This window comes from Amycolatopsis stemonae (assembly GCF_054781455.1).
The window spans coordinates 1,110,619-1,163,729 of record NZ_BAAGUJ010000002.1; the positions used below are offsets into that span (position 1 = coordinate 1,110,619).

The 53,111-nt window shown below is 71.8% G+C and carries 52 protein-coding genes, 2 tRNA genes and 1 other RNA gene; 34 read left to right on the forward strand and 21 right to left on the reverse strand.

The window, feature by feature from the left end; genetic code table 11:
• Window positions 1-2: 2 nt before the first annotated feature.
• Window positions 3-380: a VOC family protein gene (locus ACYVLJ_RS11610; RefSeq protein ID WP_451969546.1), complete on the reverse strand. Its 378-nt coding sequence runs from the start codon at window positions 378-380 to the stop codon at window positions 3-5.
• A gap of 78 nt (window positions 381-458) precedes the next feature.
• Here ACYVLJ_RS11610 and ACYVLJ_RS11615 point away from each other — a divergent pair, with 78 nt between their 5' ends.
• Window positions 459-2,408, forward strand: a complete 1,950-nt coding sequence (locus ACYVLJ_RS11615; protein WP_460438583.1) for a phosphocholine-specific phospholipase C — start codon at window positions 459-461, stop codon at window positions 2,406-2,408.
• Here the strand turns inward: ACYVLJ_RS11615 and ACYVLJ_RS11620 are convergent.
• Complete coding sequence (locus ACYVLJ_RS11620) at window positions 2,405-3,634, reverse strand: M20 metallopeptidase family protein (protein WP_460438584.1); 1,230 nt, start codon at window positions 3,632-3,634, stop codon at window positions 2,405-2,407. The two genes, ACYVLJ_RS11615 and ACYVLJ_RS11620, sit on opposite strands and share 4 nt — an antisense overlap.
• Window positions 3,635-3,711: 77 nt before the next feature.
• On the opposite strand from ACYVLJ_RS11620, the gene ACYVLJ_RS11625 reads away from it, so the two are divergent.
• The 4 genes from ACYVLJ_RS11625 to ACYVLJ_RS11640 all read left to right on the forward strand — a co-directional run bounded on the left by ACYVLJ_RS11625 (window position 3,712) and on the right by ACYVLJ_RS11640 (window position 5,818).
• Window positions 3,712-4,194, forward strand: a complete 483-nt coding sequence (locus tag ACYVLJ_RS11625) for a tRNA adenosine deaminase-associated protein (RefSeq protein WP_451969540.1) — start codon at window positions 3,712-3,714, stop codon at window positions 4,192-4,194.
• A 23-nt stretch (window positions 4,195-4,217) separates the two neighbouring features.
• Window positions 4,218-4,646, forward strand: coding sequence for a nucleoside deaminase (locus tag ACYVLJ_RS11630; RefSeq protein WP_451969538.1), 429 nt, complete (start codon window positions 4,218-4,220; stop codon window positions 4,644-4,646).
• Between the two features lie 175 nt (window positions 4,647-4,821).
• A tRNA-Ser gene (locus tag ACYVLJ_RS11635) sits at window positions 4,822-4,909 on the forward strand.
• Window positions 4,910-5,047: 138 nt separating this feature from the next.
• Entirely contained in the window at window positions 5,048-5,818 is a 771-nt protein-coding gene (locus ACYVLJ_RS11640; protein ID WP_460438585.1) for an SDR family oxidoreductase, read from the forward strand.
• Here the strand turns inward: ACYVLJ_RS11640 and ACYVLJ_RS11645 are convergent.
• Entirely contained in the window at window positions 5,811-6,383 is a 573-nt protein-coding gene (locus tag ACYVLJ_RS11645; RefSeq protein WP_460438586.1) for a hypothetical protein, read from the reverse strand. The genes ACYVLJ_RS11640 and ACYVLJ_RS11645 overlap by 8 nt on opposite strands.
• Window positions 6,380-6,727, reverse strand: coding sequence for a hypothetical protein (locus ACYVLJ_RS11650; RefSeq protein ID WP_460438587.1), 348 nt, complete (start codon window positions 6,725-6,727; stop codon window positions 6,380-6,382). Before ACYVLJ_RS11650 ends, ACYVLJ_RS11645 begins: the two co-directional genes overlap by 4 nt.
• Before the next feature lie 323 nt (window positions 6,728-7,050).
• Here ACYVLJ_RS11650 and ACYVLJ_RS11655 point away from each other — a divergent pair, with 323 nt between their 5' ends.
• Window positions 7,051-7,968 (forward strand): TauD/TfdA dioxygenase family protein, encoded by a 918-nt coding sequence (locus ACYVLJ_RS11655; RefSeq protein ID WP_460438588.1) that lies wholly within the window; start codon window positions 7,051-7,053, stop codon window positions 7,966-7,968.
• 17 nt (window positions 7,969-7,985) lie between these two features.
• Window positions 7,986-8,432, forward strand: a complete 447-nt coding sequence (locus tag ACYVLJ_RS11660) for a limonene-1,2-epoxide hydrolase family protein (RefSeq protein WP_460438589.1) — start codon at window positions 7,986-7,988, stop codon at window positions 8,430-8,432.
• 291 nt (window positions 8,433-8,723) lie between these two features.
• Here ACYVLJ_RS11660 and ACYVLJ_RS11665 read toward each other — a convergent pair whose 3' ends face one another.
• Window positions 8,724-9,662 carry a CapA family protein gene (locus ACYVLJ_RS11665; protein WP_460438590.1) on the reverse strand — a complete coding sequence of 313 codons (939 nt, stop codon included), beginning with the start codon at window positions 9,660-9,662 and terminating at the stop codon, window positions 8,724-8,726.
• Window positions 9,663-9,788: 126 nt separating this feature from the next.
• Here ACYVLJ_RS11665 and ACYVLJ_RS11670 point away from each other — a divergent pair, with 126 nt between their 5' ends.
• The 6 genes from ACYVLJ_RS11670 (at window position 9,789) to ACYVLJ_RS11695 (ending at window position 15,285) form a co-directional block, all read left to right on the forward strand.
• Window positions 9,789-12,266, forward strand: coding sequence for an endonuclease/exonuclease/phosphatase family protein (locus tag ACYVLJ_RS11670; protein ID WP_460438591.1), 2,478 nt, complete (start codon window positions 9,789-9,791; stop codon window positions 12,264-12,266).
• 134 nt (window positions 12,267-12,400) lie between these two features.
• Complete coding sequence (locus ACYVLJ_RS11675) at window positions 12,401-12,793, forward strand: hypothetical protein (RefSeq protein ID WP_451969526.1); 393 nt, start codon at window positions 12,401-12,403, stop codon at window positions 12,791-12,793.
• Window positions 12,790-14,004: a FliH/SctL family protein gene (locus ACYVLJ_RS11680; protein WP_460438592.1), complete on the forward strand. Its 1,215-nt coding sequence runs from the start codon at window positions 12,790-12,792 to the stop codon at window positions 14,002-14,004. The genes ACYVLJ_RS11675 and ACYVLJ_RS11680 overlap by 4 nt, the downstream gene beginning before the upstream one ends.
• Window positions 14,004-14,582: a hypothetical protein gene (locus ACYVLJ_RS11685; RefSeq protein ID WP_460438593.1), complete on the forward strand. Its 579-nt coding sequence runs from the start codon at window positions 14,004-14,006 to the stop codon at window positions 14,580-14,582. The genes ACYVLJ_RS11680 and ACYVLJ_RS11685 overlap by 1 nt, the downstream gene beginning before the upstream one ends.
• Entirely contained in the window at window positions 14,549-14,914 is a 366-nt protein-coding gene (locus ACYVLJ_RS11690; protein ID WP_460438594.1) for a hypothetical protein, read from the forward strand. Before ACYVLJ_RS11685 ends, ACYVLJ_RS11690 begins: the two co-directional genes overlap by 34 nt.
• Window positions 14,911-15,285 (forward strand): YbaB/EbfC family DNA-binding protein, encoded by a 375-nt coding sequence (locus ACYVLJ_RS11695; protein ID WP_460438595.1) that lies wholly within the window; start codon window positions 14,911-14,913, stop codon window positions 15,283-15,285. Before ACYVLJ_RS11690 ends, ACYVLJ_RS11695 begins: the two co-directional genes overlap by 4 nt.
• Here ACYVLJ_RS11695 and ACYVLJ_RS11700 read toward each other — a convergent pair.
• From ACYVLJ_RS11700 to ACYVLJ_RS11725, 6 genes are all read right to left on the reverse strand, one after another.
• Window positions 15,282-15,686, reverse strand: a complete 405-nt coding sequence (locus ACYVLJ_RS11700) for a hypothetical protein (RefSeq protein WP_451969516.1) — start codon at window positions 15,684-15,686, stop codon at window positions 15,282-15,284. The two genes, ACYVLJ_RS11695 and ACYVLJ_RS11700, sit on opposite strands and share 4 nt — an antisense overlap.
• Window positions 15,683-18,412, reverse strand: a complete 2,730-nt coding sequence (locus ACYVLJ_RS11705; protein ID WP_460438596.1) for an FtsK/SpoIIIE domain-containing protein — start codon at window positions 18,410-18,412, stop codon at window positions 15,683-15,685. The genes ACYVLJ_RS11700 and ACYVLJ_RS11705 overlap by 4 nt, the downstream gene beginning before the upstream one ends.
• 32 nt (window positions 18,413-18,444) lie before the next feature.
• The gene (locus ACYVLJ_RS11710) at window positions 18,445-18,690 is read right to left on the reverse strand and encodes a hypothetical protein (RefSeq protein ID WP_451969514.1); all 246 of its coding nucleotides are present in this window, start codon (window positions 18,688-18,690) and stop codon (window positions 18,445-18,447) included.
• 4 nt (window positions 18,691-18,694) lie between these two features.
• On the reverse strand, window positions 18,695-18,955 hold the full coding sequence (locus ACYVLJ_RS11715) for a hypothetical protein (protein WP_086677306.1): 261 nt from the start codon (window positions 18,953-18,955) through the stop codon (window positions 18,695-18,697).
• A gap of 569 nt (window positions 18,956-19,524) precedes the next feature.
• A tRNA-Ser gene (locus ACYVLJ_RS11720) sits at window positions 19,525-19,609 on the reverse strand.
• Window positions 19,610-19,655: 46 nt separating this feature from the next.
• A complete protein-coding gene (locus tag ACYVLJ_RS11725) occupies window positions 19,656-20,453 on the reverse strand; it encodes a PP2C family protein-serine/threonine phosphatase (RefSeq protein ID WP_460438597.1) in 798 nt (265 codons plus the stop codon).
• Window positions 20,454-20,529: 76 nt separating this feature from the next.
• On the opposite strand from ACYVLJ_RS11725, the gene ACYVLJ_RS11730 reads away from it, so the two are divergent.
• Window positions 20,530-22,221 carry an HsdM family class I SAM-dependent methyltransferase gene (locus ACYVLJ_RS11730; RefSeq protein WP_460438598.1) on the forward strand — a complete coding sequence of 564 codons (1,692 nt, stop codon included), beginning with the start codon at window positions 20,530-20,532 and terminating at the stop codon, window positions 22,219-22,221.
• Window positions 22,222-22,229: 8 nt separating this feature from the next.
• A complete protein-coding gene (locus tag ACYVLJ_RS11735) occupies window positions 22,230-23,120 on the forward strand; it encodes a serine/threonine-protein kinase (protein ID WP_451969509.1) in 891 nt (296 codons plus the stop codon).
• Here ACYVLJ_RS11735 and ACYVLJ_RS11740 read toward each other — a convergent pair.
• The gene (locus tag ACYVLJ_RS11740) at window positions 23,110-23,619 is read right to left on the reverse strand and encodes a hypothetical protein (RefSeq protein WP_451969507.1); all 510 of its coding nucleotides are present in this window, start codon (window positions 23,617-23,619) and stop codon (window positions 23,110-23,112) included. The two genes, ACYVLJ_RS11735 and ACYVLJ_RS11740, sit on opposite strands and share 11 nt — an antisense overlap.
• 210 nt (window positions 23,620-23,829) lie before the next feature.
• Between ACYVLJ_RS11740 and ACYVLJ_RS11745 the strand changes: the two genes are divergently transcribed.
• From ACYVLJ_RS11745 to ACYVLJ_RS11755, 3 genes are all read left to right on the forward strand, one after another.
• Entirely contained in the window at window positions 23,830-24,471 is a 642-nt protein-coding gene (locus ACYVLJ_RS11745) for a L,D-transpeptidase (RefSeq protein WP_460438599.1), read from the forward strand.
• A 111-nt stretch (window positions 24,472-24,582) separates the two neighbouring features.
• Window positions 24,583-27,756 carry a PQQ-dependent sugar dehydrogenase gene (locus ACYVLJ_RS11750; protein WP_460438600.1) on the forward strand — a complete coding sequence of 1,058 codons (3,174 nt, stop codon included), beginning with the start codon at window positions 24,583-24,585 and terminating at the stop codon, window positions 27,754-27,756.
• A 133-nt stretch (window positions 27,757-27,889) separates the two neighbouring features.
• Entirely contained in the window at window positions 27,890-28,414 is a 525-nt protein-coding gene (locus ACYVLJ_RS11755; protein ID WP_460438601.1) for a L,D-transpeptidase family protein, read from the forward strand.
• Here the strand turns inward: ACYVLJ_RS11755 and ACYVLJ_RS11760 are convergent.
• Window positions 28,404-29,930, reverse strand: a complete 1,527-nt coding sequence (locus ACYVLJ_RS11760) for a 3-hydroxyacyl-CoA dehydrogenase (RefSeq protein WP_460438602.1) — start codon at window positions 29,928-29,930, stop codon at window positions 28,404-28,406. The two genes, ACYVLJ_RS11755 and ACYVLJ_RS11760, sit on opposite strands and share 11 nt — an antisense overlap.
• 49 nt (window positions 29,931-29,979) lie before the next feature.
• A complete protein-coding gene (locus ACYVLJ_RS11765) occupies window positions 29,980-30,651 on the reverse strand; it encodes a TetR/AcrR family transcriptional regulator (RefSeq protein WP_451969499.1) in 672 nt (223 codons plus the stop codon).
• Between the two features lie 127 nt (window positions 30,652-30,778).
• Between ACYVLJ_RS11765 and ACYVLJ_RS11770 the strand changes: the two genes are divergently transcribed.
• Window positions 30,779-31,225, forward strand: coding sequence for a nitroreductase family deazaflavin-dependent oxidoreductase (locus ACYVLJ_RS11770; protein WP_451969497.1), 447 nt, complete (start codon window positions 30,779-30,781; stop codon window positions 31,223-31,225).
• Between the two features lie 12 nt (window positions 31,226-31,237).
• On the opposite strand, the gene ACYVLJ_RS11775 is transcribed toward ACYVLJ_RS11770, so the two are convergent.
• From ACYVLJ_RS11775 to ACYVLJ_RS11790, 4 genes are all read right to left on the reverse strand, one after another.
• Window positions 31,238-31,435 carry a hypothetical protein gene (locus tag ACYVLJ_RS11775; protein WP_451969495.1) on the reverse strand — a complete coding sequence of 66 codons (198 nt, stop codon included), beginning with the start codon at window positions 31,433-31,435 and terminating at the stop codon, window positions 31,238-31,240.
• Window positions 31,436-31,444: 9 nt separating this feature from the next.
• Window positions 31,445-32,110 (reverse strand): response regulator, encoded by a 666-nt coding sequence (locus tag ACYVLJ_RS11780; RefSeq protein ID WP_451969493.1) that lies wholly within the window; start codon window positions 32,108-32,110, stop codon window positions 31,445-31,447.
• Entirely contained in the window at window positions 32,107-33,258 is a 1,152-nt protein-coding gene (locus ACYVLJ_RS11785; RefSeq protein ID WP_451969491.1) for a sensor histidine kinase, read from the reverse strand. The genes ACYVLJ_RS11780 and ACYVLJ_RS11785 overlap by 4 nt, the downstream gene beginning before the upstream one ends.
• A 138-nt stretch (window positions 33,259-33,396) precedes the next feature.
• Window positions 33,397-34,062, reverse strand: coding sequence for a hypothetical protein (locus tag ACYVLJ_RS11790; RefSeq protein ID WP_451969489.1), 666 nt, complete (start codon window positions 34,060-34,062; stop codon window positions 33,397-33,399).
• Between the two features lie 167 nt (window positions 34,063-34,229).
• Between ACYVLJ_RS11790 and ACYVLJ_RS11795 the strand changes: the two genes are divergently transcribed.
• The 11 genes from ACYVLJ_RS11795 to ffs all read left to right on the forward strand — a co-directional run bounded on the left by ACYVLJ_RS11795 (window position 34,230) and on the right by ffs (window position 45,973).
• The gene (locus ACYVLJ_RS11795; protein WP_451969487.1) at window positions 34,230-34,979 is read left to right on the forward strand and encodes a response regulator transcription factor; all 750 of its coding nucleotides are present in this window, start codon (window positions 34,230-34,232) and stop codon (window positions 34,977-34,979) included.
• Window positions 34,957-36,465, forward strand: coding sequence for a sensor histidine kinase (locus tag ACYVLJ_RS11800; protein ID WP_451969485.1), 1,509 nt, complete (start codon window positions 34,957-34,959; stop codon window positions 36,463-36,465). Before ACYVLJ_RS11795 ends, ACYVLJ_RS11800 begins: the two co-directional genes overlap by 23 nt.
• A gap of 81 nt (window positions 36,466-36,546) precedes the next feature.
• Window positions 36,547-38,415 carry a glycosyltransferase family 39 protein gene (locus tag ACYVLJ_RS11805; protein ID WP_460438603.1) on the forward strand — a complete coding sequence of 623 codons (1,869 nt, stop codon included), beginning with the start codon at window positions 36,547-36,549 and terminating at the stop codon, window positions 38,413-38,415.
• 624 nt (window positions 38,416-39,039) lie between these two features.
• Window positions 39,040-40,053, forward strand: coding sequence for an ABC transporter substrate-binding protein (locus ACYVLJ_RS11810; protein ID WP_460438604.1), 1,014 nt, complete (start codon window positions 39,040-39,042; stop codon window positions 40,051-40,053).
• Entirely contained in the window at window positions 40,050-40,991 is a 942-nt protein-coding gene (locus ACYVLJ_RS11815) for an ABC transporter permease (RefSeq protein ID WP_460438605.1), read from the forward strand. Before ACYVLJ_RS11810 ends, ACYVLJ_RS11815 begins: the two co-directional genes overlap by 4 nt.
• On the forward strand, window positions 40,988-41,776 hold the full coding sequence (locus tag ACYVLJ_RS11820; protein WP_451969477.1) for an ABC transporter ATP-binding protein: 789 nt from the start codon (window positions 40,988-40,990) through the stop codon (window positions 41,774-41,776). The genes ACYVLJ_RS11815 and ACYVLJ_RS11820 overlap by 4 nt, the downstream gene beginning before the upstream one ends.
• 25 nt (window positions 41,777-41,801) lie before the next feature.
• Window positions 41,802-44,474 carry a sensor histidine kinase gene (locus tag ACYVLJ_RS11825; RefSeq protein WP_460438606.1) on the forward strand — a complete coding sequence of 891 codons (2,673 nt, stop codon included), beginning with the start codon at window positions 41,802-41,804 and terminating at the stop codon, window positions 44,472-44,474.
• Window positions 44,471-44,905 (forward strand): roadblock/LC7 domain-containing protein, encoded by a 435-nt coding sequence (locus ACYVLJ_RS11830; RefSeq protein WP_364378792.1) that lies wholly within the window; start codon window positions 44,471-44,473, stop codon window positions 44,903-44,905. Before ACYVLJ_RS11825 ends, ACYVLJ_RS11830 begins: the two co-directional genes overlap by 4 nt.
• On the forward strand, window positions 44,905-45,258 hold the full coding sequence (locus tag ACYVLJ_RS11835) for a DUF742 domain-containing protein (protein WP_451969894.1): 354 nt from the start codon (window positions 44,905-44,907) through the stop codon (window positions 45,256-45,258). Before ACYVLJ_RS11830 ends, ACYVLJ_RS11835 begins: the two co-directional genes overlap by 1 nt.
• Window positions 45,236-45,835, forward strand: coding sequence for a GTP-binding protein (locus tag ACYVLJ_RS11840; RefSeq protein ID WP_451969473.1), 600 nt, complete (start codon window positions 45,236-45,238; stop codon window positions 45,833-45,835). The genes ACYVLJ_RS11835 and ACYVLJ_RS11840 overlap by 23 nt, the downstream gene beginning before the upstream one ends.
• A gap of 43 nt (window positions 45,836-45,878) precedes the next feature.
• An RNA gene (ffs, locus tag ACYVLJ_RS11845) (signal recognition particle sRNA small type) lies at window positions 45,879-45,973 on the forward strand.
• Window positions 45,974-46,124: 151 nt separating this feature from the next.
• Here the strand turns inward: ffs and ACYVLJ_RS11850 are convergent.
• Window positions 46,125-46,988 carry a spermidine synthase gene (locus tag ACYVLJ_RS11850; protein WP_460438607.1) on the reverse strand — a complete coding sequence of 288 codons (864 nt, stop codon included), beginning with the start codon at window positions 46,986-46,988 and terminating at the stop codon, window positions 46,125-46,127.
• A 54-nt stretch (window positions 46,989-47,042) separates the two neighbouring features.
• Here ACYVLJ_RS11850 and ACYVLJ_RS11855 point away from each other — a divergent pair, with 54 nt between their 5' ends.
• Both ACYVLJ_RS11855 and ACYVLJ_RS11860 read left to right on the forward strand, forming a co-directional pair.
• The gene (locus ACYVLJ_RS11855) at window positions 47,043-48,593 is read left to right on the forward strand and encodes an ALF repeat-containing protein (protein WP_460438608.1); all 1,551 of its coding nucleotides are present in this window, start codon (window positions 47,043-47,045) and stop codon (window positions 48,591-48,593) included.
• A gap of 43 nt (window positions 48,594-48,636) precedes the next feature.
• Window positions 48,637-50,961, forward strand: coding sequence for a DNA polymerase III subunit gamma and tau (locus tag ACYVLJ_RS11860; protein WP_460438609.1), 2,325 nt, complete (start codon window positions 48,637-48,639; stop codon window positions 50,959-50,961).
• A gap of 55 nt (window positions 50,962-51,016) precedes the next feature.
• Here the strand turns inward: ACYVLJ_RS11860 and ACYVLJ_RS11865 are convergent, their stop codons facing one another.
• Entirely contained in the window at window positions 51,017-51,859 is an 843-nt protein-coding gene (locus tag ACYVLJ_RS11865; RefSeq protein WP_451969465.1) for an N-acetylmuramoyl-L-alanine amidase, read from the reverse strand.
• Between the two features lie 79 nt (window positions 51,860-51,938).
• Between ACYVLJ_RS11865 and ACYVLJ_RS11870 the strand changes: the two genes are divergently transcribed.
• The gene (locus tag ACYVLJ_RS11870; RefSeq protein WP_451969463.1) at window positions 51,939-52,298 is read left to right on the forward strand and encodes a YbaB/EbfC family nucleoid-associated protein; all 360 of its coding nucleotides are present in this window, start codon (window positions 51,939-51,941) and stop codon (window positions 52,296-52,298) included.
• A gap of 5 nt (window positions 52,299-52,303) precedes the next feature.
• A complete protein-coding gene (gene recR, locus ACYVLJ_RS11875; RefSeq protein WP_451969461.1) occupies window positions 52,304-52,900 on the forward strand; it encodes a recombination mediator RecR in 597 nt (198 codons plus the stop codon).
• Here the strand turns inward: recR and ACYVLJ_RS11880 are convergent.
• Window positions 52,897-53,111 (reverse strand): integrase core domain-containing protein (locus ACYVLJ_RS11880; RefSeq protein ID WP_460438610.1); only part of this gene is annotated, 215 nt, incomplete at its 5' end. The two genes, recR and ACYVLJ_RS11880, sit on opposite strands and share 4 nt — an antisense overlap.

Consider the following 53,111-nt stretch of genomic DNA (forward strand, 5'->3'; position numbering starts at 1 on the left):
GTTTAATTGCCAGTGAACTCGGTCAGGGACAGCACGTTGCCGTCCGGATCGGCGAACCACGCGATCCGGCCACCGGGCGTGGTCCAGATTTTGTCGGTGTCCTGTGGCAGCGTGTCGAAGGTGAGGAACTCCACGCCACGGCCACGCAGTTCGGCCACCGCTGCCCGGATGTCGGCGACCGCCCAGCCGAGGACCGTGAACGGCTGCGGCGTGAACTCGGCGACGGCGGTGACGCGGAGCATGGTCGCGCCACTGCGGAACACACACGCGAAGGGGGACTGCTCGATGAACTCGAGCCCGGCGACATCCGTGTAGAAGGCACGTGAGCGCTCCAGGTCGGCCGAGGGTGCGAAGGCGACCAATTCCGCTGAGCCGAGCATGGGAACTCCTCTCTCGGCGGCGAACGTACTCCTTGTCCGGCCCGCGGACGTGGGGAAAGCTCACCCGAGGAGGTGGGCATGGGCCGGGTCCGGCGGCGCACGGTGCTCGGCGGCGCGGCCGCGGCCACCGTCGCCGGCTCGCTGCCGGCCGCGTGCGCGGCTCCCGCCCCGCGAGCGGGCACGATCGACGACGTCCGGCACGTCGTGGTGCTGATGCAGGAGAACCGGTCGTTCGACCACTACTACGGCACCATGGCGGGCGTCCGCGGTTTCGGCGACCCCGCTGCGCTGCGGGACGTCTTCGGCCAGCGCGGCAAGGGCGCGCCGGTGCTGCCGTTCCGCATCGACACGTCCGTTGTGGACGGCCAGGACCTCACGGAGCTGCCGCACGACTGGAACACGACGCACCGCGCGTGGAACGGCGGCGCGTACGACGGCTGGGTCACCGCGAAGGGCCCCATGACCATGGGGTACTTCACGGACGACGACATCCCGTTCCAGCGCGCGCTCGCGAAGGCGTTCACGCTGTGCGACAGCTACTTCTGCTCGATGCAGGGCCCGACACAGCCGAACCGGCTGTTCCACTGGACCGGCACCGTCGACCCGGACGGCGTCGCCGGCGGTCCCGTCACGCACAACTTCCCGGACTACGAGCCGTCGTTCCGCTGGACGACGTACCCGGAACGGCTCGAGGCCGCGGGGATCACGTGGCGGATCTACGCGAACGACGAGGAGCGCGGCGTCCCCGAGCACTTCGCCGGCGACTACGGCGACAACCCGCTGTGGCTGTTCCGGAACTTCCACGACGCGCTGTACTCGATGGACCCGGTGCAGCACCGGCTGGCCGAGCGTGGAAACCTGCGCAAGAAGCTCCTGCCCGACTCCGGCAAGGGCGAGGACCTCGACCACGCCCTGGCCGACTTCATCGCCGACTGCGCGGCCGGGACGCTGCCGGCGGTGTCGTGGGTCGTGGCGCCGTACGGCTACTGCGAGCACCCGGCCGCGCGGCCGGTCGACGGCGCCGCCTACGTCCAGCGGATGCTGAAAGCGTTGTGGGACAACCCGGAGCTGTGGGAATCGACCGTCGTCTTCATCAACTACGACGAAAACGACGGGTTCTTCGACCACGTCGTTCCGCCGACGCCGCCGCCGGGGACGCCGGGCGAGTACCTGCCGGGGAACCGGCCGGAGCGGGGCGAGGCGTCCGGTGCGGGGGCGCCGATCGGGCTGGGTCCGCGCGTGCCGATGACCGTCGTTTCGCCGTGGAGCCGCGGCGGCTGGGTGAACTCGCAGGTCTTCGACCACACGTCCGTGCTGCGTTTCCTCGAGACGTGGACCGGCGTGCGCGAGCCGAACATCTCGGCGTGGCGACGCCTGATCTGCGGCGACCTGACCAGCTGCTTCGACTTCCGCACGCACGACCCGTCGATCCCGTCGCTGCCGGACGCGAACGCCTTGCGCGCCGAAGCCGCCCGGACGCAGCCGCGGCTGCCGAAGCCCGGGCTGGGGCCCGGTGCCCTGGTGCAGGACCCCGGCACGGCCAAGGCGCGCCCGCTGCCGTACCAGCCGGTCGCCTGGGTGACGGCCGGGCCGGGCGCGCTGCGGCTGCACCTGGCCAACCACGGGACGGAGGCGCTGCAGCTGGCCGCGTACGCCCACCACGCGGGCGGCGCGTCACAACGCTTCGACGTCGGCCCGCGCGGTGCGATGACGGGCGAAATCGCGTACGGCGAGTCGTACGACATCGCGATCCACGGCCCGAACGGCTTCGTCGTGGAGGCCTCGGGCGGCGCCGGGCTCGACGCGGCCGTCGCCTACACGGACGCGCCCGCGCTGCGGATCACGGTGACCAACAGCGGGCCGGAGCCGGTCGCGCTGAACGGCGTCACCCTCGCGCCGGGCGGCACGCGCGACTTCCCGGTGCCGGCGAAGAACGGCTGGTACGACGTCACGCTGAACGCGCCGGGGTGGCGCCGTCGCTTCGCCGGCCACCTCGAAGACGGCCGTCCGTCGCGGACCGGGCCCTAGCGGAGGGCGTCCAGCGCGAAGGCGGCGAGCATCGCGACCCCGCTCGGCATGGCGTCCTCGTCGAAGACCACCCGGTTCGAGTGGTTCGCCGCCGCCTCGACGGGGTCGACGCCGGGCGGGCACGCGCCCAGGAACGCGTACGCGCCCTGAACGCGTTGCAGGACGTAGGAAAAGTCTTCGGCGCCCATCAGCGGGTCGGCCATCAGTTCGACGTTCTCCCGGCCGAGCACGGCTTCCCCGAGCGCCAGGACTTCGGCGGCGACGCGCTCGTCGTTGACCGTCACCGGGTAGCCCGGCTCGACGTCGGCGACGACGCGGCAGCCGTACGCCGCGCCGACCTGTTCGCACACCCTCGGCAGCTCGGTGCGGACAAGCGAGCGCGTCTGCTCGGACAGCGTGCGGATCGTGCCCTCCAGCTCGGCGGTCTCCGGGATGATGTTCGTCGTCGTGCCGGCCTGGATCCGCGTCACCGACAGCACCGCGGGGTCGAACACGCTGACCCGGCGCGTGATCATCGTGTGCAGCGCGCCGACCATCGCCGCGGCCGCCGGCACCGGGTCGATGGTGTGCTGCGGTGCGGAGCCGTGGCCGCCCTTGCCGGTCACGAGCACCGAGAACGAGTCCGCGGACGCCATCTGCGGGCCCGGCCGGACCTGCAGGAGCCCGCTGCGGAGGTTGGCGAGGATGTGCACGCCGAACGCGCGCTCGACCCGCGTCCCGGCCGCGTCGAGCACGCCCTCGTGGATCATGAACCGGGCCCCGTGGTGGCCCTCCTCGCCCGGCTGGAACATGAACACGACCGACCCGGCCAGCTGGTCCTTGCGCCCCGCGAGCAGCCGCGCCGCCGAAGCCAGCATCGCGACGTGCGTGTCGTGCCCGCACGCGTGCATCGACTCCGCGTCCTCGGACGCGAAGTCCAGCCCGGTCTCCTCGGTCAGCGGCAACGCGTCCATGTCGCCGCGCAGCAGCACGGCCGGTCCCGGGCGCGCGCCGCGCAGGACGGCCGTCAGCGACGTCGTGGCCTTGCCTTCGGTGATCTCCAGCGGCAGGTCGACGAGGGCTTCGCGGATCGCCGCCTGGGTGATCGGGAGGTGGAGGCCCTGCTCCGGGCGGCGGTGCACGGCTCGCCGCAGCGCGACCGTGCGGTCTTGCAACGCCCGCGCGTCGCCGAGGAGGCCGGCGAACGGCGTGCCGGGCAGCGTGGGCAGATCAGTGGGGCCGGTCATGGTCCCGATAGTGCCCCATGCGGCGCTTCGGGCGCACCGTGCGTGCGTTCCGTCCGGGGGCGGAATACGGTGTGCGCATGGCGGTGGATGAGCCGGTCACGGGCTTCGCGGCAGCCGTGGTCCGGGAAGACGGTCGGTGGCGGTGCAGTGCGCTCGACCCGGGGGCGTTGACCGAGCTCGACGCGGCGATCACTGAACTGGGCAAACTACGTTCCACCGGCGCGAGCTTCGGGCTGCTGGCGGTCGACGACGAGTTCTTCGTCATCGTCCGGCCGAGCCCACGGGGGCCGTCGCTGCTGCTCTCGGACGCGGCGGCGGCGCTGGACTACGACATCGCGGCGGACGTCCTCGACGTCCTGCGCGTCGACCCGCCCGACGAGGAGGATGACTCCGTCTGGCCCGAGGGCGATCTGGAGATCCTCGCCGATCTCGGGCTGCCCGGGCCGGAGCTGCAGGTCATCGTCGCCGAGGTCGACCTCTACCCGGACGAGCAGCTGCAGATGGTCGCGCAGCGCTGCGGGTTCGGCAGCGAGTTCGTCAAGTTCCTGGACGAGCTCTGAGACGCCCGTCCGACACCGAGGCCGTGGAGGCCGCGCTGGAAGCCGCGCGGGCTCCCGGCGCGGACGTGCCGATCGGGGCGGTCGTGTTCGGCCCCGACGGCGCACCCCTGGCGGCGGCGCGCAACGCCCGCGTCGAGCTGGGCGACCCGACGGCGCACGCGGAGATCCTCGCGCTGCGCGCGGCGGCCCGGGTGGTGGACGACGGCTGGCGGCTGGAGGGCTGCACGCTGGCGGTGACGCTGGAGCCGTGCACGATGTGCGCGGGCGCGCTCGTCCTGGCCAGGGTCGCCCGGCTCGTCTTCGGCGCGTGGGAGCCCAAGACGGGGGCCGTGGGGTCGCTGTGGGACGTCGTGCGTGACCGCCGTCTCAACCACCGCCCCGAAGTGCACGGCGGCGTGCTCGAGCGGCAATGCGCCTCGGTCTTGGAGACGTACTTCGCGACGCTTCGCTGACCGGGAACCGCCGTCCGGAGTCGGCGGGCCGCGGCGGGCCCGGGTCCGCGCGGTGGCCCGCGACGTCCGCGCGAAGGCGACGAGCGCCGTGCGGGAAGCCCAGGTCAAGTGGCGCAACGGCCGGGCCGCCGACCCCTCGTGAGACCCGTGACGACCCTCCGGTATTGTTCTCGGCGGTGGCGTGTCCGAGCGGCCGAAGGAGCACGACTCGAAATCGTGTGACGGCTAATCCCCGTCCGTGGGTTCAAATCCCACCGCCACCGCTCTCACCCGGACCCCCGGTCAGCCCAGCTGGCCGGGGGTTCCGGCGTTTCGGGAACTCCCCGCGGAACGCGGCTTGACTTGAAGGGCCCTCGAAGTGTGAGCGTGGTCGGCACCACCTGACCACGAAGGAGCACGCCATGAAGGTCCTCGTCACCGGCGCCACCGGGACCACCGGGCGCCACGTCGTCGCGGGGTTGCTGGACGCGGGCATCGAAACCAGGGTGCTCGTCCGTGACCGCGCCAGGGCTCCCGAAGGCGCCGACGTCGTCCAAGGCGACATCACCGATCCCGCCGAAGCCGCGCGGGACGTGGACGCCGTCTACTTCCTCTGGCCCTTCTTCACCGCGGACGGAATCGACAAAGCCGTAAAACCCTTCAGGGACAAGAAGATCGTCTACCTCTCCGCCGCCGCGGCGGAGGACGGTGGTTTCTGGGGTGAAGTGGAAGAAGCGATCACGAAGGTCACCGGCGACTGGACCTTCCTCCGCGTCACCGGCCTCGCCGCCAACACGCTCGGCTGGGTGCCGCAGGCGAAAACCGGCAAAGTCCGGGCGCCCTACGGCCGGGCCAGGCGCTCCCTCGTGCACGAACGGGACGTCGCCGACATGGCCGTCAAAGCCTTCACCGAAGACCACGCCCGACGGATCTACCTCGTCACCGGGCCCGAAGCGCTCACCCAGGCCGACCAGGTCAGGATCATCGGCGACGTGCTCGGAACACCCGCGGAATGGGAAGAACAACCCCTGGACGAAGCGACCCGGCACTTGGGCAGGGAATTCGCGGAAAGCGCCCTGCCTTACTGGGCTTCACTGGTCGACGACCCGGAACCCGTCTCGCTCGACGTCGCCAGGGTCACCGGGCACCCCGCCCGGTCGTTCGACGCCTGGGCGCGCGAACGGCTCAGCTGAGCTCGACGACCGGCGCGGTCAGCGGCTCCAGCTCCGCGACCAACGACGACAGCGACGCGATCTTCGTGGACACCGTCCGGACCACCGCCGCGCACGTCGTGCTGACCGTGCTCACCACCTCGGCCGAACGGTCGCCCGTCAGCACCGCCGACACCGCCGTCGAGGCGGCGGACGCCAGTTCGCGGACCTCCGTCGACGCCGACACCGCCAGGTCGTCCAGGCGCGTGGCGATTTCGGCGCCCAGCGCGGCCGTCTCCGCGGCGGCGCGAGCCGCCGCCGCGTACTGATCGTCCACTGTGTCCGCCCACGTGCCGAACGTTTCCGCGCTGCCGCCGGTTTCCGCGGCTTCGACGCCCGCGCGGAACTCCGCCTGGGCCGACGTCACCACCAGCGCGCCGGCGTCGACCGTCGACGCGGACCGGCGGATCGCGGCCGGCGAGCAGTCCAGGTGGCGCAGGGCCGTCACCGGGTCCGGGGCGCCGACGCGGCCCGCCGCCGCGCGCAGCGGTGCCAACTCGGCGGCCGCCACGGTCAGGGCCGGGTGCTCGAACAGCGGAGCGGTCACGGCGCCACCGCGATCCGCCCCCGGAAGCCGGTGCTCCGGCGGCTTTCGGCCGCCATGCGCAGCCGGCCCGCCAGGTCGGACGTCGCGTCGCCGAGGACGCGCGCGTCGGCTTCGCACGCCGCCAAGGCCGACGACCAGCGCGCCGCGAGCTCGCGAGCCTGACCCGAGATGCCGAACGGCGTCGAGTCGACGCGGGCTTCGGCGAACCGCCCCGCTGCCTTGTCGTCGGCGGCCGCGGCCTGGTCGAGCAGGTCGGCGGCGGCGCGCAGCCGGTCCGGCCGCTTCGGGAGGTTCCGAAGCACCGGGATGTCACCGTCGATCCGCGAGCCTCTGCCGTCCGGCATGGGGACCTCCGTCGTCCATGGGCGCTCACCCGATCGTGGAAGATCTTGCCAAATGCTCCCCGGCCGCCCGCATCGCGGTGACCTGCGGCGTTGACGCGTTCCACCAAGTGGACGTCTTGACCGCAACTCGGGAAGAAAGCCACCATGAACGCATGCCCGCCACCTCGGAAAGCACGCCTGTCCGGTGGCTCGGCCGCGCTTCCGAGCGGTCGGTCGGAGAAGGCACCGTGGAGCTCCTGCTGCGCCGCGGCCGCCTGGGCTCGCCCCCTGCCTGACGCGAGTCCCGGCGTCCGAATCCTTCCGAAAACCCTTGGAGCACAGCCATGTCCGTAGACCTCCCTGCCCGGATTCAGCTGCGCGAAGCCGTCACGCCCGCCGATGGCATCGTCGAAGGTCCGCGAATCCTGCGGGAACCGCAGGAAAAGTACGAGCTGTTCACCCTCCGCCCGCTGGGCCGGGTGATCGGCGCCGAGATCGACGGCGTCGACCTCGGCCGGCCGCTCACGCCCGAACTGCGCGAAGAGCTCAACCGCGCGCTGCTCGCGTGGAAGGTGCTTTTCTTCCGCGACCAGGACATCACGTCGGCGCAGCAGCGTGCGTTCGCCGCGAACTGGGGCGAGCTGGAGACCAACCCGTTCATCCCGAAGGGCGACGACGAGGCCGTCACGCGCTTCGAGCGCACCGCCGCCATGCCGGGCTACGAGAACATCTGGCACGTCGACGTCACCTGGCGGCCGAAGCCGGCGCTCGGCTCGGTGCTGCGGCTGATCGAGGTGCCGCCGGTCGGCGGCGACACGCTGTGGGCCGACATGGCCGCCGCGTACGACAACCTGCCCGAAGACGTCCGCGCCCGCATCGACGGGCTCACCGCCGTGCACGACTACCTCCCCGGGTTCGACCGGTTCTCCGATCCCGCGCTCCTAGCGCAGTGGCAAGAGCAGTTCCCGCCCGTCGAGCACCCGGTGGTCCGGACGCACCCGGAGACCGGGCGGCGCACCCTGTTCGTCAACCAGGCGTTCACGACGCACATCGTCGGCCTGGACCGCGCCGAGAGCGACCGGCTGCTGCGGTACCTGTTCCTGCAGGCCCACACGCCGGAGTTCCAGGTCCGGTTCAGCTGGCGGCCGAATTCGGTGGCGTTCTGGGACAACCGCGCGACGCAGCACTACGCGGTCAACGACTACCACCCGCACGTCCGGATCGCGGAGCGCGTCGCCATCGCGGGCGACCGGCCGTACTGAGCCCTAGCCTGGGGGCCATGACCGAACAACCCCAGGCAGTGGTGACCGGTTTCCTGAAGGCCCTCGAGGACCTCGACATCGACCGCGCGCTGACGTTCGCGGCGACCGACATCGTGTACCAGAACGTGCCGTTGCCGCCCGCCCGCGGCGTCGCGGCGGTCGAGAAGCAACTGCGTCTGATGGCCCGGTTCGGGTCCGGGTTCGAGGCGCGCACGCACCACATAGCCGCGGACGGCAACGTCGTGCTCACCGAACGCACCGACGTGCTGCGCCGCGGCGCGTGGGAGGCGGAGTTCTGGGTGTGCGGCACGTTCGAGGTCGAAGGCGGCCGGATCGTGCTGTGGCGCGACTACTTCGACTGGACGACGGTCCTGGCCGCGAGCGCGAAGGGCGCCGGGCGCGTCGCGCTCGCCGGCGCGAGGACGCTTTTCGGCCGCTACAAAGCGAAGCAGGCCGTGCGCTAGACGTGGTGCTCGCCGCGGTCGTGGTCCTTGAGGTCCACGACCGCGGCTATCCCCAGCACCAGCACGAACACGCAGCTGAGAACAACCAGCCCCCACATGACCGTTCTCCCTCCCCCCGCGTCGTGCCGATCGAGAGCTGTCGAGGAGTGGTCTGTGCCACTTTTCCGGCGGCTCTCGCAGACCGTACCGCCGCTTCACGCGGCTTGTTCCGGTCCTTAGGGAGCATTTAAGGCAGATGCGCCGGATGGGTGACAGGCGCGCCAGATCCTGTCACCGCCCGCGCGCGTTCGGTTACGCGCCAACGGCTACGGACGCGATTCCGTCCCTGATGGAGACGTTCGTCGAGCGCCGAGCCGAAAGATCCGCGACGTACTGCAGCACCGTGCCCGCTTCGTCCCCGGCGAGCGGTTCGCACTCGTTGCCGGTGGTGCGGCGCACCGGGATCAGCTCGAGCCGCGGCTCGTCGCCGAACATGCAGCCCGCCAGCAGCCCGTCGACGTGCCGGCCGCGCATCGCCGGCCAGTCGAAGACGAGGTTGCCGAGGCTGTAGAGGATCGGCCGGCCGCGGTACACCTCGACGGCCTGGACGGTGTGCGGCCCGTGCCCGGCGACCAGGTCGGCGCCGGCGTCGATCGCGGCGCGGCCGTAGGTGACCTGGTATTCCGCGAGTTCGGGCCCCGGCAGGCCCCAGTGCATCGAGACGACGACGTGGTCGTTGTCCTGCTTCGCGCGCCTGACGTCGGCGACGAGCCGGTCGAGGTGCTCGGGCACGGGTGCCGTGCGGACCAGTGGCGGCCGCCCCGGGATCTCCGCGACGCGCGGATCGGGCTGGTAAGCCGTGGTCGCAAACGCTTGCGCGACACCCGGGAAGTCGAGCGGCGCGCCATGAGGGCGAAGTGAGGTGTAGGCGAGGAACGCGACCTTCTCGCCGGAGCGCTCGAGCACGGCGGGTGCGTGCGCGGCATCGAGGTTCGGGCCGGCGCCGCAGTGCGCGACCCCCGCGGCGTCGAGCACGGCGAGGCTCGGCGGGTGGGTGAGGTCGTTGGCGCACGACACGACGTCGATGCGGGGCGACGTCAGCGCTTCGGCCATCGCCGCGTCGAGCGGGCCTTCGAGGTTCACGAACCGGACGTCGGCCCCCTTGAGCAGCGGATCCAGTCCCGCGAAGGCGGTCGACGGCTTCGCGCGGCCCTGAATGTTGACGTCTCCGCCGAGTACGAGCGTGATCACGAAACCTGCTCTGCCGAACGAGTGACGACGAAAGTAGTTGTTACGAATCGTTGCACCTTTGTCTTCCTCCTCCTCACTTGTTCGGGGGACTATGCCACGACTGTTCAAGCACAAAGGGGACTCAGGGTGACCAAGACCCACAGAGGCAAGGCCGCGTTCACCGCGGCCGTCACGTCGGGCCTCGTGCTCGGCGGCGTGGCCGCACCGGCGGCGCTGGCGGCACCGAGCGCCGACGCGGTCATCGCCGAGGTCTACGGCGGTGGCGGCAACTCCGGCGCCACGTTGACCAACGACTTCGTCGAGCTCGCCAACCACGGTACTGCCGCCACGAGCGTCGACGGCTTCAGCGTCCAGTACCTGCCCGGTTCGCCGAGCGCGTCCAGCACCTGGCAGGTGACGCAGCTGGCCGGCAGCGTCGCGCCGGGCGGGCGCTACCTCGTGGCCGAGGGCAAGGGCAGCGGCGGCACGGTCGCACTGCCGACGCCGGACGCGACCGGCGCGATCGCGATGTCGGCGACCGCGGGCACGGTCGCCCTCGTCTCCGGCACGACCGCCCTGACCTGCAAGACCGCCGCGGACTGCGCTGCCGACACGCGCGTCAAGGACCTCGTCGGGTTCGGCGCGGCCACCGTGCGCGAGGGCAATCCGACCGCCGCGCCGTCCAACACGACGTCCGTCGCGCGCGCCGCGTCGCTGGCCGACACCGACGACAACGCCGCCGACTTCGCGGTCGGCGACCCGACCCCGACCAACACCAAGGGCGAGACGACCGGCGGCGGCACCCCCGGCGACCCCGGGACCCCGGCGAAGATCCACGACATCCAGGGCACCACGCGCATTTCGCCGTTCAAGGACAAGAAGGTCAGCGACGTCACCGGCGTCGTCACCGCGACCAGGACGTTCGGCTCGTCGCGCGGTTTCTGGCTCACCGACCCGAACCCGGACAACGACCCGCGTACCAGCGAGGGCCTGTTCGTGTTCACCGGCTCGACCAGCCCGGCGGTGGCCGTCGGCGACGCGGTGACCGCGACCGGCACCGTCCGCGAGTTCTACCCGGACGCGCCCGCGACGTCGAACTACCAGTCGCTCACCGAGCTGATCAGTGCACAGTGGACGGTCGGGTCGCACGGGAACGCCCTGCCCGCCCCGACCGTGCTCAACCCCGACACCGTGCCGACGACGTACGCGCCGTCGCCCGGCGGCAACATCGAGCCGCTCCCGCTGGAGCCCACGAAGTACGCGCTGGACTTCTGGGAGTCGCACGAGAGCGAGATCGTTTCGGTCAGCGACGCGCGGGTCGTCGGCCCGTCGAACTCGTTCAACGAGCTGTACGTGACGTCCAAGCCGGACCAGCACGAGTCCGTGCGCGGCGGCAGCGTCTACCTCGGCTACGACCAGCTGAACTCCGGCGTCATGAAGGTTTCGTCGCTGATCCCGTTCGACCAGCGGCCGTTCCCGAAGCTCAACGTCGGTGACGTGCTGACGGGCACCACGTCGGGCCCGGTCGAGTACAGCAACTTCGGCGGCTACACGCTGTTCGCCAGCGTGCTCGGCACCGAAAAGGACAACGGGCTGCAGGCCGAGACCACGCGCAAGCAGCGGTCGGGCGAGCTGGCCGTCGCGACGTACAACGTCGAGAACCTGGCGCCGAGCGACCCGCAGGCGAAGTACGACCGCCTCGGCGAGGCGATCGTGACGCACCTGGCGACGCCGGACATCGTGAACCTGGAAGAGATCCAGGACAACACGGGGGCGACCGACGACGGCACGGTGGCTGCGGACCAGACGCTGCAGAAGTTCACCGACGCGATCGTCGCCAAGGGCGGGCCGCGCTACCAGTGGCGTTCGATCGACCCGGTCAACGACCAGGACGGCGGCCAGCCCGGCGGCAACATCCGCGTGGCGTTCCTGTTCAACCCGGCGCGTGTGTCCTTTGTGGACCGTCCGGGCGGGACGTCGACGACCGCGGTGGGTGTCACGAAGGACCACGGCAAGACGCACCTGACCGCGTCGCCGGGCCGCGTCGACCCGACGAACGACGCCTGGACGGCGAGCCGCAAGCCGCTGGCCGGCGAGTTCGTCTTCAAGGGCCGCACGGTGTTCGTCATCGCCAACCACTTCAACTCGAAGGGCGGCGACCAGCCGACGCACGGGCGGTTCCAGCCGCCGGTGCGCAGTTCCGAGGTGCAGCGGCAGAAGCAGGCGACGGTGCTGCGCGGGTTCGTCGATTCGCTGCTGGCGTCGGACAAGAACGCGAACGTCGTGGTGGCGGGTGACCTGAACGACTACCCGTTCTCGCCCGCGGTCCAGACGCTCACCGCCGGTGGCGCGCTGAAGGACCTGATCGCGTCGGTGCCCGAGGCCGAGCGGTACAGCTACGTGTTCGAGGGCCAGTCGCAGGTGCTGGACCACATCCTGGCGTCGACGGCGCCGCGCGGGGTGGACTACGACGTCGTCCACATCAACGCGGAGTTCGCCGACCAGGCGAGCGACCACGACCCGCAGGTGGTCCGGTTCCGGCCGAGTGCGGGCAACGCGATCCAGGACGGGATCAACGACCTGCTCGACTACCTGGAGCAGTTGCTCGGCAAGTACTTCCCGTAAACGCGGGCGTCGAAAGGCCACCATCGGGTTGCCCCGATGGTGGCCTTTCTCGTACTCGCCCCTTCGGGTGACGATGAAACCCCGGAGAGTTGACGGTCGTCCTAGTGTTGACCGGACCCACAGGGGAGGGTGGCGTGGACGGATACGCGGTGAAGGTCGACGAGCTGGGCAAGCTCATCGACGACCTCGACACGGCGGCGGGCCGGATGGCCGACGCCAACAAGAAGCTCGGCGGCGGCGGGGCGTTCGGCTCGCTGGGCAACGCCGACCTGGGCAAGGCGGGCGTCGAGTTCGAAGAGGCCTGGGGCTACGGAATCGGCCGGCTCGGCGAGGCGGCGTCGGACATCACCGAGCGGCTGAAGCAGGCTAAGCAGAAGTACGAGCGGATCGAGGCCCAGTTCGGCGGCGACCTGGCGAAGTTCGGCTCGGCGGTGCTGGGCGACGGCGGCGCGGCGCCGGGCGGTGGCATGGTCGGCGGCGGCGCGACGGGCGGCATCACGGACATCCTGAACGGCACCGGCCGGTGAGCGCCCGCGACTTCCCGGCCCTGGGCTTCGACCCGGCGCCGGGCGAACTGGACGGCATCACCGACCTGGCGGGCAAGTACCGCGCGGTGAGCAAGGACCTGACGGAGGCCGACGACTCGCTGCGGCAGATCGTCCGCAAGCAGGGCATCTGGCAGGGCGAGGCGAGCGAGTCGTTCGCCCGCCGCATCGGCCCGCTCCCGCAGTACCTCGAGGGCGCGGCGCGGTCGATGGGCGAGGCGGCGGACGCCCTGGAGGGCTGGTCCCGGGACCTGGGCGACCTGCAGAAACGCGCGGCCGACCTGGAGGCCCGCGCGCAAGCGGCGGCGAAGGCGGCCGAGCAGGCCCGCGCGAACCCGGACTTCGCCCTGGCGAACCGCACGTTCCCGGACCAGCAGTCCCTCCAGATCGCCCAGCGCCTCCTGGACAACGCGGGCCGGCAACTCCAAACGGCGATCGACGGCTGCCAGAACATCCAGGACGCGGCCAGGCAGCTCCAGCAGGAGCACAGCGAGGCGGCGGCCAGGGTCGCGGAGGCCCTGCGGAAGGCGAAGGAGCTGGCCCCGGACGAGCCGGACGTCCTCGACAAGCTGGCGGACGCCGTCGGCGGGGCGATGGGCGATCTGGCGAACACGCTGGCGGACAGCGCTGCCCAGGCGTGGGACTTCGTCCAGGACCACGCGGAGGTGATCGCGAAGCTCTCGGACGTAGCGGGCGACGTCGGCAATGTCCTCGGCCTCGTCGGTGAGTTCCTGCCGCCGCCGGTCAACCTGGCGGTGGGAGCCGTCGCGACGGGTCTCGGGGTCACGGCACTGGAGGGGCATGCCGTGGCCAAGATGGCCGGTGCCGATGTCGCTCCGGAAACCCTGATCTTCGACGGCATCGGCACGGGAACTTCCTTGATCGGCAGTTTCCTTCCACCGGGTGGTGAAATCGCGATGAAAGCCATCGGCCTGGGAGCGGTGGGGGCCCAGTTCCAGACCGATGCCGCGACCGAGGTGGCGGGGATGGACTTCGAAGGTCCCATCGACGATTTCAAGAACTACTGGCTGCCCAAAGACGCCGGCCAATGGGCGGCAGCGGCTTCGTCTGTCGTCGCCGGGCCTGCGCCGTGGGTGGCCGTCGCCGTCGGCAACGCGACCCAGGCCGGAGTTCAGGCCGACAACACCCCCGAACGACGTCGTGAGCGCGCTGAAGACGAGGTGTGGAACTGATGCCTCTGCAGATCGACCTGCCGCCCGGGTTCGCGGGCATGCCGGTGGGCACCGACGACAAGATGAACCGCGGCCACGCCTGGACCATCGCCGAAAACGTCGCGGCGGGCGCCGGGAAGTCCGTCGAGGAGTTCGGCAGCTACCTGATGGCCCTGGTCCCGACCATGCAGGCCAACGGCATCCGGGTGTTCGGCAAGTTCGCGGTCGGCCGTCGGAAGGGCGACGTCGCGACCCTGACGCTGGGCGTGGCGCAGTGGCCGGAGACGGCGCCCGGCAGCCGGGACGCCGTCGTGACGGCGATGGCCGAGCAGTACCGGAGCCGGCACACGCGGGCGGTGGTGCAGCCGGTCCGGCTCCCGATCGGCCCGGCGATCGTCGCGATCAGTGGCGGTGAGTTCCACCCTCCCGGCCGGGACGTGTGCACTCAGATCAAGGCGGAATACCAGATCCCGCTGCCGGACGGCCGGTCTGTGGTGATCCTGTCCGTGGTCGCGGAGTCGGAGGACGCCTGGCCGGCGGTCGCCGAGGCGACGGCGAAGGTGGCGTGGAGCCTCCGCAGCGGCGAGGCGGCTCGGTAATGGTGTCGGCCGCCCACTCGACCAGCGCGGGGTCGCTGCTGCTCCTGCTGCTCTTGACCGTCGTGCTCGGCGGTCTCTTGGCTGCCAGTCTGATAGTGACGATCATCCGGATCAACCGGGGGTCCCAGCCGCGTGAACAGCAGATGGCCCGCCTGGCCTCACGGCTCGACGGCCGGAACAAGGTCACCATCCGCATGGCCGAGTTCGGCATCAGCAGGGCCGATCTCCACTGGGTCGCGCAGAGCCGGGGCTACGCCTTGGTCGAGCACCAATTCGGGAAGTACTACGAGTTCCTCTACGCACCGCACCAGGCGGGGAGAACGGGGCCATGAGCAACGAGCAGCTGATCGAGGAAATGCGCTGGCAGCTCAAGCAGATCGAAGACCGCAAGGCGGACAACCAGCGCATCCTCGCCGGCATCGCGGGCGCCAACCACACGACCGTGACCTCGCCCGATCGGTCGGTCACCGTGCTCGCCGGGCCGGGCGGGGTCGTCTCCGAGGTCCGGCTCGCGCCCGAGGCCATGCGGTTCGACGCCGGCACGCTCGGCCGGACCATCACCGCCGTCATCCGGGAAGCCGTTGCCGCCGGGGGAACGCTGGCCGAGGCGCCGCAGAGTCTGCCGCACCGTGCGCCCGCGGCTCGGCCGGTCAGGCCCGCTCCGGCCGACGACGAGCCCTACGACACCGTCTTCGACGTCTAAACAGCCGGTGGTTCGCCTCGCTTGGACGCCGCTCGCTTGGCGCGCCAGCCCAAGGCCAGTACCGCCTGTACCAGTTCCTGGTAGCTGGGCTTGACTTCCTCGAGGTAACGCTCCAAATAGGCCGCACGCGCCGTCGTGACCGGGCGGGGGTCGTCGCCCGGGGGGAGCCACATCAGGCCCTGGATGTTGTGCAGGGCCATCTTCCACCAGCGCGTTGCCCGCTCGGCCGCCCTGGCTTCGCGTTCCGCGGCCGCCTCGATCGCGTTCTGGGCTTCCTCGATCTCCGCGTCCAGTTCCTCGGCGCGGGCCAGTTCCCACGCCCGCAGGTTCTCCGCCGAGCCTCGCGAGAGCGCGATGATTTCCTTGTACCGCATGGCCGCGGTGGCACCGTCGTCCGTCATTGGGCGTTCTCCGGGCGCTGGAACGGGATGATCACTTCGGGGGCTCCGTGCGTCGTGCGGTCGAAGAACAACGCGCGGCCCGGGCGTGGCGACCAGTGCACCACCTGGCCGGCCGCGAACGGCGCCAGCTCGTTGCCCTGGACGTCGAGGGCCGCCCACGTGCCGATGTCGTCCGTGCCCGCGAAGCCCAGGGTGTCCTTCAACCGCGCGATGCTGCGCCACCAGCCGATCGTGTGGATGCCGTGGCCCGGACCTTGCTTCAGCACCGTGCGCAGGTGGTCGAGCCCGCTCTTCAGCTGGCCGACCGCCTTGACCTCCAACGCCGGCAGAGCCGCGTCGACCCCGTACAGCAGCAGGATCTTCGCGCCGCCGGACAGCGCGCCGGTCATCGACTCCAGTGTCGCCGTCAGGTCGTCCACCAGCGTGGCGTGGTGGCCATCGGCGCGTAGCCGCTCCGCCAGTTCCAGCACCGCCGGGGCGCACGCCTCGATCGTGCAGCCGAGGACGAACTCGACCTCGCCCGGCTCGTACTGCCGCGCCAGCGACCGCGCCGAGGAGTCCATGATGGACAGTGCTTCGGCCGTCGCCGATCCGAGCACCGCGATGTTGCGGCCCGGCGCCCAGGCGAGGTCCACGCCGCACGCCGCCTCGGTGACGTCGATGGACTGGCCCAGCAGCGCCCGCGGCCGCGAGCTCGGCTTGAGGTCCACGTACGCCGGGAACTGTTCCAGGACCGGCGAATGCGCGCCGTCGAACAGGCGCGGGCGCGGGAAGCGGCCCGCGTACTCTTCCCACAACCGGTGCTGCAGCCGGACGAAGACGTCCTTGCTGCTCGCGTCCGGGATGTGGGCCAGCTGGTTGCCGTGCGCGACACCGGAGTCGTGGTTGATCACGGAGTGCCACTTCGGCGCCGACACCGCCGCGTTGTTCGTCTCGGCCAGCACGCGCCGGGCCTTCGGCATCGCGATCCGCAGCGTGCACTGCTCGAACACCGCCGGCTTTCCCCAGAAGGCTTCGATGCCCGCGACGTCCTGGCTGGCCAGCACCAGGTGGATGCCCTGCGAACGGCCTCGCCGCGCGATGTCCTCGAGCAGCTGCGTCGCGGTGGCCGTCACCTGGTCGCGGCCCGCGAACAGGTACTGGAACTCGTCGATCACCGCGACGATCCGCGGCCAGTGCCCGCCGGGGTCGGCTTCGCGCAGGTCGGCGAGGTTCGTGACTTCGTGCTCCTTCGCCGCCGCGGATCTCCGGCGCAGTTCGTCGGCCAGGAACCGCAGCAGTGCCAAGCCGAACTCGCGGTCGGTGTTGACGTTCACGCCGACCAGCCGCGCGTGCGGCAGCCAGCTCGCGTCCTTCCGGCCCGGCGCCAGCCCGGCGAACGAGACGCCTTCCTTGAAGTCCAGCAGGTACAGCGCCAGCTCCTCCGGGCTGTACCGCGCCGCGAGGCTGCCGAGCAGCGCGTACAGGAAGTTCGTCTTGCCCGAACCGGACGGTCCGCCGATCAGCGCGTGCGGGCTCGCGTCCCCGATGACGACCTCGACCGGCTCGCCTTCGAAAAACCCGACCGGCGCGCGCAGCTCCCGCGCCGAACTTTCGTGCCCCAGCTCGGCCGGCAGCAGGTCGTCGAACGCCCGCGGCCCGCCCTGCTTGGCGATCAGCGCCGCCGCGATCCGGTCGGCGGCCCGGATGACCTGCCCGGACGGCATCGGCGGGTCGAGCGTCACGGCCAGGTCGGTGCCGGTCATGCTGCTGATCGCCTGCCGGTCGTCGATCAGGCTCAGCGTCTCGACCGACGCGCTCACGGCGGTCGGCACGTCGATCATGATGAGGCAGATCCCCGCGGCCAGCGCACCGCTCGCGACGCGCTTGAGGTCACGGGCGCGTTCCGGTTCGAGGGTTTCGCCGTTGCCGTACAGCACCGCGATGCGGAACGGCTCGATCCGCTCCCCCCGGGCGACGCGCAGTTCCCGCAGCGAAGTGTGGCCCGCCTGCATGCCGGTCGCGTGGATGCGGCGGATGTGACCGGCCAGCTCGTCGAGGAGGTCCTCGAGCCGGCCCGGGTCGTACAGCGAAAGCGCGCTCGTGCGGCTCAGCGGGTAGAGGTCGGGCAGGATCGCGGTGAGCTGCCCGATGTCCCACAGGTGCACGCGCACCGCGCCGGGTTCGAACGTCGAGAGCACGCGGATCAGCAGGTTCTGGACGATGCCGTCGATGACGGGCCGCGTCTTCGGCGCCGACGTGATCGCGAGGTGCGATTCGTCGAGCAGCGGGACCGCGACGTCGAACGTCCGCGTCGCGTCACCGCCCGCGGCGGTCGCGGAACCGACCCGCCACAGACCCGGTGACGTGATCCCGGGGTTGTGCCCGACGCGGCCGAGCCAGTCACCCGGCGGCAGCCCGGCCGGGCCGGGCGCGTTCTGCGCGACGAGCTCGCGCAGTGTCGCCGGCCCTTGGCTCCAGTCGGTGTAGTAAGCGCTTCGCACGCTGCCGAGCGCGCTGAAGACCTCGTGCGCGGCGGGGTGCCGGGCCCACTCGTTCTGCTGCTCGGTGCCGGCGTGGTTCATGCCGACGCGGACGATGTCCCGCTCCAGCTCGAGTTTGGCGAGGTCGGCCTCCGCGGCTTGGCGCGCACCGGCCGCCGCGCCCAGGACCAGCCCGATCTGGTGCCGGACCCGGTCGAGGGCGGTTTCGACCCGGTTGCGTTGCTCGGCTGACTTGTTGGCCATCGGCGTCCCCAAAAAAGGTGTCCCTGAAAGGATTACAGGCGTGACCGGTATCCGCTCACCAAGTCTTCGGCAGAAGCCAGGCGGACGAGGAGCTGGTCCAGCCCCTCGCCGGCCTGCGCGTACTGCGAAGGGAGCCAGGGATCGGCCTTGGCCTGGGCGTCCACGAGCGCCTGCCGGGCTTCCCCGAGCAGGCTTGTGGCCCGCTCGGAGTGGGCGCGCGCGTCGGCGAGCCCGGACACGGCAGCGGTGAGCAGCTGGTGGAGTTCGGCGAGCGACATCCCGCTAGAGACGCGCCGAGTAGGAGTCGGCGGAGGAAATGCTCGCTTGGACCGTGCTCTGCAGGCCGTTGATGCCCTGCAGGGCCTCCGCCAGGAGTCCGTGCGCCTGGCTGACTTCGTGCTGGCTGCTCCCCTGCGTCGCCTGCGAAAGCGACTGCTGGGCTTCTTCGAGAGACTGCGCTGCCTGCTGCAGGGCGGCGATGCTCGCGGACGCCTTTTCATTGGCGAGTGCGATGCCAGCGCGGATCTCTTCGACTCCGGCCATCGGGCCTCTACTCCTCGAAATCTGGGTGGTCGTACGGTGCGGATTCCATTGAAACAGATCCAGCGACTCAGCGTGATCATCTGACTGTGCCGAGTGATCACGGGTCCGGAATCAGCAAGGCCCCGGACGTGGGAACGTCCGGGGCCGGGCCGATCACGGTGCGTGCAGGGGGTGTCCCTGCGCGAAGTCCGCACACTGAAGTCGCTGGCCAGCGCTACCCCAGGTCACAGCGGTTTTCGTGCCACTGCTGGCCTTTCTGGAAGGGTCGGGCTCGGGTTGAGGGTGAGACTAGCGCGACCGGAGCAACCGGCTTCGCGCAGCCCTGCTCGTAACTCACCGTAGACGCGCGCAAGAAAGCAACGAGGAAGCCATTTCACATTCCAGGCTGTCGCAGGTGCCCCACGAGCATCGCCGGGCCGGATCCATCGGTGGCAGACGGGGGTCCTTCGCCGTCGCCGAGGTGGCGGCCCGCGCGGCGAGAAGGCGCCGGATTCGGGACAGGCCACCGGTTTCCGGCCGGAACGACGAAACGCCGGGCGCGAGGCCCGGCGTTTCGCCTGATCAAACGGCGGAGGATACAGGATTCGAACCTGCGAGGGCGTGAACCCAACACGCTTTCCAAGCGTGCGCCTTAGGCCGCTCGGCCAATCCTCCGCAGGAGACGATACCGGATGGTCGTTCGTCGTCGTGAAGGTGGGTCTCAGCCGGTGGGGGTCCGGGTGGCGGAGCCCCCGGCTCGGGGCGAAGCCCCGGATGGCGCTGCGACGTCGGCCACCACGCAGGTGATGTTGTCCGGTCCGCCGCCTTCGTTGGCCAGGCGGATCAGCTCCGGGATCGCGTCGGCCGGGGCCGGGATCGCTGCCAGGACGTCGCGGAGGGTGGGCTCGCTGACCGGGCCGCTCAGGCCGTCCGAGCAGAGCAGGTAGCGGTCGCCCGGGCGGGCGGTGAACGTCCAGATGTCGGGGTCGGCGGAGCCGGTTGTCTGCAACGCCTTCATCAGCAGCGAACGCCGTGGGTGGGACTCCGCGTCTTCGGCCGCAACGCGGCCGTCTTCGACCAGGGCCTGGACGAGCGTGTGGTCGCGGGTCAGCTTGCGGAGGTCGCCGTCGCGCAGGAGGTAGCCGCGGGAGTCGCCGATGTGGGCCGCGCCGAACTCGACGCCGTCGAAGAGGAGCGCCGTCAGCGTGGTGCCCATGCCTTCGGTCGTCGGCTCGTTCGAGGCGACCTCGGCCAGTCTTTCGTCGATGGTCTTGACCACGCCGGACAGCGTCGCCGCCAGGTCCACGCCCGTCAGGTCGATCCGCCGGAGGTCGACGTCGAGCTCGCGCAGCACGTCGACCGCCGTCGCGCTGGCGACTTCGCCGTGCGGCTGGCCCCCGATGCCGTCGGCGACGGCGAGCAGGCGGGAACTCGCGTAGACCGAGTCCTCGTTGACCTGGCGTCGCTTGCCGACGTCCGACCCCGCGGCGTACCGGAGGACGTACCGATCGTGTGTCATGATCCCATGAAAGCATTGGTTGACTGAGTTCACAAGCAACTCGGCTGAATGGAGCACTGTCCGATAGAGTTCCGGCATGGACGACGACGCGACGGTCAGCGCGGCCGACATCGCGCGGCTCGCCGGGGTCGGCCGGGCCGCGGTGAGCAACTGGCGGCGTCGCTACCCGGACTTCCCGCCGCCGGTCGGCGGCACGGCGTCGAGCCCGTTGTTCGGCCTGTCCGCCGTCGCCGGCTGGTTCCGCACGCGGGGCAAGAAGTTCGAACTGTCCGCCGGTGAACGCGCGTGGCAGCGCCTTCGTGCCCTGGGCGACGACCTCGGCCTGGCCGAGCGCGTGAGCCGCGCGGGCGTCTTCTTCGCTTTCCAGGCCGGGATCTTCGACACCTTCGACAGCAGGCTGGACGACCCCGAGCTCATCACCCTGCTCAGCGAGATGACGCACCGGGACGGCCCGGTCGAATCGTTCGAACTGTTGTGCCGCCGCTACTTCGAAGCGCATTCGCGGCGGTTGTCGACGACGCCGGAGCCGGTCGCCGAGCTGATGGCCCGGCTCGCCGGCCCGGTGGCCACGATCCTCGACCCCGCCTGCGGCTTCGGCGCGCTCGCGCTGGCGAGCGGCGCGAAAACCGTGCTGGGACAGGACAGTGACCCGATGACGGCCTCGATCGCGACGCTGCGGCTGCGGCTGCGCGGCCTCGAGGCGGAGGTCTACGCGGTCGACGCGCTGCGCGATGACGCCTTCGCCGGCCGGACGGCCGAAGCCGTGTTGTGCGACCCGCCGTTCAACGAGCGGGCCTGGGGCCACGACGAGCTCGTCGGCGACGCGCGCTGGGAGTACGGCCTGCCGCCGCGCGGCGAGCCCGAGCTCGCCTGGGTGCAGCACTGCCTCGCGCACGTCGAACCCGGGGGCACGGTGGCGATCCTGATGCCGGGCGCGGCGGCCGGGCGGCGCAGCGGCAAGCGCATCCGCGGCAACCTGCTGCGCGCGGGCGCGGTCCGCGCGGTCGTCACGCTGACGGCGGCGGGGCCCGACCTCTGGCTGCTGCGGCGGCCGGTGCCCGGGCGGCGCCCGTCGTCCACGGTCCTGCTCGGCGAGGCGGGCGACGATCTGTCCACAGTGGACGATATGTGGCGGGGCTTCCTCGAGCACCCCGAATCCGGCGTCCGGATCATCGACCTGCTCGACGACGACGTCGACCTCACGCCGGCCCGGCGCCGCGTCCGGGACGAGGACCTCGGCCGGGCTTTCCAGGCCGTGCAAGCGCGGTTCGCCGAACTGAGCCCGCGGCTGCCGCCGCTCGAAGCGGTGGACACCGAGCCGGCGTTCACGACGGTCGGCGAGCTCGTCAAGGCCGGTGTCGTCGAGGTCAAGCACGCGGCCCGCGCCGACGCCGACCACCCGGTGGCCGAGGCGGGCGACGTCGTCGCGTCCGTGACGGGGATCGCGTACGTCCACAGTGGACCAGATGAGCCGGTCGGGCCCGGGCTCACCGTGTACCGCGTCGACCCGGACCGGCTGGACGCGGACTTCCTGGCCGGCTGCCTGCGCGCGGCCGACCTGCCCGCCGCGTCGGCGTCGACCCGGATCGACGGCAGGCGCGTGCGGATCCCGCGCGTCGCCATCGGCGTCCAGCGCGAGTACGGCCGGGTCTTCCGGCGGCTGGCCGAGTTCGACGCCGTTCTGCGCGAGACGGCGGAAACGGGCCGTGAGCTGGTCCGGCTAGGCTTCGCTGGACTTGTCGAAGGACGGCTCGCGCCGGGCCGATAGGGGAACGGATGCTGATCGCCGACCGCTACGAGCTGGACGAGCTGCCGCTCGGCCGCGGCGGGATGGGCGCGGTGCACGGCGGGCACGACCGCCGGCTGGGTCGGCGCGTGGCGATCAAGCTGCTGAGACTGCCTGGCCGCGACGAGGAGCTCGAAGCCCGCTTCGCGCGCGAAGCACGGATCCTGGCGACGCTCGACCACCCCGGCGTACCGACGCTGTACGACTACGGCACGCACGACGACCGGTTGTTCCAGGTCATGCAGTTCGTCGACGGCGTGACGGTGGCCGACCTGCTCGCCGAGCACGGGCCGCTGCCGGTGCCGTGGGCCGCGGCGATCACGGCGCAGGCGTGCGCGGTGCTGACCGCCGCCCACGCCCTCGCGGTGTGCCACCGCGACCTCAAGCCGTCCAACCTGATGCTCGGCCCGGACGGCGGGGTCAAGGTGATGGACTTCGGCCTCGCCGTGCTGCGCGAAGCCGACGCCGCGCAGTTCACGCGGGCCGGGCAGCTGCTGGGGACGCCGTCCTACATGGCGCCCGAGCAGATCCAGCGCGGCGGCGCCGAACCGCGAAGCGACCTCTACGCATTGGGTTGCGTGCTGCACGAGATGCTCACCGGGCGGCGGCTCTTCGACGGGCCCACGGCGTACGCGGTGTTCGAGCGGCAGGTCAAGGAGCTGCCGCCGCCCGTGCCGGGCGTCCCGAAGCAGCTCAACGCGCTGCTCGCCGAGATGCTGGCGAAAGACCCCGAAGCACGGCCGCCCGGGGCGGCCGTGCTGTACGAGCGGCTGGGCGCGTTCGTCGGCGCGCTGCCGCCGCTGCCGGGGTTCCTCGTGCCGCCGTCCGTGCCCAGCCCGGGCCGGATGTACGCCCGGATGCTGGGACGCGTCAGCGGTTGAGCGCCGCCGGCCGCTGCTCGGCGAGCGGCAGGCCGCGCTGCTGGATGCGGTAGTACGTCGTCGCGTTCTGCACCGCGATGCTGACGCCCAGGGTGAGCGCGATCGACGCCGAGGTCAGCGGCCCGGCGACGCCGAGCGCCGTGCCCAGGGCGACGAGCCCCACCCGGATCGCGATCGTCAGCAGCCACAGCCCGACGGTGACGGCCGACCCCTTCTGGAACGTCGTGCCCCCGCGCTCGCTGAGCGTGGTCGTCGTGCTGCGCAGCACCCCGAGCCCGGCGAGGACGACCAGGTCCACGGCGAGCAGCCCGAGCTCGGCGGCCGACGCGCCGGGCAGCGCCTTCGCGGTCAGGTACGCGCCGACGGCGACCAGGATCAGCGGCATCACGACGAGCGTCTTGCGGTTCAGCAGCGTGCCGCGGACCTGCTTGTACACGACCTTGTAGAGGACGTAGGCGGCGATGACCACGTAGAGCAGGACGTTCGCTGCGCTGGACATTTCGGGGCTCCTTGGTTTCGAAGGTGCCCCCAGCATCGGCGAACGGCGGCCCGGTTTCGTCGGCGCGCGGATCGGGCCCGGGTGGACCTCGATCTCAACCCCAGGGTGGACGCTGACCGAATCGTGACCTTCCGGGGCGAACCTCGACCGGGTGATCGCCGTCTTCAGGGGTGTTCGCAACGCGATGATCGAGCATGGGGGTACCGGATCGTGAAAAGGCTTCTGGCGGGAACGGCCGCGCTGGCCACCGCCTTCGTGCTGGCCGCCTGCTCGGGCGGCGGGGCCGCGGGCGGGCCGAACGCGGGCGGTGGCGCCGTCGCCGCCGGCACCGGCGGGGGGACGCCGACGACGTCGAGCACCACTCCGGCCCCCACCACGACCAGCGCGACGCCGGCCTCGACGAGCGCCGCGCCCACCACGGCGAAGCCGGCGCCGACCACCACGGCCAAGCCGAAGCCCAAGCCGCAGCCCCCGGCGAGCGACCCGGGGGTGCCGTGCGCCGCCGCGGCCGCGTCTTCGGGCACCGCCGCCTGCGTCGACATCTCCGCGCACAAGGCGTGGCTGCTGCAGGGCGGCAAGGTCGTCTACGGGCCGGTGCCGATGCTGCCGGGCCGCAAGAGCAACCCGACGCCGACCGGCACGTTCCACGTCCTCTCGAAGGAGAAGGTGCACCTGTCGAAGGAGTTCGACAACGCGAAGATGCCGAATTCGGTGTTCTTCTACCCCGGTGACGCCTTCCACACGGGCAGTCTCTCGGTGTACTCGCACGGCTGCATCCACCTGTCGGCGGGCGCGTCCCTGAAGTTCTTCACCACCTTGCACGTCGGTGACATCGTGCAGGTGGTTCCGTAAACGGTCCTTGACCAATACGGACAGTTGATCACGAACGGATAAAATCACTCGGCAGAGTGAAACTGGCCCCCCTGTTCAGGCGATATGTGATCGCTTGGGAAGGGGGGCCAAATGGCCTTGGGAAGGCTCAGAGCACTACGCCACGCACTCGTCGCGGCGGTGCTCACCGGGGCGTTGCTGCCCGTCGTGTCCACGGGGGTGGCGACGGCGGCGACGACGATCCCGCAGGGGTTCGTGCTGCGGGACACCAGCGCGGGGCTGGGGAACCAGCCCCTGACGGACTTCGGGTACCTGCCGGACAACTCCGTGTTCGTCATCAGCAAGACCGGCACCGTCCGCTGGCTGCCGGAGACCGGGGCGGGCCGGACGATCGCGACGCTGCCCGTCCGGACCGACGAGGACCTCGGCCTCGTCGGGCTGGCCGTCGCACCGGACTACGCGACGTCGCACGCCATCTACCTGACGCGGTCGATCAACCAGACCAGCGGTTTCGTCATGCGGCTGGCGCGGTTCACGGTCACCGTGGACGCGGCCGGCGCGCCGACCGGGCTGACCGGCGAGCAGACGCTGTTCGAGGTGCCGGGCATCACGAACGTCCACGCCATCGACACGGTCGTCGCCGCCACCGACGGGACGCTCTGGCTGTCCATCGGCGACAACGGCGACTTCACGAAGATGGACCCGGCGTCGTTGCGCGCCCAGGACGTCAACCAGCCCTACGGCAAGATCTTCCACCTGGCCGCCGACGGCCGGGGCGTGCCGGCCAACCCGTACTACGACGCGGCCAACCCGGGCTCGACCGCGAGCAAGGTGTTCGCACGCGGGTTCCGCAACCCGTTCCGGTTCAGCATCGACCCGAACCTCGGCCTGCCGGTCGCCGGTGACGTCGGCTGGAGCACGTGGGAAGAGGTCGACGTCGTCCAGCGCGGTGCCAACCAGGGCTGGCCGTGCTGGGAAGGCAACCACGCGACCCCGGGCTACAGCGGGCTCGCGGGCTGCGCCGGCGTGGCGAACCAGCCGCCGATCTTCGAGTACCAGCACGGCACCGGCGACATGCAGGGCAACAGCGTCACCGGCGGCATCGTCTACAACGGATCCAGCTACCCGGCGGCGTACCGCGGGTCGTACTTCTTCGGCGACTACGTGACGAAGAAGATCTGGACCCTGCGCTACGACGGCCAGGGCCAGCTGACGCAGGCGCCGGAGAACCCGCCGGTGTTCACCGGCATCGGCGGCCCGGTGAAGTTCGCGGCGGCGCCGAACGGCGACATCGTCTACGCCGACATCCTGTCCGGCAACCTGCGGCGGTTGACCTACTCGGCCAACAACACGGCTCCGGTCGCGAAGGCCACCTCGGTCACCGACCCGGCCACCCGCACGGTGACGTTCGACGGCTCCGCTTCGGTCGACTACGACAACGACCCGCTGAAGTACGACTGGGACTTCGGGGACGGGACGACCGCGGTCGACGCCGGCCCACAGGTTTCCCACACCTACGCCGCGGGCACCGACGCGTTCACGGCGAAGCTGACCGTCCGGGACCCCCTGGAGGCCAGCGACACGACGACCATCGCGGTCGCGCCCGGCAACCACACCCCGGAGCTGACGCTCACCACGCCGGGTGACTCCGCGACCTTCGCGGTCAACCAGCAGGTCTCGCTGAGCGCCACCGCGACCGACGCCGAGGACGGCGCGTTGCCGGTCACCTGGACCACGGCGGTGCGGCACTGCCCGACCGAGGCGACGTGCCACGCGCACCCGGGGGCCGGTGGCACCGGGGCGAGCTACGCGGCGCCGTTCACCGAGCACCCGGACTCCCGCATGGAGTTCACCGCGACGGTGACCGACAGCGCGGGCGTCACGACGTCCAAGACGTACACGGCTTGGCCGCGCCGGCACCGGATCACCCTGCTCGGCACGCAGCCCGCGGCGCTGAGCATCCCGGTCGAGGGCGGCGTCAGCACGGCGCTGGTCACCGAAGGCGCATCCTTCGACGTCGAGGCCGCGCCGCTGGCCATCGACGGCGTTTCGAAGTTCACCGGCTGGCAGGGCGGTCCCACCGACACGACGTGGGTCGTCACGGTCGGCTCGGGCGACCTGACCCTGACGGCGAACTACGCGACCCCGATCGACCAGCGCTACGACGGCGACCCGGCGTTGCGGGCGAAGGTCGGGGCGCCGACGGGCACCGAGGTCACCGACGGCACGGTCCACTACCGGACCTACGCGAACGGCCGTCTCTACTGGAGCGCGGTGGGCGGCACGAAGTACGTGACCGGCCCGGTGCTGGACAAGTACCTCGGCTACGGCGGCCACGCGAAGCTCGGCCCGCCGACGACCGACACCACGGCCACCGCCGACGGCACCGGGCAGTTCTCCGACTTCGTCAACAACGGCACCGTGGGGTCGATCTACTACACGGCCGCCACGGGTGCGCACGCCGTCTACGGGGAAATCCGGAAGAAGTGGGCGGCACTGGGCCTCGAACAGGGGCTCGGCTACCCGACCTCCGACGAGAACGGGACGCCGGACGGGGTCGGCCGGTTCAACGACTTCGTCAAGGCCGGCAACGTCGGGTCGATCTACTGGACCAACGCGCTCGGCGCGCACGCGCTCTACGGCGAAATCCGCAAGAAGTGGGCCGCGCTCGGCTACGAGCGGGGCGTCGGCTACCCGACGACGGACGAGACCGGCACCTCGGACGGTGCCGGCCGGTTCAACGACTTCCTGAACGGCACGAACGTCGGGTCGATCTACTGGACGGGCCAGACGGGCGCGCACGCGGTCGTCGGGGAGATCCGGAAGAAGTGGGCGGCGCTCGGCCTCGAAAAGGGCGTCGGCTACCCGACCGCGGACGAGAACGGGACGCCGGACGGGGTCGGCCGGTTCAACGACTTCGTCAAGGCCGGCAACGTGGGTTCGATCTACTGGACGAACGCGCTCGGCGCACACGCGATCTACGGCGAAATCCGGAAGAAGTGGGCGGCCTACGGCTACGAACGCGGCCTCGGTTACCCGATCAACGACGAGGAAGGGACACCGGACGGCGTCGGCCGCTTCAACCACTTCAGTCTCGGCCACTCGATCTACTACACGCCGATGACCGGCACGCACGTGATCAAGGGCGAGATCCGCAAGCGCTGGGCGGCCCTCGGCTGGGAGAAGTCCTACCTGGGCTACGCGACCTCGGACGAGTACGTGACGAACGGGGTGTACCGCAGCGACTTCCAGGGCGGCTACATCACGTGGACGCCGTCGACCGGCGCGGTCGACCGCCGCTGGTGACGCGGTAACCGACCCACGACCGGCGCAGGCCGTCCCCGGAGTTTCCGGGGGCGGCCTGCGCCGTTTCGGAACCTCGGCGGGGCCCGAACGTCTTGAGAGGCAGAGAGCGGGAACCACGATCTTGGGGGAGCACATGCGTATTCGGCGCGCGCTGGCCGCACTGTCCACTTTGGCCGTCGCGGCGGTGCTGACGGCCTGTTCGGCCGGTCAGACCGCCGACGTCCGGCTGGCGGCGGGGACGCCGTCGCCCACTTCGGCCGCCCCGGTCGCACCGTCCACTTCGGACAGCAAGCCGACGGTGGCGCCCGGTGTTCCGTGCACGATCACCGCGAAGGCGTGCGTTTCCCTTTCGGGGAAGCAGGCCTGGCTGCTCGACGAGGGCAAGATCGTCTACGGCCCGGTGAAGATCATGCCCGGCAAGAAGGGCAGCACCACCCCGGTCGGCACGTGGCACGTGCTCGCCAAGGAGAAGCTGCACCTCAGCCGCGAATTCGACAACGCGCCGATGCCGAACTCCGTGTTCTTCTACAACGGCGTCGCGTTCCACCAGGGCAGCCTGGCCAAGTACTCGAACGGCTGCGTGCACCTTTCGGCCGCGGCGTCGCTGAAGTTCTTCTCCGCGCTGGACAAGGGTGACGAGGTCCAGGTCATCCGGTGACCGTCAGGTCCGCCGGCGTGGTCCCGGCCGACGCCAGCGGCAGCCCGAGGGCGACGCGCTCGGTGAGCCACGGGCTCGGCCGGTACCGCGGGTCCCCGGTGGACGCGGCCAGTCCGCGCAGGATCCGCAGCACCACGTCGCCGCCGACGAGGTCGCCCCAGGCCAGCGGGCCGCGGGGGTAGCCGAGGCCGAGCCGGACCGCCGTGTCGATGTCGGCCGGCGTCGCCAGGCGCTGACCCGCGATGAAGCACGCCGTGTTGACGATCGAGGCCAGGAGGCGCTGGGCGATCGGGGCCGGGCCGTCGCGGACGACCGTCACCGGGTGGCCGGTCGCGGCCAGCGCGCCCCACGCCGCGCGGCCCACCACCGGGTCGAGTCCCGGGTGGACGGACATCGTCAGGCGCCGTTCGTAGCCCCCGAGGGGATCGACGCCGGCGACCCGGTCGAGGCGCAGCCCGGCGCGGGTCGCGGCGTCCACCGTGGACTCGCCGTAGAGCGGGACGAGCAGGACCGCGTCGGGGTAGGCGTCCGGCACGACCTGCACGCCGGCCGCCGCGAGCGTGCGCGCGAGGTGCTCGTCCGCCGTGAACACCGGGCTCGTCGGCCTCGGCGGCGCTTCCGGCTCGTCGGCGACCTGCTGCTTCCCGTTGTCGTAGCGGTAAAAGCCTTCGCCGTTCTTGCGGCCGAACAGGCCGGCGGCGACGCGCGGCCGGGTCAGCCACGACGGCCGCAGCCGCGGGTCGCCGTGGAAGCCGCTCCAGATGCTTTCGAGCACCGCGTGCGAGACGTCGAGCCCGGTGAGGTCGAGCAGTTCGAACGGCCCGAGCTTCAGACCGAGCACGTCCCGCGCGACGCGGTCGACGTCGGCGGGCTCCGCGAGCGCCTCCGAGAGGATCTGCAGCGCCTCGGTGTTGAGGCCGCGGCCGGCGTGGTTGACGAGGAAGCCCGGCGCGTCCTTCGCCAGCACCGGCTCGTGGCCCCAGCCGCGGACCAGTTCGAGCGCCTCGGCGGGCAGCCAGTCGTGCGTGCGCGTGCCCGGGACCACCTCGACCAGGCGCATCAGCGGCACCGGGTTGAAGAAGTGCAGGCCGACCAGCCGGCCGGGTTCGGCCAGCTCGGCGGCGATCTCGGTGACCGAGAGCGAGCTGGTGTTCGTCGCGAAGATCGTCTCTTGTGGACAGACCCGCTCGAGGCCGGCGAACAGGGCCCGCTTGGTCGCGAGGTCTTCCCGCACGGCTTCGACGACGAGGTCGACGCCGTCCGCCGGGGCGTCGGGCGCGTCCACGGCCACCAGCCGGTCCTTGACCACCTGCGCGTCCTCGGTCAGCTTGCCCTTCGACGCCAGCTTGTCGACCATCCCGCCGACGTACTCGATCGCTTCGGCGACGGCCTCGCGCCGGACGTCGGCCAGCTCGACGGTCACCCCCGCGGTCGCGGCGAGCTGGACGATCCCGCGGCCCATCACCCCGGTCCCGATCACCCGGATCCTGCCGACCTTCCCGGCCCACCCCGTCACTTCGCGCCCGCCTTCCGCTGTCGGTCTCTCTCGCGCGTGACGGTACCGCCTAGAGGCCCACGAACTCCGCCATCCGCATCGCCGAGTGGGCGAAGAACGCGTCGGCCGGGTCGACGCTGCCGACGTACTGGCCGAACAGGTCGAAGTTGATCGCGCCGAACAGCTGGGTCCACGCCATGATCAGCCGGGCCACGGTCTCGGGCCCGGCGACGATCCCGAGGACCTTCGTGAGCGTCTCGGCCTGGGCACGCAGCTCGGGTGCGACGTCGCCGTCGACCGCGCGCAGTTCGGTGTGCGTGAGCACCTTGACCAGGGCGAGCGCGACGCGCCCGGCCGGCGCGACGGTGTCCTGCGGCGCCGAGTACCCGGGGATCGGCGAGCCGTAGATCAGCGCGTACTCGTGCGGGTGCGCGCGGGCCCACTCGCGCGTCGCCTGCCAGATCGCGAGCCACCGGTCGCGGGGCTTGCCTTCGCCGGGGTCGGCGTTCTCGGCCGCCTCGCCGATCGCGTTGTAGGCGTCGACGATCAGATCGGTCAGCAGCCGGTCCCGGCTCGGGAAGTACCGGTACAGCGCGGACGACACCATGCCCAGCTCCCGCGCCACCGCGCGCAGCGAGAGCCCGTGCGCGCCGACCTCGGCGAGCTGGCGGCGGGCCTCGTCCTTGATCTCCTGGGTCAGTTCGGCGCGGGCTCGTTCGCGCGCGGTCCGGGTCGCGGTCATGCGGATCAGTGTGCCATGACGAGAGCGCTGCACAAAACCGAGAGCACTGCTCTTGACAGCGGCGCTCTCAAGGGTGTTCACTGCTCTTAACCGAGAGCACTGCTCTCCCAGAACTTCGGAGGACACCATGACCGCCGCCCGCTACATCGAGCCGAAGAAGTCCACCAACGCGTTCAACGAGGCCGTCGCGAAGCTGACCCGGATGGGCTTCAGCGTGTGGGGCAGCCGGGTGCTGACCGTCGTCGGCCGCAAGAGCGGCGAGCCGCGGTCGGTGCCGGTGAACCTGCTGACCGTCGACGGCGTGCGCTACCTCGTCGCCCCGCGCGGCGAGACGCAGTGGGTGCGCAACCTGCGGGCCGCCGGCCAGGGCACGCTGCGCGTCGGGCGCCGCGTCGAGGAGTTCACCTTCCGCGAGCTCGTCGACGACGAGAAGCCGGGCATCCTCCGCGCGTACCTCAAGCGCTGGAAGTTCGAGGTCGGCGTGTTCTTCGACGGCGTCGACGCGAAGGCGTCCGACGAGAAGCTGCGCGAGATCGCGCCGGGCTACCCGATCTTCGAGATCTTCACGAAGTAGCGGGGTGGGTCCTCACGGCGTGGGTTTGCGCCGCGTCAGGTTCGCCGCGACCAGCACGACCCCGACCAGGAACGCGACCAGCCCGATCAGGAACCACAGCTTCTGGCCCGTCATGAAGCTGCCGGTGATGACCCCGATGCCCTGCAGCACCCACACGGCGCCGACCAGCACGAGCACGACCCCGACCGCGAACGTGATCCACCGCCTCATCGGCCCAGTCTAGGCAGGGTGCTCGTCCGGGACGAGTTTGTGCTTGTAGGCGTAGACGACGGCGTGCACGCGATCGGGCAGCCCGAGCTTGCTCAGCACGCGGGACACGTGCGTCTTGACCGTCTCCTCGCCGACGTGCAGCTGCCGCGCGATCTCCGCGTTGCTGCACGCGTTGGCGATCAGCAGCAGGACTTCGCGTTCGCGGGAGGTGAGCCGGGCCAGCTCGGGTGGCTCGGTGGCCGCGGGTTCGAGCACCGCCGCGAACTTCGCCACGAGCCGCCGGGTGACCGACGGGTCGATCAGCGCGTCCCCGCGCGCGGCCACCCGCATCGCCGCGACGAGTTCCTCCGGCGCCAGGCTCTTCAGCAGGAACCCGCTCGCCCCGGCCCGCAGCGCGCGGTAGACGTACTCGTCGGCGTCGTAGGTCGTGAGCACGAGGACGCGGGTGTCGTTGCCCGGCGCGGCGAGGATCGCCTCGGTCGCGGCGAGGCCGTCGAGGCGGGGCATGCGGACGTCGAGGACCGCGACGTCCGGGCGGAGGCGGGCCGTCTCGGCGACGGCTTCGCGGCCGTCGGAAGCCTCGCCGACGCAGGTGAAGTCGGGCTGGGTGTCGAGGAGCGCGCGCATCCCGGAGCGGAACATCGCGTGGTCGTCGGCCAGCAGGACGCGGATCATGTGCTCTCCACCGGGAAGGTCGTGCGCAGCTGCCAGTGCTCGCCGTTCTCGCCGTAGGAGACCTGGCCGCCGAACAGGGTGACGCGCTGGCGGATCCCCGTCAGGCCGCGGTGCGCGTGCTCGTTCTCTTCGGCACGGCCGGCGCGGAGCCCGTTCGTCACCGTGAGGACGACTTCGGTGCGGCCGTGGTTCAGCTCCACCTCGACCGGGCCTTCGCCGTGGCGCAGCGCGTTGGTCAGGGCTTCCTGCGCGATCCGGTAGAGGGCGACGTCGAGCGAGCCGGGCAGCTCGCGGGGTTCGCCGCGCAGGGCGAGGCGGGTCGGCAGGCCGGCCGCGCGGACGGTCTCGACCAGCTCGTCGAGGTTGTCGAGACCGGGCTGTTCGGCGTTGGTCTCCGCGTGCAGGAGGTCGAGCAGGCGCCGCAGGTCGGCCATCGCCGAGCGGCTCGCGGACTCGACCGCGCCGAGCGACTTCCGCACCGGCTCGGCGCCGTCGGGCAGGCCGAGCCGCGCGGCGCCGGCGTGCACGCCGATGGCGCTGACGTGGTGGGAGATGACGTCGTGGAGGTCGCGCGCGATGGTCGTCCGCTCCTCGAGGACGGCCCGGCGGACGGCCTCTTCCTCGTGCTGGCGGCGTTCGTCGGCTTCGCGTTCGAGGTCGGCGATGTAGGCGCGGCGCGCGGTCGTGTACCGGCCGACCAGCCACGGCAGGAGCGCGCTGACGCCGACGTTGATCGCGATCAGCCGCCAGTCCGAGCCGCCCTTGCCGATCTCGAGGCAGCCCGCCGTCACCCCGGCGAGCAGCGCGAACAGGGCGAGCGCCGACGGCTTCGGCCGCAACCACGCGCCCGCCCGGTAGCCGGCGATGAGGATGCCGGCGTTGTCCCCGATCTCGGCGCCGGAGACGTGCCCCAGCAGCAGCGGCCCGCCGGCGAAGAGGACGGCGTGCGCGAGAGCCACCCAGCCGGAGTACCGCGCGGGCCCGGCGAGGGCGGCGTTGACGGCGATCCCGGCGAGCAGCACCACCCAGGCCCGCCACCCGGCCTCGCCGAGCGGCCCCCGAAGGGCGAAAAGCGCCCCGTCGCAGACGACGCAGACCAGCGCGACCAGCAACGACTGGCGCCGCAGGGACCCGCTGATGTCGTACACACCCGCAACTCTGCCGCAAGAAGGCAGGGGGTGGGCGGGAACGCCCCGATGCGGCGGGAGGGGTACGCCGGCACCGGGACGCTCCCTGGAAGGAGGGTCGACGGATGAAGGGGCTTGCTCTCACCCCCGGAACGTGCGTCAGTTCGTCGGGCGGGCCGAGTAGTCGCCGCCGCGGCGCTGGCCTGGCTGGCGCTGGCCCTGCAGGGCCTGGCCCAGCGACGTCGCCGTTGCGGTCTGGCCTTCGACCTTGGCCACCACCGTCACGTTCGTGTCGCCCTGCTTGACGTCGCCCGTCTTCTGGGTCGAACTGTCCAGGGTGTACGTCTGCTTGTAGCCGTCCTTGCTGGTCAGCGTCACCGATGTCGCGCTCAGCTCGGTGACGTCGCCCGTCTGGAGGCGCTCCGTCGTGTAGCCGCCGCTGCCGTTCGACACCACGAAGTCGCCGTGCAGGGCTTCTCGCAGTGCTGCCATACCGCCGCCGAAGCCGCCGCCCGGCATGCCCTGGCCGTTGAACCGGCCGTTGGGGCCGCCGCCCGGGCCGCCGAAGCCGCCCGGGCCCTGCTGGGCGCTGTTGTCCGCGCTGCTCGTGCCCGCCCAGATCGCCGCGCCGCCGCCGGCCGCGATCACCACCGCGATGCCCGCCGCGATGGCCGTCTTCTTGCCGGACCAGCCCTTCTTGGGCGGGGCGGCCGCGGGGTCGCCCCAGTTCGCCGCGGCCGGGGCCGGCTCGCCCCAGGCGGGGGTGTTCGCGGCGGGTGCCGGCTCGCCCTGGGGCGGCGTGTTCGGCGTCGGCTCGGTCGTCATCGTGTCCTCCGGTAGGGCCAGACTGGTCCTGCCCAGATTCGTCGCCGACGCTGTGTGCGAGCTGTGCGAAGCGTCAGCGGGTGCTGTGCCTCGAAAGATCGAACCTTCACAGGAAACGCACAGTCACCGCACAGCGACTACTGAAGACCCGCCGAGAAGATGGCACCATGACCGCTATGAACGCCACGTCACCCGGCCCCGGCAAGGCCGACCTGCGCCGCGCCGACGGGAGCGCGGTGCGGGTCCTCGTCGTCGACGACGAGGCGACGCTGGCCGAGCTCGTCTCGATGGCCCTGCGCATGGAGGGCTGGGAGGTGCGCAGCGCGGGCGACGGCACGGAGGCCGTCCGGATCGCGCGCGACTTCCGGCCCGACGCCGTCGTCCTCGACGTCATGCTCCCCGACTTCAGCGGTCTCGAGGTCCTGCGCCGCATGCGCGCCGAGGCGCCGAACCTGCCGGTGCTGTTCCTGACGGCGAAGGACGCGGTCGAGGACCGCATCGCCGGGCTCACCGCGGGCGGCGACGACTACGTCACCAAGCCCTTCAGCCTCGAAGAGGTCGCCCTGCGGCTGCGCGCGCTGCTGCGCCGGGCCGGCGGCGTGACCGGTGCGAGCGGGTCGACGCTCGTCGTCGGCGACCTCACCCTCGACGAGGACAGCCGCGAAGTGCACCGCGGCGGCGATCTGGTGCCGCTGACCGCGACCGAGTTCGAGCTGCTGCGCTACCTCATGCGCAACCCGAAGCGGGTGCTGTCGAAGGCCCAGATCCTGGACCGCGTGTGGAGCTACGACTTCGGCGGTCAGGCCAACATCGTCGAGCTCTACATCTCCTACCTCCGCAAGAAGATCGACGCCGACCGCGAGCCGATGATCCACACCATGCGGGGCGCCGGGTATGTCCTCAAGCCCGCCGGCTGAGCCGGGCCCGGTCCGGACGCGGCGGCCGTGGTCGCTGCGGCGGCGGCTGATCGTCCAGCTCGCCGCGCTGCTCGCCCTGGTGTGCCTGGTCGTCGGCGTGGTCACGGAGTTCGCGCTCAGCGAGTTCCTCGTCGGCCAGCAGGACAAGCGGCTCGCCGCGGCGAGCGACCGCGCGTCGCACAGCGGCGAACGGCCGCCGCCCTGGACCTACGGCGAAGCCCCGCCGCCGGATCCGCTGCGCGTGCTCGGCCAGGGCGAAGGCACCCTCGCCGTCGTCCAAACCGGCTCGGAGGCGAAGGCGGGCGTCCTCGACTCCAGCGTGGGCGGGCCGTCGAAGCGGAGGTCGCCCGTCAAGACCGTGGAGCCGAGCCAGGTCCTGGCCCTGCTGGCGCTCCCGTCGGACGGGAAGCAGCGCACCATCGACCTCGGCGGCAGCCTCGGCGACTACCGCGTCGTGTCGACGACGTCGCGCAGCGGCGAGAAGACCGTCATCGGCCTGCCGCTCAAGGACGTCAACGAGACGCTGTGGCGGCTGGGGTTCATCCTCGGCGGCGTCGCGCTCGCCGGGATCCTGGTGGCGGGCGCGGTCGGCGCGGCCACGATCCGCCGCACGATGAAGCCGCTCGACCGGCTGGCCGCGACCGCGACCCGCGTCTCGGAACTGCCGCTCGACCGCGGCGAGGTCGCGCTGTCCGAACGCGTCCCCGAGGCCGACACCGACTCGAACACCGAGGTCGGCAAGGTCGGCTCGGCGCTCAACCGGATGCTGCAGCACATCGCGAACGCCTTGAACGCGCGGCACGCGAGCGAGAAGCGCGTCCGCCAGTTCGTCGCGGACGCGAGCCACGAGCTGCGCACGCCGCTGGCGGCGATCCGCGGCTACGCCGAGCTGACCCGGCGCAGCGGCGAGCAGGTGCCGCCGGACGTCGCGTTCGCGATGAGCCGGGTCGAGTCCGAGTCGCGCCGGATGACGACGCTGGTCGAGGACCTGCTGCTGCTCGCGCGGCTGGACTCCGGCCGTCCGGTGGTGCACGAGTGGGTGGACCTGTGCCGGCTGGTGGCCGACGCGGTCGCGGACGCGCACGTCGCGGGCCCGGACCACAAGTGGCTGATGGACGTCCCCGGCGAGCCGATCGGCGTCCTCGGCGACGCGGGCCAGCTGCACCAGGTCGTGATCAACGTCCTGGCCAACGCGCGCACGCACACCCCGGCGGGCACCACGGTCACGACCAGTTTGTCCACTTCGGACGGAGTCGTCCGGCTCCGCGTGGCCGACGACGGCCCCGGCATCCCGCCGGACGTCCTCCCGGACATCTTCGAGCGCTTCGCCCGTGGCGACAACTCCCGTTCGCGGGCGGCGGGCAGCACCGGGCTCGGGCTGGCGATCGTGGCCGCGGTGGTCGGCGCGCACGGCGGCCGGGTCGGTGTGCAGAGCCGGCCGGGGCGCACGGAGTTCGAGGTCACCTTCCCGGAGGCCGCGGGCTGATCACCCGATCAGGCCGGATGCACAGCCGGCGCACAGCTTCGGCACAAGTTCACCACATGCGGCGCCGACACGGTGAGGATCATGACGACCACGCTGTCGGCGCCCGAACACGCCCAGCCCGCACCCGCGCCCGCCCGGAAACCGCGGTGGATCAGGCCTTCCGTCGCCGCGCTGCTCGCCGGCACCGGCCTGCTCTACCTGTGGGACCTGGCGAAGACGGGCTGGGCCAACGACTTCTACGCGATGGCCGCCCAGGCCGGCACGTGGAGCTGGAAGGCGCTGTTCTTCGGCTCGCTCGACCCGGGCAACGTCGTCACCGTGGACAAACCGCCGTTCTCCCTGTGGATCATGGGACTCTCCGGACGGATCTTCGGCTTCTCGAGCTGGAGCCTGCTCGTGCCGAACGCGCTCGCCGGTGTCGCGTCGGTGGGCCTGCTGTACCTCGCCGTGCGCCGGCTTTCGGGGCCCGGCGCCGGCTTGCTCGCCGGGGCCGCCCTCGCGCTGACACCGGTCGCCGCGCTCATGTTCCGCTACGACAACCCCGACGCCTTCCTGGTGCTGCTGCTCGTCGCCGGCGGGTACTGCGTCGTGCGGGCGCTCGAGCACGCGAGCACGAAGTGGCTGCTGCTCGCCGGCGTCGCGGTCGGGTTCGGCTTCCTCGACAAGATGCTGCAGGCCTTCCTCGTCCTGCCCGCCTTCGTGCTGGCGTACGCCGTCGCCGCGCCGACGTCGCTCGGGCGCCGGATCGGGCAGCTGTTCGCCGCGGCCGGCGCGGTGCTCGTGGCCGCGGGCTGGTGGATCGTGATCGTCGCGCTGTGGCCGGTCGCCGACCGGCCCTACATCAGCGGGTCGACCGACAACACCGTGCTGGAGCTGGCTTTCGGCTACAACGGCCTCGGCCGCATCTTCGGTGAAAGCCGCGGCGGCGGGACGTTCGGCCCGCCGTCCGGAGGCGGCGGCCGCGGCTTCGGTGGCTTCGGCGGCCAGACCGGCCTGACGCGGCTGTTCGGCGGCGAGTTCGGCGGGGAAGCGTCGTGGCTGCTGCCCGCCGCGGTCGTCGGCCTGGTCGCCGGCCTGTGGTTCACGCGCCGGGCACCGCGCACCGACCGGACGCGCGCGGCACTGCTGCTCTGGGGCGGCTGGCTGGTCGTCACGGTGCTCGTGTTCAGCTACATGAGCGGCATCATCCACCCGTACTACACGGTCGCGCTGGCGCCCGGGATCGCCGGCACGCTGGGGATTTCCGCGCGCGAGCTCTGGCGCGGCCGGGCGAACTTCGCGGCCCGCGCGGTGCTGGCGGTGATGCTCGCGGTGACCGCCGTCTGGGGGTTCGTGCTCCTCGCGCGGACGCCGGAATGGCAGCCGTGGATCCGCTACGCGCTGCTCGTGCTCAGTGCGGTGGCCGTCCTCGCGCTGCTCTTCGGCGCCGACCGCGTGCGGCGGCTCGGCCCGGTCGTGGCCGTGCTCGGCCTGTGCGGCGCGCTGCTCGGGACGACGTCGTTCACGCTCGTCACGGCGGCGACCGCGCATTCGGGCGGGACGCCGTCATCCGGCCCGGCCGGCGCCAGCGGCCGCGGGTTCGGCCGCGGTCCCGGCGGCTTCGGCAAGGGGCAGACCGACGCGGCGGTGATCGGCCTGCTGAAGAACACGACGACGAAGTGGGCTGCCGCGCAGAGCGGCGCGATGCAGTCGGCCGGGCTGGCCCTGTCGAGCGGGCGGCCGGTGCTCGCGATCGGCGGCTTCAGCGGCAGCGACCCGGCGCCGACGCTCGCGCAGTTCGAGCAGTACGTCGCGGCGGGCGATGTCCACTACTTCGTCGCCGGCGGGCGTGGTGGCTTCGGCGGCGGCCGCGGGACCTCGGGGGAGATCCAGGCCTGGGTCGAACAGAACTTCACGCCGCAGACGGTCGGCGGGACGACGATTTACGACCTCACAAAATCTGTCAATTGATCGAAATTCGCCCGATTGTTTCAAGCGTGTTAACAGTCGCGGAATCATTCGGCGCGCGACGGCCGGGCGCGGTACCCGCGGGGGTGCACACCTGTTCGAATCCATCCCGCTGACCGGCGCATTCCGAACGATTGTTCGGCCGGCGCGCGTGGCCCTCGGTGATGATCGCGGGCCGATGTAACGACGAGGAGCTACGGCCCGTGCACCTGCACGCGCTCGGCGCTCTCGCCGTGACCTGATCTTGGCCGGGCGGCCGACAGAAACACGGCCGTACTTGATCTTCGGGGTCGTCGATGTTGCTGGTTGACACGGTTGTTGGTCACTCGTTCGGATGCATTGGCCGGGCGTTGTGGGGATCTTGTGCTACTCGCTAGGCTCTCCGCCGGGAGAGGGACAAGGGGTGGCTGACCCGGTGCGCTGAGTGCTGGGTTCCTGGGGTGCTCCCGGTCCGCGTTCTCTGCCATGACCCGATCAGGTGCGGCTGGAAGAGAGCAGCGATGACCGTGCGCGTTGGCGCTGCTCGACCCGACCCGCCTCCTCGTGGTCACCAATCGTAGTTCCGGGCACCGCAATTCCCCCTTTGGTACGGCACCACTCCACTTCCCCCGCAACCTGGAGTTCGTTGTGATTTCCCGTTCCCGCCCCCGTCTGCTGACGGTGCTCCTGACTCTGCTGACCCTCGCCGGCGTCACCGCGCTTTCCGGGTGCAGCGACAGCGACGCCTCCGGCACGGGCGGCAAGATCACCCTCGGGTTCAGCGCCTGGCCGGGCTGGTTCCCCTGGCAGGTGGCGCAGGAACAGGGGCTGTTCGCGAAGAACGGCGTGAACGTCGACCTGAAGTGGTTCGACAACTACACCGACAGCATCAACGCGCTCGCCAGCGGAGCCATCGACGCCAACAGCCAGACCCTCAACGACACGCTCTCGTCGGCCTCGGGCGGCGCCAAGCTGTCGATCGTGCTGGTGAACGACAACTCCACCGGCAACGACAAGATCATCGCGCGGGACGGCATCACCAGCATCGCCGACCTCAAGGGCAAGAAGGTCGCCGTCGAGCAGGGCGCCGTCGACCACTACCTGCTGCTGCTGGCGCTGCAGGAGGCGAAGCTGACCGAAAAGGACATCCAGCTGGTCAACCTCCCGACCGACGCCGCGGCCGCCGCGTTCAAGAGCGGCCAGGTCGACGCGGTCGCCGCGTTCGCGCCGTTCACCTCGACGGCGCTGGAGCGCCAGGGTAGCCGCGCGATCTCCTCGTCGGCCGAGTTCCCCGGCGCCATCCCGGACCACCTCGTGACGTCGCAGAAGCTGGTCAAGGACCGCCCGAAGGACGTCCAGGCACTGGTCAACAGCTGGTACGAAACGCTGACCTGGATCAAGAACAACAAGGACGCGGCCATCAAGATCATGGCCAAGCGCGGTGGCGTCTCCGAGGCGGACTACAAGACCTACGACGCGGGCACCACGATCTTCACGCGCCAGCAGAACCTCGACGCGTTCACCCCGGGTGTCACCCCGCAGCACCTCGACTTCCAGGCGAACAAGATCATCGACTTCATCACCAGCACCGGCCTGGCCCAGCAGCGGCCGTCGCTGGACGGGCTGTTCGACGACCAGTTCGTGAAGGCCGTGCCACAGTGACGGGTCCGACCCAGCGCACCACCACGCCGGGCACGGCGGACGAACGGCTGGCCGGGGAACTGGAGGCCGAGCAGCGGCTCGCGGACGCGCAGGCGTCCGGCCGGGGGCGCCCGGCCTGGGCGCCGCTGCCGCGGCGGGCGGGGCTCAAGCCGGCCACGTCACCGCTGTTCTCCTTGCGCAAGCCGATTTCCGCGTCGGCCCGCTGGACGCTGGCGGTGCTGTCGTTCGTGATCCCGCTCCTCGCCTGGATCGCGCTGAGCGTCAGCGGCGCCGTCGACTCGACGTACCTGCCGTCCCCGGCCGCGGTCCTCAAGGCCGGGGTGGACATGGCGAGCACCGGCGAGCTCTTCGCCGACCTCTGGGCGACGACCGAGCGGGTGCTCGAAGGCTTCGGCCTCGCGGTGCTGATCTCGGTCCCGCTCGGCATCCTGATGGGCGGTTTCGCCGCCGGGCAGGCGTTCTTCGAGCCGCTGATCGGGTTGCTGCGCTACCTGCCGGCGAGCGCGTTCATCCCGTTGCTGCTGATCTGGCTGGGGCTGGGCGAGCCGTCCAAGGTCGCCCTGCTGTTCATCGGCACCGTTTTCTTCAACACGCTGATGACCGCCGACGTCGTCCGCGGGGTGCCGAGCTCGCTCCTCGACGTCTCCTACACGCTCGGCGCGCGTCGCGGCGAGGTGCTGCGCAAGGTCGTCGTGCCGCACGCCCTGCCGGGCATGATCGACGCGATCCGGGTCAACGCCGCCGCGGCGTGGAACCTCGTGGTCGTCGCGGAGCTGATCAACTCGGCGGCGGGCCTCGGCTACCGGATCAACCGCGCCCAGCGGTTCCTGCAGACGGACAAGATCTTCGCGGTGCTCGTGCTCATCGGGATCGCCGGGGTCGTCATCGATGTCCTGCTGCGCCTGCTGCGCACGCGGGTCGGGAAGTGGGCGGCATGACGCTGGAACTGCGGAACGTCGCGAAGGACTACACCGTCCGCGGAGAGGTGACGCGCGCGCTCGACGGCGTCGACCTCGAAGTGCTGCGCGGCGAGTTCGTCTGCGTCGTCGGCGCGAGCGGCTCGGGCAAGTCGACGCTGCTTTCGCTGGTGGCCGGCCTCGACCAGCCGACCGAGGGCGAGATCGTGCTCGACGGCGTCCCGGTGACCGGCCCCGGGCCGGACCGCGGGCTCGTCTTCCAGGCGGGCGCGCTGTACCCGTGGCGCAGTGTCGAGAAGAACGTCGCGTTCGGGCTCGAGCTGCTCTCGCTCGACGCGGCCGAGCGCGCCAAGCGTGTCGACTGGTACCTCGCCGAAACCGGGCTCGACACCGTGCGCAAGTCGCTGCCGAAACAGCTTTCCGGCGGCCAGAAGCAGCGCGTCGCGATCGCGCGGGCGCTCGCCTGCGAACCGGACGTGCTGCTGCTCGACGAACCCTTCGGCGCCCTGGACGTCCAGACCAAAGAGGACATGCAGGTGCTCATCCGCCAGGTGTGGGCCGACACCGGCACCACGGTGCTGATGGTCACCCACGACGTCGAGGAAGCGGTGTTCCTGGGCGGCCGGGTCGTGGTGCTCGCCTCCGACCCGGGCCGGATCGCCGCCGACGTCGAGGTGACGCTGCCGGCCGAGCGGGACCTGGCGGTGAAGCGCGAGCCGGCGTTCCTCGCGCTGCGCGCCCGGATCGAGGACCTCGTCCGGGAGCAGCACCGCGGCCACGTCAGCCGGGTCGCCGCGGTCGAGTGAGAACGGAAGACGGGAAGGTGTGGGGATGAGGCACGGCAGGGCGCGCGCGGAACGGGTCGCCGGCGGGGGTCTTCTCGCCCGGCTCGGCATTCGTGGCAAGCTGAACCTGCTGCTCCTGCCCCCGCTGGTCGCGGTGGTGCTGGTGTCGGTGCCGTTCGTGCTGACCCAGGCGAGCAGCGCGGTGGCCGCGTCGCAGTCGGCGACGGTGGCGCGCCACGCGCAGCAGCTCGGCGGGCTCGTCTGGCAGCTGCAGCGCGAGCGGCTGCTGACCGGGGCCTTCGTCGCGACGCCGTCGATGTCGGCCGACCAGGTGCTGCAGCAGCAGAAGACGGTGGACGCGGCGGTCGAGAGCGTGCGCTCGTCACTCGGGTCCGACGCGCCGGACGAGCTGTCCGCGGCCCTGACCCGGATCGGCTCGCTGAACGAGCTGCGGCAGAACGCGCTGCGCCGCGGCGTCGCGCTCGACAGCGTCGCGCGCACCTACCACGCGCTGATCGGCGCGGTGATCGATTCGCTGCGGCTCGTTCCCCAGCTCACCAGCGACGCCGAAGGCACCAGGGAGCTGACCGCGCTGGAGGCGCTGCTGCGCGCGAACGAGGAGAACTCGTTGCGCGGCATGGCGTTGATCGTGACGGCGGTGGCGCCCGAAGCCGGCCGGCCCATCCTGGACGACGCGACCCAGCAGGCGCCGATCTTCACCGACCGGTTCGTGCAGCAGGCCGACGACGAGTCCGACAGCGAGCAGGCCGCCCTGGTCGTCAACGTCGAGCAGAGCGACGCCGGCCGCCGGATCGAGGACCTCGCCGCGCAGGTCGCCAACCCGCGGGACGCGGCCGCCACCACGCAGTACGTCACCGACGTGCTCACCGCGGCGGAAAGCCAAGCGGGCCAGCGCAAGCTGGTGCAGGAACGGGTCACCGGCGAGATCGCCGACGCGGCGACCGGCCGCGCCGACGCCGGCACCCGGCTGGCGTGGCTGGTCGGCCTCGGCGCGGGCGTGCTGTTCCTGCTGGTCGCCTTCCTGGCGGTCGCGGTGTCCCGCTCGATCGCCCAGCCGCTGCGGCGGCTGACCACCGCGGCGACGTCGGTCGCCGACCTCGCCGGCACCGAGCTCGTCCGCGTGACCGACACCGAAGAGGCCGAGGCGCAGGTCCCGCGGCTGGCCACCATCGACGTCGTCTCCGGCGACGAGCTGGGCAAGCTGGCCGCGGCGTTCAACCGGGTCCAGACGACCGCGGCCGAGCTGGTCGAGCGGCAGGCGCTCACCCGGCGCAACACCAGTCTGATGTTCGCGAACGTCGCGAAGCGCACGCAGAACCTCGTCGGCCGCCAGCTCGCCCTGATCGACGAGGTCGAGCGCAACGAGCAGGACACCCGGCTGCTGGCCAGCCTCTACCGGCTCGACCACCTGTCCACCCGCCTGCGCCGCAACGCCGACAACCTGCTCGTCGTCTCCGGCACCCGCGACGAAACCCGGATCGCCGGCCCGATCGAGCTGTCCACCGCCCTGCGGTCCGCGCTCGCCGAGATCGAGGACTACCAGCGCGTCAAGCTCGGCGTCGTCGGGGAGATCCTGCTTTCGTCGGCCCTCGGCGCGGACCTGGTGCTCGTGTTCGCCGAACTGCTGGAGAACGCGACGTCGTTCTCGCCGCCGGGGTCGCTGGTCGAGGTGGACACGATGTTCCTCGCCGACGGTTCGTGCCTGGTCAGCATCGTCGACCACGGCATCGGCATGACCGCCGAGAAGATCGCCGAGGAGAACCAGCGGCTCGTCGAACGCGAACGGCTGGAGCTGGCACCGACCAGCGTGCTCGGCCTGTTCGTGGTCGGCCGCCTGGCGCGGCGGCACGACCTGGGCGTCGAACTGCTGGCGACGCCGACGACCGGCGGCGTGACCGCGCGGCTGACCATCCCGCCGTCGCTGTTCAGCCACCGCTCGGGGCTGCGCGCGAAGGCCGAGCCGGCCCCGGTGATCCCGGTGCAGGCCACGGCGTCCGCGCCGCCGACCGCGCGGCCCGCGGAGGCCGCCGCCGTGGCCGCGTCGGTGTCCACTTTGGACGATCTGCGGCCCGTCGAGCTGCCCGCGCCGGCGATCCCGGCGCTGCTCGGGCCCGGCACCGGGTTCCGCTGGTTCAACCAGCTGGAGCCGGTGTGGCCGGACGCCGAGCCGGACGTCAAGGTCGCCGAAGAGCCGGAAAGCCGTGGCGGCCTGAAGCGGCGCGTCCGGGGCGCCCAGCTGCCCAGCCCCGGCACTTCGGCGCCGGTGACGGCCGACCTCAAGCCGCGGCACGACCCCGAGGCGACCAAGTCCGCGATGGACGGCTTCCAGAGCGCCTTCGCGAAGGCCGCCGAAGTCACCGCGATGACGGCCGAGCCGCCGCTTTCCCGTGAAAGTGCCGTGCGCGTCCCGGCCACGCCCTCGGCCGGGATCCCGGCCGCTCCGCAGTCCCGGGACGGCCTGGTCCGCCGCGTCCCCGGAGCCCAGCTCGCCCCCGGCCTGCGCCAGCAGGTCGCCTCGGGCAGGCCGGTCGCCCGAGCCGTCGTGAACCGCACCAAGCGGGACCCGGCGGCCGAGCGAGCGGCGTTCGACGCGTTCGCCGCCGGCCTCGCCAAGGCGGACGTGGTGACGGCAGACAGCCCGCCGCAAGGCGTGGTCGCCGGTCGTGTGACGGAACGAGCAGAAGAGAGCAGGAAATGAGCATCCCCGCAGCCGGTGTCAGCGTCGAAGCCCAGAACTTCAACTGGCTGGTGAGCCGCTTCGCGCAGCACACCGCGGGCGCGATCGCCGCCATCGCGGTTTCGGCCGACGGACTCCTGATCGCGGTGTCGTCGGAGCTCGAGCGGTCCAACGCCGACCGCCTCGCCGCGATCTCCTCCGCCATGCTCGGCCTCGCCCACGGCGTCTCCGAAAGCCACCCGCTCGGCTCGCCGGACAAGGTGATCATCGAGCTGGAGCACGGCTACCTGCTGGTCTGCACCATCAGCATCGGCTGCTCGCTCGGCGTCCTGGCCAACAAGCAGGCCAGCCTCGGCACGATCGCCTACGAGATGGCGATGTTCGCCAACCGCGCCACCGAAGTCCTCACGCCCGGCCTGATCGAGGAACTGAAGAACACCGTGGGTTCGTGATGAGCGAGGAGCCGGACACCTCGCTGCTGCGGCCGTACCTGATGACCTCGGGACGCGCCCAGCCGGTGGACCAGAGCCTCGAGATCGAGGCCCAGGTCATGACGTCCCGCCTCGGGGCCGCGTCGCATCCGAAGCTCACCTTCGAACGGCAGGAAATCGTCTCCCTCTGCCGCAGCACCATGTCCGTCGCCGAGGTGGCCGCCATGCTCGGCCTGCACATCGGCGTCGCGCGCGTGCTGGTGGCCGACCTCGCGGAGCTGGGCTACGTCGTCGTCCGGCGGCCGGGGAACCACAACTCGCACGACCTCGGCATGATCGAAAGGGTCATTCGTGGACTCGAAGCCATTCACTGAACCGGGCGCCCGCCCGCCGGCTCCGGTCAAGATCGTCATCGCGGGCGGCTTCGGCGTCGGCAAGACGACGGCGGTGTCGTCCATCTCGGAGATCAAGCCGCTGACCACGGAAGCGGCGATCACGTCGGTGGCGGCGTCGGTCGACCGCACGGGCCACGTCCCGGCCAAGACCACGACGACGGTCGCGCTCGACTTCGGCTGCATCACGATCGACGAAGAGGTGAAGCTGTACCTGTTCGGCACGCCGGGCCAGGACCGCTTCGGCTTCATGTGGCAGGACCTGGTCCACGGCGCCCTGGGCGCGCTGGTGATCGTGGACACCCGCCGCATGGACGACTGCTACCCGGCGGTCGACTACTTCGAGAACGCGGGCCTGCCGTTCGTCGTGGCGGTCAACATGTTCGACGGCTCCCTGGGGCACGACCTGGACGACGTCCGCTGGGCGCTGGCGGTGAGCGAGGACGTCCCGCTGATCACGTTCGACGCGCGGCAGAAGCTGTCGGTGCGGGACGCGCTGCTCGCGGTCCTGCACAACACGTTCCGCAAGGCGCGTGCCCAGGCGGGCGCGGGCACCTGACGGCCCGCTGGGCCACCGAAAGTTCTCGGCGGCTACACTGATCCACGGACCCCGCGCGGCGTCCACCCTGTGAACCTCCCCAGGGCCGGAAGGCAGCAAGGATAAGCAGGCTCTGACGGGTGCGCGGGGTCCCCTTCTTTTCGGCTCCGGCTCTCGGGGCTTCGCCCCTTCGCCGGGCCTTCGATTCGTCCTTTTGCCCGGGGGCCGAGCCCCCGGAGCCCCCACGGTGCCGTTGGTGCGGCTTGGGGGGCTGCCGTGGCCGTCGGGTGGCTTGGGGGCCGCGTGGCGGTCAGAAAACGCCCAGGATGTCCTCTGGGGGCTGTGGCGGTGGTGGGCGGTCCTCGTCCGTGATCGGGGTTGCCCGGCCTGCCAGTTTTCGCAGCTCCGCGCCCTCGATGCACCTCGACGGGAACGCCGCCGATGCCGCCTTCTGCGCCAGCTGCGCCGTCGGGAGGTCGGTTGCCGAGGCCGCGAACACCAGGTTGCCGAAGCGGCGGCCCTTCAGCACCGCCGGGTCCGCCAGCAGCAGGACCCGCGGGAACACCTCGCGCAGCGTCGCCAGGTAGCGGCGGGCGAACGGGAGACCCGAGCCGTCCGTGATGTTGGCCAGGCAGATGCCGGGCGGGCGCAGGATCCGGGCGATCGCGCGCGTCGCCTCCAGGGTGGCCAGGCCGCCCGCCAGGGTCGCTCGCTCGAACGCGTCCACCACCAGCAGGTCGGCCGAGTTCTCGCGTCTGGTGGCCAGGCCCTCGCGGCCGTCGGTCACCCGGACGCGGACGCCCGGGATCCGCAGGCCCAGCTGGCTGCGGACCAGCTCCACCAGCTCGCCGTCGGCGTCGAACACCAGCTGCCGCGAGCCGGGCCGCGTCGCCGCCACGTAGCGCGGGAGCGTGCACGCCGCGCCGCCGATGTGCAGGGCGTCCAGCGGGCCCGGGGGCAGCTGGTCCACGACGTCGGCGAAGCGGCGGACGTAGTCGAACTCCAGGCTCGCCGGGTCGTCCAGGTCGACGTGGGACTGGGCCACCCCGTCCACCGACAGCAGCCACGCGTTGGGGCGGTCCGCGTCGCGGAGGAGCTCGGCCGTGCCGAACCGGACCGGGTACCGGCCGGGTTTTCGCGTGCGGCTCACGAAATTCGAGCATATCGGAAACATTCCGACCAGCCGGTCGATAAGGGAGCGGAACGATCGACGATCGAGGGGGTTCCCTTGCGTGCAAGCGCAGTAATGATCGCGGCCGCGCTGGCTGCCGGCGTCTTCGCGACGCCCGCCGCCGCGGACGTCCTGCCCGACCGGGCGCAGGCGGTGGGGTACCTGGAGACCGGGGGGCCGGGGGTGGCCAGAGCCGCCGAAGCGGCGTTGCTCGGCACTCCGGCCGACCTGGCCGCCTTCCTGGCCACCGGGCGGCAGCAGGCCAAGGACGACGACGACCGGGTCCTGGTCACCCAGGCCCTGTCCACCGGGGGACCGGTCACCAAGCGGGCCGCCCAGCAGGCGCTCGGCGGCACCATCGAAGACGTCCGCGCCTTCCTGGCCACCGGCCTCGCCCAGGCCCGGGTCGCGGACGACCGGATCGCCGTCGGCCAGGCCATGAGCACCGGCGGGCCGACCGTCAACGCGCGCGCCCAGAAGGCCCTCGACGGCACGCCCGCCGACGTCCGGGCCTTCTTGGAGACCGGGCTGCAGCAGGCGCGTGACACCGATGACCGGATCACGGCCGACCAGGCCATGGCCGCGGGCGGCCCCGAGGTGCGGGCCGCCGCGCAGACCGCGCTCGACGGCACCCCGGACGACGTCCGGTACTTCCTCTCGCTCTGGCGGCAGGTCGCCGCGAACGGCGACACCGAGCTCGCCGGGGTGCAGGCCCAGGTCGACTTCGGCAAGGCCGCCGCGGCCAAGCACAGCGCCCTCGGCGTGCAGCTCGCCCGCAGCCGCGCCGCCACGATCGCCTCCGACGCGCGCCAGGCGAACAAGGACCGGCTGGCCGCCCAGCGGGCCAAGGGCCAGGAGGACGGCCGGGCCGCCGCGGGTGCCGAGGCCACCGCGCAGCAGGAGGCCCGCGACGCCGCGGCCCGCGCCGCGCAGGCCAAGACCGACAACGACAAGCTGCTCGCCGACGCGGCCGACCCGGCGCTGACCGTGCCGAACGGCCGCCGCGCGGCCGTCTACCTGCTGCGCACCGGCGGCGCCGCGGTCAAGAACGCGGCACGTGCCGCGCTGAGCGGGTCCGACGACGACGTCGTCACCTTCGTGCACAGCGGGCTCCCCGCCGCGCAGGAGACCGACGACCGCGCCGCCGTCCAGGCGATCGCGGACGACCCGCAGGCCCGTCCGGGCCTGCGGCAGGCCGCGCGCGACGCGCTCGCCGGGCCGTACTCGGGGGTCGCCGAGCTGCTGCGCACGCGGGACTACCCGGGCCGCGACACCGACGACCGCGTCGAGGTCGACCGGATCATGGCGGCCGGCGGCCCGTCGACGAAGGCGGCGGCCCAGAAGGCGCTCGACGGCACCGTCGCCGACATCCGCGCGTTCCTGGCCACCGGCCAGTACGTCTCGCACCTGATCGACCTGGACGTCTACGTGACCCGGACGCTGTCCGACGGCCCCGAGGTCGAGGCCGTCGCGCAGGGCGTGCTCGACGGCCCGCGGGCGGGTCTGCAGCCGTACCTGGACAACGCGCTGCCCCGGGCGCGGGCGCGTGACGCCTTCACCGCGGAGCACGTCGCCAAGGTGAACGCGCTGCTCGCCCAGCTGCCCTGACCGCACGGCGAAGGTTGTCGTAGGTGCCCGGTACCCTCGCGGGGTGGCTCTCGCCTTGTACCGCAAGTACCGTCCGGCAACCTTCGCCGAGGTCGTCGGGCAGGAGCATGTGACCGATCCCCTCCGCACGGCGCTGTCCGCCGGGCGGATCAACCACGCCTACCTGTTCTCGGGTCCGCGGGGCTGCGGCAAGACGTCCAGCGCGCGCATCATGGCGCGCTCGCTGAACTGCGCCAAGGGCCCGACGCCGGACCCGTGCGGTGAGTGCAACTCGTGCAAGGCACTCGCGCCCGAAGGCCCGGGCAGCGTCGACGTCACGGAGCTCGACGCGGCCAGCCACGGTGGTGTCGACGACGCCCGCGAGCTGCGCGACAAGGCGTTCTACGCGCCGGCCGAGTCGCGGTACCGCGTGTTCATCATCGACGAGGCGCACATGGTCACCACGCAGGGCTTCAACGCCCTGCTGAAGATCGTGGAAGAGCCGCCCGAGCACGTCATCTTCATCTTCGCGACCACCGAGCCGGACAAGGTGCTCACCACCATCCGCTCGCGCACGCACCACTACCCGTTCCGGCTGATCCCGCCGAGCTCGATGCGCGAGCTGCTGGAGCGCAACGTCGCGGCGGAGGGCGTGCAGGTCGAGCCGGCGGTGTACCCGCTGGTCATCCGCGCGGGCGGTGGCTCGGCGCGGGACACGCAGTCGGTGCTCGACCAGCTGCTCGCCGGCGCGGGCCCGGACGGCGTCTCCTACGGGCGCGCGGTGGCGCTGCTCGGCGTCACGGACGTCGCGCTGATCGACGACATGGTGGACGCGCTCTCGACCGAAGACGCGGCCACGGTGTTTTCGACGGTGGAAAAGCTCGCGGAGGCCGGGCACGACCCGCGCCGTTTCGCGACGGACCTGCTCGACCGGTTGCGCGACCTGGTGCTGCTGCGGGCGGTGCCGGACTCCGCGGGCGGCCTGGTGTCCGCGCCGGAGGAGGAGCTGTCGCGCATGGTGGCGCAGGCCGAGCGGATCGGCCTGGCCACGCTCTCGCGGTACGCGGACATCGTCCACAATGGACTCCTGGAGATGCGCGGCGCGACGTCTCCGCGGCTCGTGCTCGAGCTGTTGTGCGCGCGGATGCTGCTGCCGTCGGTGACCGAGGCGGAGAAGGCACTGCTGGCCCGCATCGAGCGGCTGGAGCGCCGCGCGACGGTGGTCGCCGGCGGAGGCGCGCCCGCCGAGGGCGGCGTCGAGCCCCCGGTGCGTGCCGCGCCGGAGCGGGAGTTTTCCCGGCCGTCCCAGCGTGCGGCCTCGGCCGGCCCGGCCCCGGTGGCGGCCGAGCCCACCCACACCCAGGGCGATGGCCAGGGAACTGCTGCGGCTCAGCCTGCTGATGGTGGCCACGGTGCTGCGGACCAGGCCGCGGGCGCCTCGGCACCTGCCCGGCCAGCGAGCACCGGACAGGGAGCCTTCGCACCGGCGGACGATGGCCGGGAAACCACGCCTGCCGCTTCGAGCGCTCCGGCAACCCAGTCCGCGGAGGGCGGCTGGAGCAGCCCGCGCACGCCGGGTGGCAGTGCGCCCGCGGCTCCGGCGGTGGCCGCCGCTTCCGCGGAAGGGGGCCCGCGCACGCCGGGTAGCGGTGCGCGTGCGGAGGGTGCCTGGGGTACTCCACGCACGCCGGGTGGCGGTGCACCCGCGGCTCCGGCGGCTGCCGCCGCTCCCGCGGAAAGTGGCTGGGGAGCCGCACGCACCCCCGCCCCTGCGGCTGAAGCAACTCCCGCCGCGACCGGTGAGTTCGATGCCGCCGCGATCCGGAACGTCTGGCCGCAGCTGATGACCGCCCTGCGGAAGTTCACCGGTGGCCGCAGCCTCGAGGCGATGCTCACCCAGGCGACGGTCGCGACCGTCGAGGGCAACGCCGTCACCCTGACCCACAAGTCCGAGCCCCTCGCCCGCCGCCTGTCCGACCAGGACAACGCCCAGAAGATCGCCGGCGCCCTGGCCGACGTCCTGGGTGGCGACTGGCGGGTCCGCTGCGTCCACGGCAACGCCCCGGCCCCCGCGGCCCGTCAGCAGGCCGCCGCGCCCGCGCCGGAGCGGTCGTTCACGCGGCAGTCGGCGGCCCCGGCCGCGGCGTCCCCCGAACCGGCGGCGCCCGCCCGGCCCGCGGCCCCGCCCGCACCGGCGCGCCCGAAGGTCACGACGGCCGAGCCGGACATCCCGCTGCCCCCGGAGCCCTCCGACGAGGACGACGAGGACCTCTACAACGAGGACGCCAGCCCGGCCCCGCCGCCGCCCCCACCGCCGCCGGACCAGGACCCGGACGAGCTGGCCCGCAAGCTCATCTCGGACCACCTCGGCGCCCGCCCCCTGGACTGACGGTCGGCTCGGCGGCGGTCGCCCGCACGATCACCGGCGCCGCCCAGCGGGTACGTCACGCCAGGTAGGCCTCGATCGCCGCCGCGATGGCCGACGCGTACTGCTGGCGTCCTTCCTCGCTGGTCATCCGGGCCGCTTCGGCCGCGTTGCGCATGTTGCCGCACTCGACCAGCACCGCGGGGCGGGTCGAGAGGTTCAGGCCGCCGAGGTCCGTGCGGGCCGAGAGGCCGTTGCCGCCGATGTAGTTCGACGTGCTGAAGCCGCTCGTGCGCAGGGTGTCCCGCACGACCTGCGCCAGCCGCGTCGACGGCTCGCCCTGCGCCGCGTTCAGCGGCGGGGACGAGTACGCGACGTGGAAGCCGCTCGCGCCCGGCGACGTCGAGCCGTCGGCGTGGATCGAGACGACCGCGTCGGCGTTCGCCTCGTTCCCGATCGCGGCCCGGCGGTCGACGCAGGGCCCGACGCCGGTGTCGTTCTGTCGCGTGTAGACGACGCGGATTCCCTTGCCCGCCAAAGCTTTCCCGACCCGCTGGGCGACGTCCCAGGTGAACGCGTGCTCGGGGTAGCCGGCGTTGGTGGCGGTGCCCGTCGTGTTGCACGGCTTGGTCTGGCCGCGCCCCGCGGGCACCTGCCGGTTGATCTCGGCCGGATGGGCGCCGTTCCCGCCGTTGTGCCCGGGGTCGAGGACGACGACCTTCCCGGACGCGGGCGTCGCCGGGGGCGCGGCGGACGACGACGGTGGCGTCGGGGACGGCGTCACGGTCGACGGCGTGGGCGTGACCGTCCGGGTGGTCACGGGGGCCGGCGCCGGCGCGGCCGGGACGTCGCCGGAGCAGCCGGTGAGCAGCAGGGCACCGGCCAGCAGGAGGGGAGCAATCGCGCGTCGCACGGCGACCACGGTGCCACAGCCCGGCACCCCGCGTGGCGCGACTACCCTGGTGGACGACACAGGCGTGCAGAGAGGACCGAGTGCGATCATGGCCCAACCCGGCGGCGGCTTCGACCTTTCCCAGCTGATGCAGCAGGCGCAGCAGATGCAGCAGAAGCTCGTCGAAGCCCAGGAAGAACTGGCCAACACCGAGGTCACCGGCAGTGCCGGCGGCGGGCTGGTCACCGCGACCGTCTCCGGTGACAGCCAGCTCAAGAGCCTTCAGATCGACCCGAAGGTCGTGGACCCCGACGACGTCGAAACGCTGTCCGACCTGGTCGTGGCCGCGGTGCGCGACGCGTCGGCGAACGCGCAGAAGCTCACCGAGCAGAAGCTCGGCCCGCTGGCCAACGGGCTCGGCGGCGGTGGCGGCATGCCGGACCTCGGCGCCCTCGGTTTCGGCGGCTGACGAACTTGTACGAAGGTGTCGTCCAGGACCTGATCGACGAGCTCGGGCGGCTGCCCGGGGTCGGGCCGAAGAGCGCCCAGCGGATCGCGTTCCACCTGCTGGCCACCGACCCGGCCGACATCGCGCGGCTGCAGGACGTGCTCGGCAAGGTCAAGGAGGGCGTGCAGTTCTGCGAGGTCTGCGGCAACGTCTCCGAGCAGCAGACGTGCCGCATCTGCCGTGACGAGCGCCGCGACCTCACGGTCATCTGCGTGGTCGAGGAGCCGAAGGACGTCCTGGCGGTCGAGCGCACGCGCGAGTTCAAGGGCCGCTACCACGTCCTGGGCGGCGCGCTCGACCCGTTGTCGGGCATCGGCCCGGAGCAGCTGCGGATGCGTGAGCTGCTCAAGCGCATCGGCGAGGCGGACATCCGCGAGATCATCATCGCGACGGACCCGAACACCGAGGGCGAAGCGACGGCGACGTACCTGGTTCGCATGCTGCGCGACTTCCCGGGGCTGAGCGTGACGCGGCTGGCGTCGGGCCTGCCGATGGGCGGTGACCTGGAGTTCGCCGACGAGCTGACGCTGGGCCGCGCGCTCTCGGGCCGCCGGGCGCTCTAGGTGTACTGCCCTGTGAGGTTGGGGACGCGGCTGACCGGTGGGCGGCCTGCGAGCGCGGTGTGTCCGCGGTGGTGATTGTAGATATGCAGCCATCGCGGTAGCGCTGCCCGGCGTTCGGTGTCGGTGCGGTAGGGCTGGGCATAGGCCCATTCCTCCAGCAAGGTGCGGTTGAAGCGTTCGACTTTCCCGTTCGTTTGCGGCCGGTAGGGCC

What these genes read in the sequence shown, in the direction of transcription:
- ACYVLJ_RS11610 (WP_451969546.1), bottom strand. Translation starts at nt 380, where the DNA reads ATGCTCGGCTCAGCGGAATTGGTCGCCTTCGCACCCTCGGCCGACCTG.
- ACYVLJ_RS11615 (WP_460438583.1), top strand. Translation starts at nt 459, where the DNA reads ATGGGCCGGGTCCGGCGGCGCACGGTGCTCGGCGGCGCGGCCGCGGCC.
- ACYVLJ_RS11620 (WP_460438584.1), bottom strand. Translation starts at nt 3,634, where the DNA reads ATGACCGGCCCCACTGATCTGCCCACGCTGCCCGGCACGCCGTTCGCC.
- ACYVLJ_RS11625 (WP_451969540.1), top strand. Translation starts at nt 3,712, where the DNA reads ATGGCGGTGGATGAGCCGGTCACGGGCTTCGCGGCAGCCGTGGTCCGG.
- ACYVLJ_RS11640 (WP_460438585.1), top strand. Translation starts at nt 5,048, where the DNA reads ATGAAGGTCCTCGTCACCGGCGCCACCGGGACCACCGGGCGCCACGTC.
- ACYVLJ_RS11650 (WP_460438587.1), bottom strand. Translation starts at nt 6,727, where the DNA reads ATGCCGGACGGCAGAGGCTCGCGGATCGACGGTGACATCCCGGTGCTT.
- ACYVLJ_RS11655 (WP_460438588.1), top strand. Translation starts at nt 7,051, where the DNA reads ATGTCCGTAGACCTCCCTGCCCGGATTCAGCTGCGCGAAGCCGTCACG.
- ACYVLJ_RS11660 (WP_460438589.1), top strand. Translation starts at nt 7,986, where the DNA reads ATGACCGAACAACCCCAGGCAGTGGTGACCGGTTTCCTGAAGGCCCTC.
- ACYVLJ_RS11685 (WP_460438593.1), top strand. Translation starts at nt 14,004, where the DNA reads ATGCCTCTGCAGATCGACCTGCCGCCCGGGTTCGCGGGCATGCCGGTG.
- ACYVLJ_RS11695 (WP_460438595.1), top strand. Translation starts at nt 14,911, where the DNA reads ATGAGCAACGAGCAGCTGATCGAGGAAATGCGCTGGCAGCTCAAGCAG.
- ACYVLJ_RS11700 (WP_451969516.1), bottom strand. Translation starts at nt 15,686, where the DNA reads ATGACGGACGACGGTGCCACCGCGGCCATGCGGTACAAGGAAATCATC.
- ACYVLJ_RS11705 (WP_460438596.1), bottom strand. Translation starts at nt 18,412, where the DNA reads ATGGCCAACAAGTCAGCCGAGCAACGCAACCGGGTCGAAACCGCCCTC.
- ACYVLJ_RS11710 (WP_451969514.1), bottom strand. Translation starts at nt 18,690, where the DNA reads ATGTCGCTCGCCGAACTCCACCAGCTGCTCACCGCTGCCGTGTCCGGG.
- ACYVLJ_RS11715 (WP_086677306.1), bottom strand. Translation starts at nt 18,955, where the DNA reads ATGGCCGGAGTCGAAGAGATCCGCGCTGGCATCGCACTCGCCAATGAA.
- ACYVLJ_RS11725 (WP_460438597.1), bottom strand. Translation starts at nt 20,453, where the DNA reads ATGACACACGATCGGTACGTCCTCCGGTACGCCGCGGGGTCGGACGTC.
- ACYVLJ_RS11730 (WP_460438598.1), top strand. Translation starts at nt 20,530, where the DNA reads ATGGACGACGACGCGACGGTCAGCGCGGCCGACATCGCGCGGCTCGCC.
- ACYVLJ_RS11735 (WP_451969509.1), top strand. Translation starts at nt 22,230, where the DNA reads ATGCTGATCGCCGACCGCTACGAGCTGGACGAGCTGCCGCTCGGCCGC.
- ACYVLJ_RS11740 (WP_451969507.1), bottom strand. Translation starts at nt 23,619, where the DNA reads ATGTCCAGCGCAGCGAACGTCCTGCTCTACGTGGTCATCGCCGCCTAC.
- ACYVLJ_RS11750 (WP_460438600.1), top strand. Translation starts at nt 24,583, where the DNA reads ATGGCCTTGGGAAGGCTCAGAGCACTACGCCACGCACTCGTCGCGGCG.
- ACYVLJ_RS11755 (WP_460438601.1), top strand. Translation starts at nt 27,890, where the DNA reads ATGCGTATTCGGCGCGCGCTGGCCGCACTGTCCACTTTGGCCGTCGCG.
- ACYVLJ_RS11765 (WP_451969499.1), bottom strand. Translation starts at nt 30,651, where the DNA reads ATGACCGCGACCCGGACCGCGCGCGAACGAGCCCGCGCCGAACTGACC.
- ACYVLJ_RS11770 (WP_451969497.1), top strand. Translation starts at nt 30,779, where the DNA reads ATGACCGCCGCCCGCTACATCGAGCCGAAGAAGTCCACCAACGCGTTC.
- ACYVLJ_RS11775 (WP_451969495.1), bottom strand. Translation starts at nt 31,435, where the DNA reads ATGAGGCGGTGGATCACGTTCGCGGTCGGGGTCGTGCTCGTGCTGGTC.
- ACYVLJ_RS11780 (WP_451969493.1), bottom strand. Translation starts at nt 32,110, where the DNA reads ATGATCCGCGTCCTGCTGGCCGACGACCACGCGATGTTCCGCTCCGGG.
- ACYVLJ_RS11790 (WP_451969489.1), bottom strand. Translation starts at nt 34,062, where the DNA reads ATGACGACCGAGCCGACGCCGAACACGCCGCCCCAGGGCGAGCCGGCA.
- ACYVLJ_RS11795 (WP_451969487.1), top strand. Translation starts at nt 34,230, where the DNA reads ATGACCGCTATGAACGCCACGTCACCCGGCCCCGGCAAGGCCGACCTG.
- ACYVLJ_RS11800 (WP_451969485.1), top strand. Translation starts at nt 34,957, where the DNA reads ATGTCCTCAAGCCCGCCGGCTGAGCCGGGCCCGGTCCGGACGCGGCGG.
- ACYVLJ_RS11805 (WP_460438603.1), top strand. Translation starts at nt 36,547, where the DNA reads ATGACGACCACGCTGTCGGCGCCCGAACACGCCCAGCCCGCACCCGCG.
- ACYVLJ_RS11820 (WP_451969477.1), top strand. Translation starts at nt 40,988, where the DNA reads ATGACGCTGGAACTGCGGAACGTCGCGAAGGACTACACCGTCCGCGGA.
- ACYVLJ_RS11825 (WP_460438606.1), top strand. Translation starts at nt 41,802, where the DNA reads ATGAGGCACGGCAGGGCGCGCGCGGAACGGGTCGCCGGCGGGGGTCTT.
- ACYVLJ_RS11830 (WP_364378792.1), top strand. Translation starts at nt 44,471, where the DNA reads ATGAGCATCCCCGCAGCCGGTGTCAGCGTCGAAGCCCAGAACTTCAAC.
- ACYVLJ_RS11835 (WP_451969894.1), top strand. Translation starts at nt 44,905, where the DNA reads ATGAGCGAGGAGCCGGACACCTCGCTGCTGCGGCCGTACCTGATGACC.
- ACYVLJ_RS11850 (WP_460438607.1), bottom strand. Translation starts at nt 46,988, where the DNA reads ATGTTTCCGATATGCTCGAATTTCGTGAGCCGCACGCGAAAACCCGGC.
- ACYVLJ_RS11870 (WP_451969463.1), top strand. Translation starts at nt 51,939, where the DNA reads ATGGCCCAACCCGGCGGCGGCTTCGACCTTTCCCAGCTGATGCAGCAG.